This window comes from Cyanobium sp. NS01, from assembly GCF_014280235.1.
GTDB lineage: Bacteria > Cyanobacteriota > Cyanobacteriia > PCC-6307 > Cyanobiaceae > NIES-981.
In genome coordinates this window covers 224,875-280,340 of record NZ_CP047940.1, presented here as the reverse complement: position 1 = coordinate 280,340, position 55,466 = coordinate 224,875, and the positions used below count along the sequence as shown (strand labels likewise).

Sequence of the window (55,466 nt, the reverse complement as noted above, 5' to 3'; positions counted from 1 at the left end):
GCTTAGGAGAATAGTGCTCTATATGCACGGGAAGAAATCAGATCCAGTCTTCACTCGTCTATTCACATACTACTACGGAGATCAAGTAGCCGTCTATCTCGCATTAAATGATCTGATTCGCCATCTGAAAACACATAATATCCAAGTCGATAAGTTGATTGGATGGCTGGACTACTCGTCCTCCAAAATAGCAAGCTTAGATCCTGCAATTGACGCAGATGTCTGCATATTCAAAGGAGAAGGATTTAGAAATGTGGACAAGTATGAAGCTGAATCTTAATTTGGTTTGCAGCAAGTGCAGTGTTGTGTGTCGATAAGCTGCTCATTTGTCAATGGCGAAAAGTAGGTTTTGCGATGTTTTCATTTTGCCAACATTTACACCAACTGAAATTTATTGAAGCGACTACCATGGCTTGAGGCTAGCCAGAATCATGTGGCACCTGCGCCACTTATAGATGCCGAAATACCGGCTTAGTCATTGGTTGTGCTCGTTCGAAGTCCCCCCGGGTTCACGAAAGATGTCACCCCTCTCATCAGTACACCCGGGGGCTTGAGGAGATGATCAATGCGCCGATACAGCGAGGCCATCAAGGCTGATGTGAGGAGGCGGATGAGCCCGCCGCACAGGCAGAGCGTGGCCCGGATTTCAGAGGAGCTGGGCATCCACATGATCACCCTCTACAAATGGAGGAAGACCTGGCGGTTGCAGGGAGAGGTGGTGCCGGCATCCGAGAAGGACCCTGACGCAGGGGGTAGCGCTGCCGACAAGTTCACGGTGGTGCTGGAGACGGCTGGGTTGAACGCCACTGAGCTCAGCGCCTACTGCCGGGAGCGGGGTCTGTTTCCTGTGCAGGTGAGCCGCTGGCGCCAGGCCGCCACCGATGCCAACGCCAAGCCGGTGCTGACGATGGCCGAGCAGAAGGAACTCGAGAAGCTCCGCGCCCAGGACCAGCGGGAGATCAAGGCCCTCAAAAAGGAGCTGCAGCGCAAGGAGAAGGCCCTGGCGGAGGCGGCGGCCTTGCTGGTGCTGCGAAAATAGTGGGAGGCCTTCTGCTCGCAGGACGAGGAAGGCTGACCAGCGCCGCGCACCGGCGGAAGGTGATCGAGCTGATCGGCGAGGCCAATGCCGCTGGCGCCGGCCTGGTGAGTGCCTGCTGTGAGATCGGCATCTGCCTGCGCACCCTCAAACGCTGGCGGAAGGCCTTTGGTGGTGATGGGGACGGTGAGGACCGCCGTAAAGGCAGCCTCCGCGACGTCGCTCACCGCCTGAACGAGGAGGAGCGCCAGCGGATCCTGCTCACCTGCAACCAGCCGGAGTACGCCTCGCTGCCGCCGGGACAGATCGTGCCAGCTCTGGCGGATCAGGGCCTCTATATCGGCTCCGAGAGCAGCTTCTATCGGGTGTTGCACCAGGCAGGGCAGTGCCACCGCCGCGGGCGGGCCCGGCTGCCGCAGGAACCGCGCTCCGTGCCGCGTCTACGGGCGGATCGCCCCAATGCGCTCTGGTCGTGGGACATCAGCTTCCTGCCGACCACGGTGCGGGGTGTGTGGCTGTACCTCTATCTGGTGGTCGACGTTTGGAGCCGTATCCGGCGACAATCTGGTTGAGGGGTCGCGCCAATCAGGTTGACCGCTCTTGAGGGGCTGCGCTGAATCCGGTTGCCATGCGCAGGGCACCGGGCCATGCCTGCTCCCCTCACCGCTCAACAGATTGCGCTGTACATGTCCAAACGACGAACCGGCAGCCGCCAGGAGGTCAGGGTCTATTAGAAGTCACCCTGAGGGTCGTTCTTCCGCCGGTTCCCGCCACCCCAGCAGTCTGAGCAGTCCCTTGATGTCGTGAGCCAGGGCGGCGATGCCCTCGGTGATCGACCAGATCCCATCGAGCCGCAGGGCATTGATCGCCAGGCTGCGGAGGGTGGCCAGGATCTGGACGCCGTTGTCCTCCCGGTAGCGGTGGGCGTCTTCCCTTAGCGGCACGTCGCGCACCCAGTGCCAGCTGTTCTCGATTGACCAGCGGTCTCTGACGTGCCGCAACAGGGCCATGGCTCCGGTCCGCAGACTTGAGACGTAGTAACGGGTCTCGTCTGTCGCCTTGCCATCACGGATGCCATGGCTGCGCACGGCGATGATTGTCGCGCTGCCCGGCCACTGCTCCACCACCCACTCCGGCGCAGGCATCGCCCGCAGGGTCCAGGTGATGTCACGGCCCCGTTTCAGCTCCCGTCTGCTGGTGCGCCACGGGATTCGCCGGCCATAGGTGAGCCGGTCTCTGATCAGCCGAAACCCCTTGCGGCGGCTGTGTTTGACGGCGATCAGGAAGTCGGCGCCGCGCTGGGCGAGGTAGAGGAAAAAGGGCGGTTGGCATGCAGCGCGTCGGCCTGCACCAGCACCCCGTCGAGCTCGACGGCCTCCAGCAGCTGGCGCAGCGCCTGGATCTCGCCACTGGCATCGGTGGCGTAGGTGGTCTGGGCGATTGCCACGCCCAGCGATTGGGAGTAGAGGCTCACCTGGGCAATGAACTTCGCTGCGCCGGAGGCGGTTTCATCGATGGAGCCCCGCAGCGTCTTGCCGTCACACACCAGGGTGTCGAGCTCCTCGGCCACGCCCGTCTGGGCCGCCATCCAGTCGCGGAGCAGGGTTTCAAAGCCCGCCACATCCAGCTGGGCCAGCAGCAACCGGAAGGTCGAATCCGACGGCGACTTGCCGAAATCAGTACCCAGCAGTTCGTTGAGCGTCTGGCGATGCCGTTTGGCAAAGCGCTCCATCCCCACCAGCGAGCCCTGGCCGCTGAGGATCGCGAGGATCGCCACCAGCAGCATCCACCACTGGGGGAAGCGGATGCCACGTCGCATGCGGCAGTCCGGCAGCGCCTGGAGAAAACTGATCAGATCGCCTGCTGCAGCAGGCGTGGTGGCGGGCTCAGAGGCCAAGGGTCAAGAGCGGGTCCCGCGCACGACACCGTAGGCGGGAGGCCCCGGCCAGGGCTATTGAGACAGACTTCTAATAGGCCCTGGGTTTGTTTGGTGGTCGTGACGTGGACCTAAAAACTGAACCAGCCCTTATGAGTTTACGGGATAATCGCCTGAGAGGCTGCGGTTTCCCATCCCGCGAGCCGATTATTCGCAGTATGGGGCGGATTTCGGTGATTCAGCGGCCCGGAATGCCCGATTTCAGTTGTTTCGTCCCGGTGGTGTTCTCGGGAGCCCGCCAGTTGGTCACGCCTCTGGGCAACCTGCTCAGGTCACAGGGTCGATTAACTGCATGGCTAAATTGGCCTGGCTGATTCCTTCGGTATGGGATTCGGGCCACGGGAATTGTCTTTTTCCATGCCCGACTCTCCCGTCATGGCCAGCCTGACCACGCTGTTGATCTGATCACCCTGCTGCTCCAGTGGAGGAGCAGGCAGTCCACCCTGGCGAATGGCGTTGACACTCTCTTCTGCGACGGCAAGAAGCGCACAGCTCGATCGATCAGGCGCCTGGTGCCGCAGCGCCGTTCTTTACTCAGGTAAGCCTGTATCCCCCCAACTGGGGGTGGCGATTGCCCAGACCACCTATGCCACTGACGAGAGCAGCGAGACAGCCGACCTCAAATGGCCTCTCAGCGAGATCGAGCTCAGCGACGTGCTGGTGCAGGCGGAAGCCCTGCACGGGAATCGCCCGCTTTTCTCTTCCTTGCGGAGCAGGGCGCCGACTTCCTGATTGCGATCAAGGGTTGTCGCCGCCGCCGCCGGTGGATTGCATCGTTACTTAGGTTACTTGCGTAAGGTTGTTGCATCAACATTTGGCGCAAGGTGGCGGTCATGCCGAGCGGTGCTGCGGCTGACAGGCGTGAGGTTGGAGCGGTCGGCCCTGATCCGCAGCGCAGACGGGCCGCGATGTAGGGTGCCCGCCAGCGCTACGGGGGCCTGAGTACTGCTGGTAAGCGCAAGTTGCTGGACGAGCTGGAGGCGATCACGGGGTATCACCGCAAATCGCTGCTGCGGCTGCTCAATCGCAAGGCTGCTGCCCCTTGACCTTGGTGAAGTCACAGAAGCCGATCTCTCCGGGCTGATACGCCAGAGGGAACATCACCTCCGGCGTCGGGCCATGCAGAGATTTCCAGTGCTGCACCCGCCGCTGCAGGGTGCGTTTCAGTGAACTCCAGTCCTGATCTGGCTTTTGCTCCTGCAGGTGCTCCAGCAAGGTGGTGGGTGTCAGGGCCGGATGGCGCTCCAGCAGCGGCAGCAGCAAGGGCTCCCACACCTCCGCCAATGGATCAGGACGCCGCCGTCCGCGTGGTTTGGCAGCTTTCGGTTGGAGGCGGCCGCGATCGATCCGGTGAGCATGACGTGACCCCCTTTATCGGTCCAGGGCTTATGAGAGTGGGTGGTTGTGGTCATGCTGCAGCTCCCTGTTGAGCTGCCTCCAGGGGCGTACGCCCCTGGAGGGCCGAGTGCGGCCTGAGTGAGTTGTACTCCCAGCGCCAACGATCGGCCAGGATCTGCGCCTCGGGGGCTGTTGTGAACAGCTCGGTGTTGAGGAACTCATCCCGGAACCGGCCGTTGAACGACTCGGCGAATCCGTTCTCCCACGGGGATCCTGGCTCGATGTAGGCCGTGCTGGTAGTGCTGCTGGCCTCGCACCAGTCCCGTAGGGCCTGGGCAATGAACTCCGGCCCGTTGTCCGATCGGATGTACGCCGGTGCTGGGTAGAGGCTGGTGAGTTCCTCCAGCACGGCCACCACGTCCTTGGCCTTGCAGCGCCTGCCCACCCGGATCGCCAGGCAGAGGCGGCTGTGCTCATCGATCACCACCACGTCCTTGGCCTTGCAGCGCCTGCCGACCCGGATCGCCAGGCAGAGGCGGCTGTGCTCATCGATCACGTTCAGGAACTTGAGCCTGCGCCCATCAGCGGTGGCGTCGAACTGGAAGTCCATGGCCCACACCTGGTGGGGATGCTCAGCCCGATGACGCCGCACCGAGCCGTCCGCGGGCCGTGCCCGCTTTCGCTTCCTGGGAGTGGGCCGCTGCAGCCCCTCCTCGCGCCAGAGCCGTTGCACCCGTTTGTGGTTCACGGTCCAGCCCTCCCGCCGCAGCAGGCGGTAGGCCATCCGGCGGCCCCAACGGATGTGGTCCGCGGCGATCTCGCGGAGACGCTGCCGGAGCTTGGCCTCCTCGATCGAGACGACCTTGCCGCCATGGCGCTGGGTGCTGCGGTGCTGGCCCACCACTCGGCAGGCCAGGCGTTCAGAGGCCCGGTAACGCTCCTGCAGGACCGTGACGGCCCTGCGGCGACGCTCCGGGCTCAGAAGTTTCCCTCGGCGAGGTCCTTGAGCATGGCCTTCTCCAACTCTGCTTCCGCCAAAAGCTTCTTGAGCCGGGCGTTCTCCTTCTCCAGCTGGGTCAGCCGTCTGGCCTCCTCGGCCTGCATGCCCCCGTACTGCTGCCTCCAGCGGTGGTAGGTCGGTTGCGTGACCTCGATGACGCGGCAGACGTCGGCGACGGTTTTTCCCTGGGCGATCAACTGCTCGGCCGTCTTGAGCTTGCGGATGATCTGCTCGGCTGTGTGCCTGGTGCGTTTCATGGTCGAGTCCCCGGCCCAGTTTGGCCGGCTGAAGACTCTCATTCACCCTGGACCGGTTTCCGGGGTCCACATCAAGCACTGCTCACCGAGATGCCCGCCGCAGCGGCAGCCACCTCCTGGCCAGGGCCTATTAGAAGTCTGTCTCAATAGCCCTGGCCGGGGCCTCCCGCCTACGGTGTCGTGCGCGGGACCCGCTCTTGACCCTTGGCCTCTGAGCCCGCCACCACGCCTGCTGCAGCAGGCGATCTGATCAGTTTTCTCCAGGCGCTGCCGGACTGCCGCATGCGACGTGGCATCCGCTTCCCCCAGTGGTGGATGCTGCTGGTGGCGATCCTCGCGATCCTCAGCGGCCAGGGCTCGCTGGTGGGGATGGAGCGCTTTGCCAAACGGCATCGCCAGACGCTCAACGAACTGCTGGGTACTGATTTCGGCAAGTCGCCGTCGGATTCGACCTTCCGGTTGCTGCTGGCCCAGCTGGATGTGGCGGGCTTTGAAACCCTGCTCCGCGACTGGATGGCGGCCCAGACGGGCGTGGCCGAGGAGCTCGACACCCTGGTGTGTGACGGCAAGACGCTGCGGGGCTCCATCGATGAAACCGCCTCCGGCGCAGCGAAGTTCATTGCCCAGGTGAGCCTCTACTCCCAATCGCTGGGCGTGGCAATCGCCCAGACCACCTACGCCACCGATGCCAGTGGCGAGATCCAGGCGCTGCGCCAGCTGCTGGAGGCCGTCGAGCTCGACGGGGTGCTGGTGCAGGCCGACGCGCTGCATGCCAACCGCCCTTTTTCCTCTACCTCGCCCAGCGCGGCGCCGACTTCCTGATCGCCGTCAAACACAGCCGCCGCAAGGGGTTTCGGCTGATCAGAGACCGGCTCACCTATGGCCGGCGAATCCCGTGGCGCACCAGCAGACGGGAGCTGAAACGGGGCCGTGACATCACCTGGACCCTGCGGGCGATGCCTGCGCCGGAGTGGGTGGTGGAGCAGTGGCCGGGCAGCGCGACAATCATCGCCGTGCGCAGCCATGGCATCCGTGATGGCAAGGCGACAGACGAGACCCGTTACTACGTCTCAAGTCTGCGGACCGGAGCCATGGCCCTGTTGCGGCACGTCAGAGACCGCTGGTCAATCGAGAACAGCTGGCACTGGGTGCGCGACGTGCCGCTAAGGGAAGACGCCCACCGCTACCGGGAGGACAACGGCGTCCAGATCCTGGCCACCCTCCGCAGCCTGGCGATCAATGCCCTGCGGCTCGATGGGATCTGGTCGATCACCGAGGGCATCGCCGCCCTGGCTCACGACATCAAGGGACTGCTCAGACTGCTGGGGTGGCGGGAACCGGCGGAAGAACGACCCTCAGGGTGACTTCTAATAGACCCTGCAAACAAACCCCATGCAGGCAGCTCAGGCCAGAGCGCCTGTGACACACTTTGAAACACACCTGGTGAGCGGGCTGGCAGGACTGGTGATTGGTCTCGGCAACCACGTTTAAGATGCCGCGGGGTGTCCGTGCTGGCGCAACGCCCGCAGGGAAATCAGTTGCAGGTGCATAATGATTTGATCTGAGTACTGGTCCCATGACAGTTGGCAAACTTCTTTCAGGCACGGCGGTGGGGCTTCTCTTCGTCGGTATCCTTGTGCTGTTCACCGACGTGGATGTGGCAATGGTTCGCTGGTTCAACTGTGGCCCCTGGTCCTCCGAAGTGTCCCGTCAGGAATTTGAGTGCAGCTGATCGGTGGCCCACCTAGCAGCGGGGCACCCCTTCCATACACATCCCCACAGCCAACTTCAACACCTGTGGCGGCTCTCCCGAAAATGCGGGAGTCGTCGGTAGATCGATGATCGCCGTGTGAGCGGCTACGGAATATTTAGGGAATGCCGTCCGCACAGGTACCAGGGTAGACATGAAAATCCTCCTCACCTGCAACCAGCATTCCAGCGGACGTGCCTGAAGGGATACCCTCCAAAGCATTACAGGACCAGACAGCTCAGCTAAGATATATCCCTAGACTAGAGCTTATAATGCCTGGCGAGAGACCCGCACGCGCAGATACCTGTGCAAAAGTGCTCTACCTGCATATCGGGACATCCCGCACGGCGACGACAACACTGCAGCAACATGTACTGAGCCACCTAAGAGGTGTTAGCCAGTTCACAAAGAAGCCTGGCCAGGGCATGAAGATAAGCCGGGCGGGCGGGAGAAACTTGCTTGCTCTTCTTGACCGGCAAGCTCAGTTTATGTCACAGCTGAAGACGCAGGAGTCTTCTAACGTGCTGATGCAGATTAGGCTCCTGGCTTACAATGCATCAATTCGCTCTGCCACCCACAAATAGAAAGCCTATAAAGCTCTTATTCAGTACCTGGATGGGTTCTCAATAGTTTATAGTGGGTCAGTGTTTATCTCCTGTGAAGGCCTCGCTGAAAGCAATAGCGCCTTAAATTGCGAAGACAGTTGCTACCTTGACTGCCCCCCGTTCGTGACTTTGCTTAGGGCTATTGGAGAGCTCGGCAGGCATGAACCAAGAATCGTTGCCTGCTTTCGCGATCCCATCCCACTACTTGCCTCCAGGTACGCGCGTTGTCTTCGTCAGCGCGCCATCAAACAGATGCTACATCTAAACATCTAAACATACATTCAGAATCAAGTTACGCTTGATAGACATGCTCCCTATCTATCGGCGTTTGCCAGCGCAGTCCACGCGAGATACCTACAGTTTCTTGAATCCGAATGCACAGTGACGGCTTTTAGCTTTCAGCAGCTCATTCGATCGAAAGATGTCTTCGACTTAGTGAGAGTACGATTCCAAGAAAAGCTCTCTCTGGAGAGGCTTCCATTAGAGAGTCACTCAGCCTTTGACAAGCCGACAAAGAACTATGTCGAAGATCGCATACGTGATTCTCTAGGAGGTCATGGCTATCTATCGCTCATCAAGAGAAGCCAGCTATTTATGTAGCTTGCATTAAGCTCATGACTATCGAGCTTGTCCAGGACTCGTGCCACTAGGAGGACATTTGAAATCCAGCCCATCTGTGAGAGAATGGCCCACTGATCGCAAGCCAAGACTGGATTGATGGGCGCCAAACAACTCGGCTTTTCTGATTACGAGCAGACGATCGCCAAGAAGCACACCAAGCGTGATATTTTCCTGGCGGAGTTGAAATCGGTGGTTCCCTGGCAGGCACTGATTGAGCTGATCAAGCCCTGTTGCCCAAAAATGAACAAGCAGGGCGGAAGGCCTCCGTACCCGCGGCCCACCATGCTGCGGATCCGCCTGATTTAACAGTGATGCTGCTTCAGCGTTCCAGTAATGGAGGATGCCCTGATCGAGGTGCCGACGATGCGGCGGTTTTCGGGGATCGACCTCACAGCACCGACAAGCACCGCAACAAGACCTGGGTGTCTGAGACCAGTCCATGAGGGCACTTGGATCATCCGACGCGCATTCAGCCTGCGGAACTGATGACGCCAGAGCTTCTTTGCCCCACTAGGATCCACCCAGCTGATCGCCCCGCTTGGCCGCTGTGACGCCCTGCCCAGTGGTGGTGGCCGTGCCAGCCCGGCTGGAGTCCTCTCGGCTGCCGGGCAAGGTTCTCGCCGACATCGCCGGCCGACCAATGCTGCGCCACGTGCTCGAGCTCTGCAGCCATGCCCGGGGGGTGGACCACGTGGTGGTGTGCACCGACAGCGAGCTGGTGCGGGAGGCAGCGGCCGCCTGGGGGTTTGCGGCCCTGATCACCTCTCCGCGCTGCAACAGTGGCAGCGAGCGGCTGGCCTCGGTGGTGAAGGAGCTGGTGGAAGCCGGTGGCGGCCTCGCCGCCGAAACCCTGGTGATCAATGTGCAGGGGGATCAGCCCCTCCTCGATCCCTGCATCATCGAGGCGATGGTGGAGCGCTTCCAAGCCCTGGGGGCTCCGCCGGTGCTGACGCCCGTGTACCCCCTTGAGGCCGCCAAACTCCACGACCCCAACGTGGTGAAGGTGCTGCGGGCCTTTGACGGCCGGGCCATCACCTTCTCCCGCAGTGCCATGCCCCATGTGCGCGACCTGCCGCCCGAGCTCTGGGCCAGCCGCACCATCTACTGGGGCCACGTGGGCCTTTACGGCTACCGAGCGGATGTGCTGGCGGGTTGGGGGGCGTTGCCGCCTTCGCCATTGGAGGAGCTGGAAAAGCTGGAGCAACTGCGGCTGATCGAGGCCGGCGTGCCGATCGCCACCTTCGTGGTGGAGCAGGACTGCTTTTCGGTGGACACCCCCGAACAGCTGGAGCAGGCCCGCCGGCTGCTGGCCCCCAAAGCCTGATCAGCCGTTGCCGTCTCACCAGCCCTTGTCCCGCGTCAAGCCCTTGGCTAGCCGACTTCATTGTGGGCGGATTCTCTGTTCCCGGTGGTGTTCCTGGTGGGGATGGAGCAGGGCCTGTTCCCAAGCTACCGCTCCATGGAGGATCCCTCGGCGATGGAGGAGGAACGCCGCCTCTGGGGCGGCATGCGCGAGCCGGCGGTGCTGCCAGTGTTCCTGGCGGAGTGGCCCGAGGAGCTGGTGCAGGGCGACATCCCCCGCAGCGGCGGAGCCGCCATCCGCCGCGAACAGCGGCTGGATCGCCTCACCCGGGTGGATCGCCAGGAGAGCCGCCAGGTGGTGGCAAAACCTGGGCGGTGGTGGATCGGCTGCGCCACAGCTCCTTCGGGGAGGGGCACATGACCCACCTGTTCGGCAGCGGCGAGAAGATCTCAATCGCCGTGAAGTTCGAGGGCATGGGCCCCAAGATCCTCGATCCGCGCCTGGCACCGATCGAGCCGGTGGAAAGGCCGTGGTCAGGTCGTGCGAATCCGCTGCAATAAGCTGAATGAAAACCGTGCTGGCTCCCATGAAGGTCGTTGTTGCAGTTCCTGCACGCTTGGAATCCTCACGGTTACCCCGCAAAGTTCTCGCCAGAATTGCTGGAAAACCGATGCTTCAACACGTCCTTGAACGCTGCCAGAAGGCCTCAACTCCTGATGCAGTAGTGCTTTGCACCGACAGCATTGAGCTACAGAAGTTAGCTCTAGAATGGGGATGCAGCGTTGCCATGACAAGTGCGGATTGCGCCTCAGGCAGCGAGCGGATTGCTTCTGTAGTCGATCATTTGATTGCCTTGGTTGATGGGGTCAGCAGCGATACATTAGTCATTAATGTACAAGGAGACCAACCCTTTATCGATCCATGTGCTGTGGATTCAATGACCATGGAGTTTTGCTCCCGTCAGCCAACTCCGGATGTATTGACCCCCGTTTACCGGATGGCTGCTGAGCGGATTCACGATCCTGATGTCGTCAAGACACTGGTATCAGCAAATGGCAATGCCATATATTTCTCGCGAGCGGCGATTCCTCACGTCCGTGGAGTGCCGCCGAGCGAATGGCATGCACATACTTCCTATTGGGGCCATGTCGGCATCTATGGCTACCGGGCCGATGTACTTCAGAGATGGCTAGATCTACCGTATTCACCTTTGGAGAAAGTTGAGATGCTCGAGCAACTTCGCCTGCTCGAAGCGGGCATCCAAATCGGCACCTTTCCCGTCGAAGGCGAATCTCTATCTGTTGACACATCGGAGCATTTAGCCATCGCACGAAGAAAGGCGGTTCACTACGTACCAGGACAAGAGATATAGTGTTGCTGCTGCACAAGGGTGATACCATGGCTGAAACCCTCCCAGCTAACCATGACCCTTACGATTCCCGTGTTCGTTGGATACGACACGCATGAGCGTGTGGCCATGAATGTATTAATTGATAGTCTCTACCAGCACAGCAGCGTGCCGCTTGCCATCACCCCCATCGTGATGCGGCAATTACATGGTGTCTTCCATCGAGAGCGCAACCAGAAACAAAGCACAGAGTTTTCGTTCACCCGATTTCTCGTTCCCTACATGATGGACTATAAAGGCTGGGCAATTTTTATGGACTGCGACATGCTGTGCCGTGGCGATATTGCCGAACTGTGGGGTCTGTGCGACGACAGGTATTCCTTGATGTGCGTCCAGCACGTCCACGAACCTACGGAGAAGACAAAGTTTCTGGGATCTATTCAGACGCGGTATGAAAAGAAAAACTGGAGCTCGCTTATGTTGTTCAATTGTGGACGCTGCCAGGCACTCACTCCCGAATATGTCAACACAGCCACTGGCCTTGCATTGCATCGATTTGAATGGCTTGAAAGCGGGCAGATCGGCGCGCTGCCAGCCGATCGTTGGAATCATCTGATCGATGTACAGGCAGCTGCCGATGCTCCCGTCGAGCAAGGTGGGCCTGCGTTGGTTCACTGGACCTTGGGGGGACCCTGGTTCCGTCAGTACCGCTTTGGTGGCGGCAGACTGGCTACGGAGTGGTTTGCCGCCAGGGATGAGGCTTTTCGACTATGGGAGTAAGGCATTGGGCAACCGCATCAGATTACCTACAAGCCACTGTCAATGTGTAAAAAGGTCAATGCAAGGCAATAGAATACAAAGAGCGCGTGGCTTGTGCTGTTCATAAGTTTCTAATGCATGCCCAATCCTTGATGGACCTCCTTAGGGACCATGCAGGGGATCATCGGACTGCTGAAGTGGGCAAGACCGTGCATAATCATTTGGCTCTTCAAGGAAAATGCCACCCATGATAGGAGACACAAGTATATACTTAGCCGCCGAAGGCGGTGACTTTCAGGGAAGGTGTCACTCCTTGGCTGCCATTCAGGCGGCCTCGATTAAGGGTAGCGCGAGTATCGGATCGGGCTCCTCTGTTGGCTTGTTGATCCACACTTCTTCGGGTTGGCGCCAGCAGCGGGTGGTTCGGCTCCAGCGTCTTGGATGGACCTGACGGGCCTTCTCGTAGACATGGGCTCGCTCCCGGCAGATTGCGGTGGCGGTACCGCTGTGACGTTGGTGAGGCGTGACGAATTTGATGCTGCTGTGGCGGTGTTGGTGGTTGTACCAGTCCACAAAAGCCGCCACCCATTCGCAGGCCTCCGCCTTGCTGGAGAACGGACGGCTGGGGTAGTCCGGCCGGTACTTGACCGTGCGGAACAGGGATTCCGAGTAGGGGTTGTCGTTTGAGACCCTTGGCCTGGAGAAGGATCTGAGCACTCCCATCTCCTCCAGCCGCGATTCCAGTGTGGCCCCGCGCATGGCATTGCCATTGTCGGCGTGGAGGATCAGAGGCGGCTGGTGGCTCTGGCGGCTGCTAAAGCCGCTGGGCCGGCGGTAGCGCTGATGTGGACCCCGGAAACCGGTCCAGGGTGAATGAGAGTCTTCAGCCGGCCAAACTGGGCCGGGGACTCGACCATGAAACGCACCAGGCACACAGCCGAGCAGATCATCCGCAAGCTCAAGACGGCCGAGCAGTTGATCGCCCAGGGAAAAACCGTCGCCGACGTCTGCCGCGTCATCGAGGTCACGCAACCGACCTACCACCGCTGGAGGCAGCAGTACGGGGGCATGCAGGCCGAGGAGGCCAGACGGCTGACCCAGCTGGAGAAGGAGAACGCCCGGCTCAAGAAGCTTTTGGCGGAAGCAGAGTTGGAGAAGGCCATGCTCAAGGACCTCGCCGAGGGAAACTTCTGAGCCCGGAGCGTCGCCGCAGGGCCGTCACGGTCCTGCAGGAGCGTTACCGGGCCTCTGAACGCCTGGCCTGCCGAGTGGTGGGCCAGCACCGCAGCACCCAGCGCCATGGCGGCAAGGTCGTCTCGATCGAGGAGGCCAAGCTCCGGCAGCGTCTCCGCGAGATCGCCGCGGACCACATCCGTTGGGGCCGCCGGATGGCCTACCGCCTGCTGCGGCGGGAGGGCTGGACCGTGAACCACAAACGGGTGCAACGGCTCTGGCGCGAGGAGGGGCTGCAGCGGCCCACTCCCAGGAAGCGAAAGCGGGCACGGCCCGCGGACGGCTCGGTGCGGCGTCATCGGGCTGAGCATCCCCACCAGGTGTGGGCCATGGACTTCCAGTTCGACGCCACCGCTGATGGGCGCAGGCTCAAGTTCCTGAACGTGATCGATGAGCACAGCCGCCTCTGCCTGGCGATCCGGGTCGGCAGGCGCTGCAAGGCCAAGGACGTGGTGGCCGTGCTGGAGGAACTCACCAGCCTCTACCCAGCACCGGCGTACATCCGATCGGACAACGGGCCGGAGTTCATTGCCCAGGCCCTACGGGACTGGTGCGAGGCCAGCAGCACTACCAGCACGGCCTACATCGAGCCAGGATCCCCGTGGGAGAACGGATTCGCCGAGTCGTTCAACGGCCGGTTCCGGGATGAGTTCCTCAACACCGAGCTGTTCACAACAGCCCCCGAGGCGCAGATCCTGGCCGATCGTTGGCGCTGGGAGTACAACTCACTCAGGCCGCACTCGGCCCTCCAGGGGCGTACGCCCCTGGAGGCAGCTCAACAGGGAGCTGCAGCATGACCACAACCACCCACTCTCATAAGCCCTGGACCGATAAAGGGGGTCACGTCAGCGCTCCTTGAGACAGGCCCGCTGCACCAGATCCGCCGCGATCTCAGCCGACTCCACCTCGGCCAGATCCCAGGCCACCACCTTGCGGCTCTGTCCCGTGTCAATCAAGTTGATGGCTGGCGTCAATCTGGTTGACCGGTAGAAGCTGTTGTTTCGAGCCCTGCTGAGGCCTGAGACGTCAGCTGGGATCAGGATCGTGACCAGGCTGTCGCGGTGCGCCAATCAGGCTGCGGTACCGGTGGCGATCTCCGTGCCGGTGGACCAGTTTTCGTGTCGCCGTCGTGCTTCTGGTGCGTTGGGTGGATGCTGCCGTTGATCGTGACGGCCAGGGCGTCCGCGTCAACTACGTTGGCGGGTCAGCGGCATCGCTGAAAACTCTTGCAGCCGCTTGCTTCTGCCGGTAGCTCTCGCCCTTGATCCCCACGATGTGGCAGTGGTGCACCAGCCGGTCCACGGCGGCCACGGTCATGGAGCCGCTGGGAAGATCTCGTCCCATTCCCGGAACGGCTGGTTGGAGGTCACCAGCAAGGAGCGGCGCTCGTAGCGGTGGCAAATCAGCTCGAACAGCACCGAGGTCTCCAGCTCACTGCGCCGCACGTAGCTGATGTCGTCGATCACCAGCAGGCTGTAGCGATCCAGCTTCTGGATCAGGGCTGGGAGCAGGGCCTATTAGAAGTCTGTCTCAATAGCCCTGGCCGGGGCCTCCCGCCTACGGTGTCGTGCGCGGGACCCGCTCTTGACCCTTGGCCTCTGAGCCCGCCACCACGCCTGCTGCAGCAGGCGATCTGATCAGTTTTCTCCAGGCGCTGCCGGACTGCCGCATGCGACGTGGCATCCGCTTCCCCCAGTGGTGGATGCTGCTGGTGGCGATCCTCGCGATCCTCAGCGGCCAGGGCTCGCTGGTGGGGATGGAGCGCTTTGCCAAACGGCATCGCCAGACGCTCAACGAACTGCTGGGTACTGATTTCGGCAAGTCGCCGTCGGATTCGACCTTCCGGTTGCTGCTGGCCCAGCTGGATGTGGCGGGCTTTGAAACCCTGCTCCGCGACTGGATGGCGGCCCAGACGGGCGTGGCCGAGGAGCTCGACACCCTGGTGTGTGACGGCAAGACGCTGCGGGGCTCCATCGATGAAACCGCCTCCGGCGCAGCGAAGTTCATTGCCCAGGTGAGCCTCTACTCCCAATCGCTGGGCGTGGCAATCGCCCAGACCACCTACGCCACCGATGCCAGTGGCGAGATCCAGGCGCTGCGCCAGCTGCTGGAGGCCGTCGAGCTCGACGGGGTGCTGGTGCAGGCCGACGCGCTGCATGCCAACCGCCCTTTTTCCTCTACCTCGCCCAGCGCGGCGCCGACTTCCTGATCGCCGTCAAACACAGCCGCCGCAAGGGGTTTCGGCTGATCAGAGACCGGCTCACCTATGGCCGGCGAATCCCGTGGCGCACCAGCAGACGGGAGCTGAAACGGGGCCGTGACATCACCTGGACCCTGCGGGCGATGCCTGCGCCGGAGTGGGTGGTGGAGCAGTGGCCGGGCAGCGCGACAATCATCGCCGTGCGCAGCCATGGCATCCGTGATGGCAAGGCGACAGACGAGACCCGTTACTACGTCTCAAGTCTGCGGACCGGAGCCATGGCCCTGTTGCGGCACGTCAGAGACCGCTGGTCAATCGAGAACAGCTGGCACTGGGTGCGCGACGTGCCGCTAAGGGAAGACGCCCACCGCTACCGGGAGGACAACGGCGTCCAGATCCTGGCCACCCTCCGCAGCCTGGCGATCAATGCCCTGCGGCTCGATGGGATCTGGTCGATCACCGAGGGCATCGCCGCCCTGGCTCACGACATCAAGGGACTGCTCAGACTGCTGGGGTGGCGGGAACCGGCGGAAGAACGACCCTCAGGGTGACTTCTAATAGACCCTGGGGCTGGGAGTTCAAGGCTGGCTTTGGCCTTCTGCAGCAACTGCACCAGGGCGGTGGCCGGGAAGAAGCGGCAGGGCTGGTCCTGCGCGATCATCGCCATCGTGATGGCGATGGCCAGGTGGGTCTTGCCCACGCCGCTGGGGCCGAACAGCAGCAGGTTCTCGGCCTGCACCAGCCAGGTGTGGCTGCGGGAGAGCACCTGCAGCTCCTGCCAGTGCTTGGGCTCAAGGTGCTGGTGATCAAAGCCATCGAGGCCCTTCTGCCAGGGCAGGTGGGCCTCGCGCAGCAGCCGCTGGCGCCGTGCGATCTGGCGGTGGTCGACCTCCTGCTCGCAGAGGGCATAGAGGAACTGGCCGGGGCTCCAGCCCTCGGCCTCAGCCTGCTGAGCAAGCGGCTGCCAGTGGCTGCGGAAGCGCGCCAGCTTGAGCTGTTTGAGCAGCAGCGGCAGCGCCGCTTCCACCGCCTGCGAGCGCGGCAGCGGGGAGAAGGTGGTCATAGGAGGCCAGCAGGTGTTGGGGAATGACGGGATCCGGCAGAGCGCTGCGGCGTGGCGGCACGCGGAAGCGCTGCTGCAGGAGCGAGAGGGACAGGCTCTGGCGCTGCTGCGCCTGCTGCAGGAAGGCGAGCACCAGCTCATAGGAGGCCACCCGCACCGCCACATACAGCGCCTCCACCATCAGCCGGGCTGCCGCGTCACGGTCACCACCGGCGAGCAGGTGCTGCCAGAAGTCCCACCAGTGCTGGTCGGGGAACAGCTGGCGCTGGTAGCGGCAATGCAGCAGCGCCCTGGGCTTGGCGCGCAGCCCATCGATCAGGTGCTCCAGATCGATGCACCAGGCCCTCGGGCCATGGCTGCCGGTGCCGTAGGCACGGGGCAGCTGGCAGAACCAGTCGCTGCCGAGATAGACGATCAGCCGGTCATGGTGCAGCCGCACCGTGACCTGGCGGCCGATCAGGGTGGGCGGCACCGAGTAGATCACCTGCCGCACCTCGATCGTGCTGGTGCTCCGCACCCGCACCGTGAGCAGCTCATAGTCGGCAAAGCGGAAGGTCGGCAAAGCCATCAAGTGCTCAAGCTCCTGCTCGTAACGCCGCTGGCGCGGGGCATTGAGGGCACTGAACACCTCAGCGAGCAGCTCGCCGTACTCGGCGGGCTCGTCGAAATCACAGCTGCCACGCAGCAGCAGCTTCTGCTCCAGTCGCCGTTTCACATGGCCGTGCGGGCCCTCGACGATGCCGTTCTCATGGGCCACCCCCCGGTTGTTCCGGCTGGGGGAGAGCCCGTAATGGGCGCAGAGGGCCTGGTAGCGAGGCGTGATGTCGAGGGCATAGCTGCCGTCACGGTTGCGGCTGGCGGCCGAGAGGCGATCGGTGCGCAGTTCTCGGGTGACGCCACCACAGGCCGCCAGGGCGTTCTGCAGTCCTTCTGAGAGGGCGACAAAGCTCTCACCGCCGTGGATCAGCTGGCCGTAGGACCAACCGCTCCAGGCCAGGCGGTAGTGGAACAGCAGGTGCGGGAACGGCTCTCCCCGCAAGGTGATGACGACACGCTTCAGATGCGCGGCGGGATTCCAAGTCCACTCATGGTGGCGATGGGGCGATCCAAGCGGGTGTGGACAAGGACTCCGGCCTGATCCACTCAGTGGGTACCACTGCCGCCAACGCGCATGACCTCACCCCAGCAGCTGAGCTGCTGCACGGGGAGGAGGAGGTGGTCTACGCCGACGCTGGATACCAGGGAATCGCGAAGAGGCCGGAGATGGCAGGCAGGTCAGCGGAGTTTCAGGTGGCCACGCGTCCCGGCAAGCGCCGAGCACGGCCCGATACACCAGACGGGAAGCTGCAGGATCTGGTGGAGACAGCCAAGGCCCACATCCGTGCCAAAGGTGAGCATCCATTTCGCGTGATCAAACAGCAATTCGGCTTTCAAAAGGCCAGGCTGCGGGGAATGGTGAAAAACCGCTGCAAGGTGAACGTGCTGGCAGCACTGACGAATCTGTTCCTGGCGCGTCGTCAGTTGCTTGCAACACCGTGATCAGGGGCGTGGTGTGGCCGAATGAGGCCATTCACGGGTGCAAGGCAGCGAAAAAGGGGCATAAGATCACCTTGATCGGGCACAGATCACTCCCTGAGCCCATCCACGGGAGCAATCCGGGGATGCCTGATCTCGGGAGCCGCTCAAGCCCTTGTTGCTCAGAGCTTCCCTAAGGGAATAGCGGCACGGCCCTGGCAAGAAGGCACCACAGTACAAGTATAAGTGGTGATACTCGCCATACAGCAAGTAGTCCAAAAGCAACCAGAGCAATGGCCAGATCCCCTGCGCCCTGAATTCCTGAAATCAGCACTGGGTTATAGAGTGCAGCACCCAGCAGGCCCACCACGGCTGCGTTCACGCCCGCGATGGCCCTGGCCACCGAGGCGCTGTGCGATACGGCATGCCAGAAGGGAAGCAGGCCGGCGACCAGCAGGAAGCCAGGCAGGAAGATGAACACAAGCGCCACAGCTGCCGTGACAACCGGACTGCTGCCTTCCGCCATCACAGCGCCCAGATAGGCCAAAAAGGCAAACATCGGTCCGCGCATGGCCTGAGCCGCTCCATACCCAGCCAGGAACTGCTCAGGTGTCACCCAGCCTGTAGCCACCACGGACTCTTCCAGCAAGGGCAGCACGACGTGGCCCCTCCAAACACTAGGGCTCCGGCCCGATAAAAAGCTTCCGCCACGGTGGGCCATCGGTCGCTGGCCGTGGCCAGCAGGAGCAGGCCGCCGCTGCGGCTTCCGTACGGCACCGCAAGGGCAACGGCGTCTCTGGGGGTGCTGGTGCTGAGCAGCACAGCTCCCGCCATCGCGGCCAGCCCGACCACGACGAGTTGGACCCAGGCCGCTCCCGCCAGCAGCAGCGTGGCCGCAGCCAGGATGGCGATGGTTCGTCTGGCCGCATCGGGGCAGAGCTTGCGGGCCATGCCCTGAACGGCGTCGGCCACCACGGCACAGGCCACCAGTCTGAGGCCGTGAATCTCAGCCACACCCACTGAGCCCGACAGCCTTGGCAGCACCGTCGCCAGCCCCACCAGTGCCAGCGCCGAAGGCAAGGTGAAGGCCACAAAGGCGGCCAGCGCCCCGAGCCAGCCGGCTCGCAGCAAGCCAAGACTGAAGCCCAGCTGGCTGCTGGCCGGACCTGGCAAAAACTGACAGATCGCCAGGAGTTGGCCGAACTGTTCCTCACCCAGCCAGCGCCGCCGTTACACAAGCTCGGCTCTGAAATAGCCCAGATGGGCAATCGGCCCGCCAAATGAGGTGAGGCCGAGTTTGAGGAACACCCAGAACACTTCGTTTGGCGTTCTGGGCTTCAGGACGCTCTGCTGTCCTTCATCCATGCAACGAGCTTCGACTGTGGATGACTAACTTGGAATGAAAGAAGAGCGCTCCAGCCAATCTGTTGGAGGCGGATGGAGATGATAATTCCCACCCCGTGCAGAGCCGCTGTCCGGGTGAGCAACTTGTGTGTTCCCGATCACATGCACTCCCAAGGGTGCATCCCAGACCCGCAACTCAAGTCCTACAGTCTCTCCTGCTCCAGTCGCTCGGCTCGCAGCTGTCGCAGCCGCTCCCCCAGCCCAGGCCCCGGCGCCTGCCCCTGGGCGATCAGTTCCCTGGCCCCCAGCGGCGATTGGAGATCCCGCCAGCGCAGCCACCAGCGCAGCAGTGGCCGGCGAGCGCCGCTGCCCGTGACCAACGCCAGCGCCACGGCCTCGGGGGCGATCCCGGGGGTCTCCAGCACGGCACACCAGGACACCACCGAGCGCGGCGCCGCCTCGCCGCCCAGCGCCGCCTCGCCGCCCAGCGCCGCCAGGGCGGCCCGCAGCTCCAGCCACTGGGCCAGCAGGCGGTGCTGGCGGTGGGGCAGCTGCAGCCGCTCGGCCAGGGCGAGGGGGTCGGCGGCACCGGCCACCAGGGCCACCAGCAGCGGCAGGCCGGCCCGCTGGGCCCAGCGCAGGCGGCGGTGCCAGTGGTGATCGGCCTGCAGCTGGGCATCCAGCAGGGCCAGACCACCCCAGTTCTGCAGCAGCGCCAGGGCCTGGGGCCAGGGTTCGCGCCGCAGCAGCAGCTCCAGCTCCATGCGCAGCCGGGTGCCGAGGGCGGCTGGTGCCTGGCCCGGCCGCTCGCCGGAATGCCAGGCCCAGGGCCAGGCCGCCACGGTGCGCCGGGCCTGCTCCCGGCTGCCCGCCTCCAGCTGGAACCCCAGCCGGGCCCCATAGCGGGCGCCGCGCACCAGCCGGCTGGGGTCGTCCCGCAGGCTGTGGGGGTGCAGCAGCCGCAGCTGCCGCCGCTGCAGGTCGGCCTGGCCGCCATGGGGGTCGAGAAGCTCGCCGCTTGCCAGATCCAGGGCGATGGCATTGATCGTGAAGTCGCGGCGGGCCAGGTCGTCGGCGAGCCGGCCCGGCACCACCTTCGGGTTCTCGCCCGGCTGCGGGTAGGTCTCGCGGCGGGCTGTGGCCACATCCAGCAGCACCGTCTGCCCCTCGAGCTGTAGTTCCAGCTCCACCGTGCCGAAGGCCCCGTGCTCCTGGGCCCCCCGCAGGGCCCCCGGCGGCAGGGCCGCCTGCAGCCGCCGCACCAGGGCGCTGGCGGAGCCATCCGCCACCAGATCCAGGTCGGGCACGCCGCGCCAGGGGTCGTTGTGCACCCGGTGCAGCAGCAGATCGCGCACGGCGCCCCCCACCAGCGCCAGCCGCTGCCCGGAGGCCTCTCCCTGCCGCGCCACCGCGGCCAGGGCGGCCGAGAGCACCGCGGGAATGCCGGGAACGTCCAAGGTTTCGGCTCAGAGCGGCTCGATCGGCGCCAGGCGCGGATCGAGGATCTTGGGGCCCATGCCGTCAAATTTCACGGCGATCGAGATCTTCTCGCCGCTGCCGAAGAGGTGGGTCACGTGCCCCTCCCCGAAGGAGCTGTGGCGCAGCCGATCCCCCACCGCCCAGGTTTTGCCGCCACCGCCGCCAACCGCGGACCCGCGGCGGCGCACGGCGTTGGCCGGCACCCCGCCGGCGCCGCCGGCCGCCACCTGGCGGCTCTCCTGGCGATCCACCCGGGTGAGGCGATCCAGCCGCTGTTCACGGCGGATGGCGGCGCCGCCGCTGCGGGGGATGTCGCCCTGCACCAGCTCCTCGGGCAGCTCGGCCAGGAACACCGACGGCACCGCCGGCTCACGCATGCCGCCCCAGAGGCGCCGCTCGCTGGCATGGGAGAGGAACAGCCGCTCCTTGGCGCGGGTGAGGCCCACGTAGCAGAGGCGGCGCTCCTCCTCCATGGCCGAGGGATCCTCCAGGGAGCGGTAGCTGGGGAACAGCCCCTGCTCCATCCCCACCAGGAACACCACCGGGAACTCCAGCCCCTTGCTGGCGTGCAGGGTCATCAGCGTCACCCGGTCCTGCTGGGTGTCCTTGCTGTCGGCGTCACTGGCCAGGGCCGCTGAGGCCAGGAAATCCTCGAGCGAGCCCTCCTCGTTCTCCTCCTGGTACTGCAGGGCGGCGTTGACCAGCTCGTTGAGGTTGCGGCGCCGGTCTTCCGCCTCATCGGTGCCCTCGGTGATCAGCTCGGCCAGGTAGCCGCTCTGCTCCATCACCCGCTGCACCAGCTCCGAGGGGGCCGCGTCCTGGCTGCGGGTCTGCAGGTCGCTGATCAGTTCGCGGAACTGCAGCAGCCCCCGGGCGGAGCGCCCCCCCAGGGAGCGCACCGCCTCGGCGTCGCTCACCACCTCCCAGAGGGGGATGCCCAGCTGGTTGGAGGCGTCGGTGAGACGCTCGATCGTGGTCTTGCCGATGCCGCGCTTGGGGGTGTTGAGCACCCGCAGCAGGCTCACGGTGTCGGCCGGATTCACCAGCAGCTTCAGGTAGGCGAGCATGTCCTTGATCTCGCGCCGGTCGTAGAAGCGCAGCCCCCCCACCACGATGTAGGGGATGCCCCAGCGCACCAGCGATTCCTCCATCGCCCGGCTCTGGGCGTTGGTGCGGTAGAGCACGGCCATGTCACCCCAGCGCAGCTCGTCGTGGGCGGCATCGAGCAGGCGCATGCGCTGCACCACTGCCTCGGCCTCGGCGATCTCGTCGTCGCAGCGGGTGAGGTGGATCGGCTCGCCCTCGCCGCGGGTGGGGCGCAGCACCTTGTCGATGCGCTCGGTGTTGTGGGCGATCAGGGCGTTGGCGGCCGCCAGGATCGTGGCGGTGGAGCGGTAGTTCTCCTCCAGCTTCACCATCGTGCGGGTGGCCTCATCGGCGGCGCCATCACCGAAGTCGTCCTGAAAGCCCATCAGGATCGTGAAGTCGGCGGCACGGAAGCTGTAGATGCTCTGGTCGGCGTCGCCCACCACGAACACCGAACGGCCCTGCCAGTTGGCGTAGGTGTCCGGGTCCTGGCCGTCGGTCACCAGCAGCTTGATCAGGTCGTACTGGGTGCGGTTGGTGTCCTGGTATTCATCCACCAGCACGTGGCGGAAGCGGCGGTGCCAGTAGTGGCGCACCTGCTCGTTCTGGCTGAGCAGCTGCACCGGCAGCAGCAGCAGATCGTCGAAGTCGAGCGCGTTATTGGCGGCCAGGGCGCGGCGGTAGCGGCGGTAGGTCTCGGCCATCAGCTTGCCCCGCTGGCCGCCGGCATCGGCCTCCAGCTGCTCCGGCAGCCAGCCCTGGTTCTTGGCGTTGCTGATCGCCCAGCGCACCTTCTTGGGTTCGAAGCGTTTGGGGTCGAGGCCCAGCTCCTGGGTCACGATCTCCTTCACCAGGCTCTGGGCGTCGCCCTCGTCGTAGATCGAGAACTGGCGGGTCCAGCTGAGCCCCTCGGGATCGCGGAACTTGTCGATGTCGAAGCGCAGCAGCCGCGCAAACAGGGCGTGGAAGGTGCCGATCCAGAGATCCTTGATCACCTCGCGGTAGATGCGGCTGCGCAGCTGGCGCTGCTCCTGGGGCGGCAGGGTGCTCCAGGGCTGGCCGAACTGGCTCTGGGCCAGCTTCTGGGCCAGCAGCAGCTCCAGCCGCTCCTTCATCTCCCGGGCCGCCTTGTTGGTGAAGGTCACCGCCAGCAGCTCCGCCGGATCGGCGCCGTGGTGGCCGATCAGGTGGGCGATGCGGTGGGTGAGCGCCCGGGTCTTGCCGCTGCCCGCCCCCGCCACCACCAGCAGGGGGCCGGTGTGGTGATCCACCGCCTTGCGCTGGGCGTCGTTGAGGCCGGCCAGGAAGGCGCTCATCCAAGGGCCAGAAGTGCTGGCCGCACCCTAGGCACCGCCCCGCGCCAGCACCCGCCCCAGCCGGGCTCGCCAGCGCCGGGCCTGCAACCGCCACAGCGGTGGGGCCTCAAGGGGAGGCTCCCCCGCCAGCAGCCGGTCCCAGTGGTCGTTCACCAGGCTGAGGGCGTCGCGCCAGCGTTCCAGCAGGGCCACTTCGCTGCTGGTCACCAGCAGCGCCTCAAGGTCAGCCGCCGGGGCTCGCCAGGCCGCCGGATCGGCCACGGCGGCACAGATCCGCTCCAGGTCGGCGCTGAGGGTGCCGCAGCCGAGCTGGTGGCCCAGGCGGCCGGGGTCGAGGCTGTCGGCCAGGGCGTGGTTGAAGCTGCTGAACAGCACGCAGCCGCAGGCCAGGGCCTCCAGCGGCGGCAGCCCGAAGCCCTCGCTCACCCCGCTGACGCGCCAGTGGTCGGCGGAGTCGTAGAGCACCACGGCGGCGCTGTTGAACAGGTCCACCAGATCGTCCACCCAGCCGCTCTGCACCTCCACCCGCAGCCCCCGCCGCCGCAGGGCCGGCACTAGCTCCTGCAGCAGGTAGGCGCTGCTCTTGCGCTGCTGCACGAGCACATCCACCGGCCGGGGACCGGAGCCGTCACGGCGGCCCCGCTGCAGCCACATCGGCGCCAGGGCATTCGGCACCAGGGCCAGGGGATTGCGGCTGGCCCACTGGCCCCAGTAGCCGAGCGTGTTGCGGCTCACCGCCAGCACCGGCACCCCCGGCGGCAGCCGGAAGCCGTAGCCGCTGCTGTGGGCGTGGTAGGCCACCGGACGGCCCCGCAGGGCCCGCAGCTGGCCGGGCACCTCAAAGCCCCAGCTCACGATCCAGAGCACCTGCCGGGCTGCGGGCGACCCCAGAGGTTCGGCGCGCAGCAGGTCGGCCAGAAAGGGCCGCTCAGGCTCCCGCCGCCGGTAGGTCACCACCTCGGTGGGAGCCAGCTGCTGCAGCAGGCGGGCAGTCTGCAGTTCCACCAGCAGGCCGCCGCCCCTCAGCCGGCCGCCGGTGCCGGGCACCAGAAATCGAAGCGAACGCAACAGGGCCGTCAGGCGGCGACGGCTTCGGTGCTGCCGCTGCGCTGGCGGCGGGTGAGGAAGCCGAACAGCACCTTGCCGATGGCGGCCACCAGGTTGCCTTCCAGTTCCTGGAACATCTTCATGTTCAGGTGGAAGGCCTGGTTGGCCTCGGCCACGATGCGATCGGCCGTGGCCTGGTCGATCGGCAGTTGATCGAGCGTGGCGCGGTAGTTCACCTTGAAGGCCTTCTCATCGGGAATGGCCGCGAATTCGTAGAAGCGCAGACCATCGTGTTCACCCAGGTTCATGGCTTTCTGGGCGATGTTCTTGAGGATCTGGCCACCGGAGAGGTCGCCGATGTAGCGGGTGTAGTGGTGGCCCACCAGCAGCTCAGGGCTCTCCTTGGCCACCTGGTGCAGCCGCGCCACGTACTCCTGGGCGGCGGGGGTGGCCTTCACGGAACTGCACCAGTCGGGGCCGAAGTAGAAGGCGAGATCCTGCTCGAGGGTGTCGCGGCGGTTGAGTTCGGGGAAGGCCACCGGGCCTACCACGGGATGGTCGCGCAGGCCGGCGAGCTCCTCCTCCATGGCGGAGTACACGAAGTAGAGATCGGCCACCAGAGTGCGGTAGCTGACCTTGTCCACCACGCCCTTCAGGAAGCAGCTCACGAAGCCGGTGTTCTCCGCCATCGTGTGGGCCTTTTTGGTGCCTTCACGCAGCTGGGAAGCGAGAGCAACGGACATGACCGGTGGGGACTTGCAGCGGGCTGGATGTCACGGTAAGCGTGGCGTTTGCCTGCGGGGTTCCCAGATTGCGAAGGGTTACGCGGCGCAGGCGCCGCTGGCCTCGAACAGGTCGAAGAGCTCGCGGCAGAACTGCTGCAGCTTGGCCACCGTGATCGCGTCCGGAGGGTGGCTGCCGGTGGGATGCCAGTCGCCCAGGGTGGCCAGCCGCCAACGCTCGGACTCGTAGGTGAGGCCCCGGATCAGCACGCCGATCAGGCGCGGCCTGCCTGCCGGCGATCCGGGCGCGGCAGCAAGGCGCAACTGCACCAGGAAGGAGCGGCACTGGCTGCGGGGGCTCCAGCCGGGCAGGTGAAAGGAGAGGTCGAGACTGTCCTGGTCGTCGAACTGGCGGGTGCAGGGATCGTCGCGCCAGGGCTTGAGATTGGCTCGGGCATCAGGGAAGTGCACCCGGAACAGAGCCGCCGCCGAGGCGATCGCCTGGGCCAGTTCCAGATTTCTGGCCTGATCGGCAGCGTTCATGCCGTTTCCCCTGAGCAGAACCCCGTAGGAGCGAAACCTAGGCTCCCCGCACCCTCCAGTGCCGCAGGAATGGCTACCAGCGCAACCAGCATGGCGACCAGCCCAGGAAGCTTCGAGAAGCTCAGCCCCCCCAGCAGCGGCACCGCCATCCGGTTCGAGAACGGCCTGCCGGTGGTGCCTCCCGACCCGATCATCCCCTTCATTCGCGGCGACGGCACCGGCGTGGACATCTGGCCCGCCACCCAGCGGGTGCTCGATGCGGCGGTGGCCAAGGCCTACGGCGGTGAGCGCCGCATCGAGTGGTTCAAGGTGTACGCCGGCGACGAGGCCTGCGACCTCTACGGCACCTACCAATACCTGCCCCAGGACACCCTCAGTGCCATTGAGCAGTACGGCGTGGCGATCAAGGGTCCGCTCACCACGCCGATCGGCGGCGGCATCCGCTCGCTGAACGTGGCCCTGCGCCAGATCTTTGACCTCTACTGCTGTGTGCGCCCCTGCCGCTACTACAGCGGCACCCCCAGCCCCCACAAGCGCCCCCAGGATCTCGACGTGGTGGTCTACCGGGAGAACACCGAGGACATCTACATGGGGATCGAGTGGGAGGCCAGCGATCCGGTGTGTGTGGAGCTGATCGCCCACCTCAACGACGTGGTGATCCCGGCCAACGGCAAGCTCGGCAAGCGCAGCATCCCGGCGGGCTCCGGCATCGGCATCAAACCGGTGAGCAAGGCCGGCACCCAGCGCCATGTGCGCAAGGCGATTCAGCATGCCCTCGGCCTGGAGGGGGCCAAGCGCCATGTGACCCTGGTGCACAAGGGCAACATCATGAAGTTCACGGAAGGGGCCTTCCGCGACTGGGGCTATGAGCTGGCCACCAGCGAGTTCCGTGACGTCTGCGTCACCGAGCGCGAGAGCTGGATTCTCGACAATCTGGCCCGCAACCACGGGCTCACGGTGGAGGAGAACGCCCGCCTGATCGAGCCCGGCTACGACAGCCTCACCCCCGAGAAGAAGGCGGCGGTGGACGCCGAGGTGAAGGGGGTGCTCGACGCCATCGGCGAGACCCACGGCTATGGGAAGTGGAAGGCGATGGTGCTGGTGGACGACCGCATCGCCGACAGCATCTTCCAGCAGATCCAGACCCGGCCGCAGGAGTATTCGGTGCTCTGCACCCTCAACCTCAACGGCGATTACATCTCCGATGCGGCGGCCGCCGTGGTGGGGGGCCTGGGCATGGCGCCCGGGGCCAACATCGGCGACAACGCGGCGATCTTCGAGGCCACCCACGGCACGGCGCCCAAGCACGCCGGCCTCGACCGGATCAACCCCGGCTCGGTGATCCTCAGCGGCGTGATGATGCTCGAGTATCTGGGCTGGCAGGAGGCCGCAGACCTGATCACGGCCGGGCTGAGCGCCGCCATCGCCAAGGGTGAGGTCACCTACGACCTGGCCCGGTTGATGGAGCCGCCCGTGGATCCCGTGAGTTGCTCGGGCTTCGCCGAGGCGGTGGTGGGTCACTTCGGCGGCTGAGCCCTGGGGCTCTCAGGGTCTGATGCGGGTGGCGATCAGCTCGGCGATGCGCTGATTGCCGCTGGCGTTGAGGTGGCGCGGATCGGTGTACAGCGCGAGGTCGGTGGTGAGTGCGCTGGCCTGGCTCAGATCCAGGCAATAGGGCAGCTGCCCACAGGAGCGCCGGAGATGGGCATAGAGCGCGTTGATCTCTTCCACATAGCCTTTGCGCTCAAGCAGGGCCACGGTCACGGCATCGACGCTGTTGCGATCGGAGGCCAGACGGCCATCGGCGAGCAGCTGGGCCCGGTTGCGGTCGAGGCCCAGCGTGGGCTGCAACACCACCAGATAGCGAGCGCCGCGAGCTGCGGTGATGCCATGCATCGCTTTGACGTTGTCGCTCCAGATCGCAGCAGCCCGCTCCAAACCCTGTTGTCTTGGCTGGGAGATCGGCTGCGCAGAGAGCCAGCGTTGCTGCTTGTTGGGATCAAGCGTCACTGGCTTGGCGGCGGGCTGATCCGTCGCTGTAGATCCAGCAGTGGCCAGGAGCACCTGGGCGAGGCGCAGAACGGCGCTGTTGTCTGTGAAGCAGAGCAGGCCACAGGAGTAATAGCTGCGATCGCGATAAGGAATGTGATTGAAGGGCTTATCTTCCAGGGCTTTGAGCAGCATTCTGGGGGCATAGATCTTGTCATTGGATCCGTAGAGACTCTCGTCGGCGAAATAGAGCTCGTTAATGCCGTTGAAGCTCACCACCCATCCAGGTGCGGCTTCAGAGAAGCTGGCCAGAAGCCGCACCACTTCCTGGGAGCTGGTGCCACCACCGATGGCCGCATTGGTGATCTGAATCCTGGCCTGGGGAGTCCCCGAGGCCAGCAAGCGGCCCAACTGGTCAGGCCAGGTGCCGTTCACGCCCGAAAACTGAACGCCAAGTGGATCGGTTGTGGATCCCCCCAGCACGAGCAGCCGCGCCATCTCGTTGCCTGTGCCATAGGTCTTTCGGGTGAAGAGGGTGCTGCTGGAATCAGACCCATCGGCATTGGGACTGATCTTGAAATCCCTGGCCTGATGGGCATGGCCAACTGCCGGATGCAGCTCAAAGTTCCATGTCTTCACAGGGCCTTGCCGCCTCGAGATCAAGCCACCAGGAAGTGATTTGTAGACCATGGTTGAGATCACCTCCAGCGCCAGCAGGAAGATGATCAGAACTGCTCCATTGATGCCACAGAGCTTGAGAAAGCTGCGCATCCGGGACGCATCAAGGCGCATCAGAAAATGGAGTAGATAAACGGAGCCAGCACGGACCCCTGGGTGAAGACAATCAGCCCACCCATCAGCACGATTGTGATGATCAGTGGCGCCAACCAGTATTTCTTGCGAACCCTCAGAAAATCCCAGACGTCCTTGAGCAGATCAAGCAGTGCTTCCATGGCGGCTTCCCGTTGAAGGTGATCAGAAAATGCGGTTCAGACTGATGCTCGAATGGGCGCGCGTTTCGCGATAGCTGTCCTTATTCCTGACACGGCGACGCAGTGGGTCATGGCCCCTGAACCGCATCACCAGCGCAATGGGTTGCAGCACAAGAATGAACACCAGCCCAAGAATGACATGGCTGTTGATCCAGCCAAGCCCATGGCCCAGGGCCATCCAGCAGCGGTAGGGAAAGGCCAGCAGCCCAGGAGCCAGCAGGGCAAGGCCGATGGCTGGCAGGCCAATCAGCAGCGGCCACAGCACAGGCGCGTGCCCATGCAGCGCAGGAATCAGCCAGCCGAACACCACTGGGATCACGCTGCCCACCAGCAGGCCAAACTCCCTTAGCAGCTTGCGGCTTGGCACGGCAGTACGCATCAATCCAACTCAAAGTCCTGCATCCAGCTTGGATCAGCATGTTGTGGTTGCTGATTCTCCTTAAGCAAAAGCTGATTCTCTAATACAAGCACGTCCATCTCCGTGCGCATGAAGCAGCGATAGGCATCTTCAGGGCTGCAGACGATCGGCTCCCCTCTCACATTAAATGATGTGTTGACCAGGGTTGGGCAGCCGGTGCGGCGATGGAAGGCCCTGATGAGATTGTAGAAGCGAGGATTGGTCGAAGCATTCACGGTTTGCACCCTGGCTGTGTAGTCCACGTGGGTGACTGCGGGTAGTTTAGAGCGTGAAATTCTTAGTTTTTCGATTCCAAAGAGTTGCTGCTGCTCGGCAGACATGGGAATGCAGAGCTCTGCGCGCAAGGGGGCTACGATCAACATGTATGGGCTGCAGGCGTCAAGCTCAAATTGACTGGAAGCCTCTTCCTCGAGCACGGCCGGTGCGAAGGGCCTGAAGCTCTCTCGATACTTGATCTTGAGGTTCATCACGCTCTGCATCTCCTGATTTCTGGAATCGCCCAGGATCGACCGCCCTCCCAGGGCTCGAGGCCCAAACTCCATCGAACCATTGAACCAGCCAACCACCTTCCCCTGGTCCAGGAGCTCCGCCAGACGTAGAAACAGCGGTGCGTCTTCGATCTCCTGGTAGTCGGCCTCAATCGAGTCGAGGTAGCTGCGAATCTCCTTATTGCTGAACTGCGGGCCCAGCAAGGCCCCCTTCATGGCATCGCCCCCCGCCTGGGAGCCGCAGGGCTTACGCGGCTGTTGATGGTGCTGGTGCCAGGCCACCAGGGCCGCTCCCAGGGCTGAGCCGGCATCGCCACTGGCGGGTTGAATCCACATTTGATCAAAGATCTTCTGCCGCAGCAGCTTGCCGTTGGCAACGCAGTTGAGGGCGACACCACCAGACAGGCACAGATTGGTGGCCCCTGTTTCAGCCCTCAGGGTTCGCGCCAGCTTCAGCACAATTTCCTCAGTGACAGCCTGAATCGACGCCGCCAGGTCCATGTGGAACTGACGCAACTCCGTTTCGCGTTCTCGCGCTGGGCTTGCGAACAGCTTGTCGAACTTGCGGCTGGTCATACGGAAGCCACGGTGATACTTGAAGTAGCGCATGTCCAACCAGAAGGTGCCATCTGGTTTGATATCGATCAGGTGCTTCTTGATCAGGTCGACAAAGCGTGGTTGGCCATAGGGAGCTAACCCCATCAGCTTGTACTCTCCGGAATTCACCTTGAACCCGCAGTAATACGTGAACGCTGAATAGAGAAGTCCGAGAGAGTGCGGAAAATTGATCTCCCAGAGCAGCTTGAGGTCTTTGCCTTCGCCGAGCCATGCCGAGGTGGTGGCCCATTCGCCCACCCCATCCATGCAGAGCACGGCAGCCTTGTCGAAAGGGCTGGGATAGAAGGCTGCCCCAGCGTGGGAGAGATGGTGCTCGCTGAACAGCAACTCAGGCAGCTTGGCCCCGTCCCCACGGACGTCCCCGGCCATGCGGTTCGCGAGGGCGCGCAACTCCTGCTTCAGGCGGGATTTGATGAACAGCTTCTCCTTCAACCACACCTGCATGGCGGCCACAAAGGAGCGTCCTCCGCGTGGTGCGGCGCCCAGGTAGGTTTCCAGTAGGCGCTCGAATGTGAGCAGCGGCTTCTCGTAATACACCACCGCATCGAGATCGGCGGGAGTCAGATGTTGGCTGCTGAGGCAATAATGAGCTGCGCTTGCGGGAAAGGTAGCGTCATGTTTCTTGCGACTGAAGCGCTCCTCTTGGGCTGCGGCAACCACTTCGCCGTCCACAATCAACGCTGCAGCGCTATCGTGGTAGTAGGCCGAAAGTCCAAGAATCCGCATAGGCGAGTTCAAACCGGCATGGCTGTGGAAGGAATCCTGCCATGGGAACTGCCCCAGCGCTCCGCTGCCTTCCTGGAGCGCTCCTCCAGCCACGCCTCAGGTGCGGGCCTGGAGGCCCTCAGGCGGGGCCTGGCTCCACGATCATCCAGAGCACACGCGTGGCATCCACCTTCTCGAGGATCTCGAGGTGTTCGGCCGTGAGGGCACGGGCATCGTCGTGTTGACCGTTGGCGGCCAGCTCCGAGAGGTGCCCCATGCACCAGTCGCGCAGCTGCGTGATCGAGAGCATGCGCCGTTCGCGGTCTTCGGGCTTGCTGTAGCGGGCTGGAATTGGTTTCCCCATGAAATGCTGTGATCAATCCATGGCACTTTGGCCGGATGGAGCTGAACTGCACCCACAGGATCTGACAGAGCGGTGTACCTTTTGCCACAGAGTCTTGTTGTGAACCCTGCCTCGACGCGAAGCTTTGCCCACGTGCCCACTTTCTCCGGCCGATAGGTTGGCTTGGCCATGCAGTCACATCAATGCAATCCTACGGCAATCCAGAGCCAGCCTATGACTGGTGGGCTGGTAACTCTCGCTTTGTCAGCCAGTCGGGCAGCTTCATTTCGGCCCATGCTGCCCATGCCGGCCTGATCATGTTCTGGGCCGGATCCTTCACCATTTATGAGCTGAGCCGCTATTCCACCGATCAGCCCCTCGGTGAACAAAGCCTGATCCTGCTGCCCAATCTGGCTCGCCTCGGCATCGGTGTGGGTGATGGGGGCGTGCTCTCCCAGCCGGAGGCGATCGTGGCCATCGCCGCCTTTCACCTGGTGAGTGCAGCGGTGCTGGCCGCTGGTGGCATGTGGCATCTGTTCCGGGCCCCGCTGGATCTGGCGGAGGCGGAGGGAACGGCCCGGCGCTTCGACTTCGACTGGAGCGACCACAAGCAGCTGGGCGTGATTCTCGGCCACCATCTGATCTTCCTGGGCCTGGGCGCCACGGCACTGGTGGAATGGGCCCAACGCCATGGCCTCTACGACACGGCGACCCAGACGGTGCGCACGGTGCAGCCGAACCTGGATCTGGCCACGATCTGGTCGTACCAGACCCACTTTCTCTCGATCAGCAGCCTGGAGGATGTGGTCGGCGGCCACGTCATGCCCTGCGTGCCATCGGCTTTGACTTCAAGCGGGTGAACAGGGCTCTGGAGGCCATGGAGCTGGCCTGACTCCCATCGCCCTGGCCCCTGGCCAGGGCTTTCTGTTGTCGCTCAGCAGCAGTGATCGCTCAGCAGCCGTGATCGCTCAGCCGAGGGGCTGGTTCAGCAGGGAGTGGGTGAGTTCACGCTCAAGCTGAAGTTTGCTGCTTTCGACCCGCTGCATGTCCTGATAGAGGCGATGCAGCTCAGACTCCCGGTCCTGCAGATGACGGGCAAGGTCGAGTTGCTCCGCCGTGAGTTCTGGATAGTCCTTTGACATGGCGGCGAGATCATCACCGCGGCGTAGCCGCATCAGCAGCTGTAAAGTGTTGGGAGAGGCCACCGATGAGGGGCTGACCCAGCCCCACAAAACCAGATTGGGGGAGGGAGATGGGGAGCTCATATTGGCGATCAGCAAAGCATCTCCAACGTACCCCTGGGGGCTGGATGGGGTGGGATCACGGGCGACCTGCAGTCGTGACAATCCTCACGGCACGCTGTGGCCTGCCGGCTTCAGATGGCCGCTGGCGAGGGCAAGACTTTTCGAGTTCTTTAGAGCTGTTCTGCTCATGCTGGTACCCACCATCTACTTCGCCACGTCCACGGGAAAGACGGAAGATGTCGCCCATCGCCTGGCGCCGCTGGTGAAAGCTGCTGCCGTCGTTGATGTGGCCGACATCAACGACACCTCGGTGCTCGGGGCCTGCGCAGCTCTGATCTGCTGCACGCCCACCTGGAACACCGGCGCGGATGATCTGCGTTCCGGCACGGCCTGGGATGCCCACGTGGAGGCGATCGAAACAACGAAGCTGCACGGCAAGCCCGTGGCGATCATGGGCCTGGGGGATTCCTCCTCCTATGGGGATTACTTCTGCGACGCGATGGAGGAGCTGTATCGCGCCTTCGAGCGGGCCGGTGCCCGGTTGGTGGGCCAGGTGGACATCAGCGATTACAACTACAACAGCTCCAAGAGCGTGCTGAATGGCCGCTTCTGCGGCCTGCCGATCGATGAAGACTCCGAGCCCGATCTCACCGATGAACGGCTGAATCGCTGGGCCGAGCAGCTGCGGCGGGAGCTGGTGTGACAGGCGAAGCCGCAGCAGCCAGCCAGGAGGGTGCCCGCTGACGGCAGACTGACCCCATGACTCTTCCTGGTCTACCGGCGGGGGCGACCGACCCCTGCGTCCACTGCGGCTTCTGCCTGCCCAGCTGCGCCAGCTACCGGGTGCTGGGCACGGAGATGGACTCGCCCCGGGGCCGCATCCACGCCCTCAAGGCGATCGAGGCCGGTGAGCTGCCGCTCGATGCCACGGTGGCGAAGCACTTCGACACCTGTCTGGGTTGCCTGGCCTGCGTCACGGCCTGTCCTTCGGGGGTGCGCTACGACCAGCTGATCGAGGCCACCCGCCCGAAGCTGAACGCCCCGCAGCTGCGCAGCCCGGCCGCCAACGCCTTCCGCCGGCTGCTGTTCGCTCTGTTGCCCTACCCGCGGCGGCTGCGGGCCGCCCTCAGCCCCCTGCGGCTCTACGCCGGCACCCCTCTGCAGGGTCTTGTGCGCCGCAGTGGCCTCACCCGCCTGCTCGGCCCCCAGATCGAAGCCCTGGAGCGCCTGTTGCCGCCCCTGGCGCCCGAGGCCTTCCGCGATGGCTTCCCAGCGGTGGTGCCGGCCCAGGGCGAGCGCCGCGCCCGGGTGGGGCTGGTGCTGGGCTGCGTGCAGCGGCTGTTCGATCCGGAAGTGAACGCGGCGGCGGTGCGGGTGCTGAGCGCCAATGGCATCGAGGTGGTGATTCCGCCGGAGCAGGGCTGCTGCGGCGCTGTGACCCATCACCAGGGGGAAGAGGAGCACACCCGCCAGCTGGCTGACGCGCTGGTGCAGAGCTTCCGCGCCGTGGTGGGCCCGGGCCGCCCTGCTGGGCCTGAGCCGCTGGATGCGGTGCTGGTGGCGGCCTCCGGCTGCGGCCACACCATGAAGGCCTACGACCACCTGGCCAGCCGCGGCTTCCCGGCGCCGGTGGCCGACATCCATGAATTTCTGGCCCGGCTCGGCCTCAGCGAGGGGTTCCGTCAACAACTGCAGGCCCTGCCCCACCCCGATGGCAGCACCGCCAACGCTGAGCGGCCGCTGCGGGTGGCCTTCCATGACGCCTGCCACATGATCCACGGCCAGGGCCTGCACAGTGAGCCGCGGGATCTCCTGCGCGCCATCCCCCACCTGACGCTCAGCGAGGCCTTCGAGGCCGGCGTGTGCTGCGGCAGTGCCGGCATCTACAACCTGGTGCAACCGGAGGAGGCTGCCGAGCTGGGCCGCATCAAGGCCGCCGATCTGGCCGGCACCGGAGCGGCCCTGGTGGCGAGCGCCAACATCGGCTGCACCATGCAGCTGCGCCGGCACCTCGATGGTGAGGCCGCCGCCGTGCTGCCGGTGCTGCATCCGATCCAGCTGCTCGATCGCAGCTGGCGGGCCGGGGGCAGCGCCGCCGCTGCAGAGCCCCGATGACCCGTGAGGCGCCGAATCTGGCGGTGCTGATCGATTCCGACAACGCCCAGGCCGCCGTGATCAGCGACCTGCTGGCGGAGATCGCCCAGGTGGGAACCGCCACCGTGAAGCGCGCCTACGGCGACTGGACCACACCGCAGCTGGGCAGCTGGAAGGAGGTGCTGAATGTGCACGCGATCGTGCCGGTGCAGCAGTTCAGCTACACCACCGGCAAGAACGCCACCGATTCGGCCCTGATCATCGATGCGATGGATCTGCTGCACGGCGGCCGGGTGGAGGGCTTCTGTCTGGTGTCGTCCGACAGCGACTTCACCCGCCTGGCCACCAGGATCCGGGAACAGGGGCTGCTGGTGATCGGCTTCGGGGAGCGCAAGACGCCGAAGGCCTTCGTGGCCGCCTGCGACCGCTTTCTCTACATCGACCTGCTCAAACGCGGCAGCGGCCGGCCCAGCTCCGGTGGCGGCGGCGCCGGCCATGACCACGACGGCGTCCCCCCGCTCAAGCCCTTCCTCAGTGAGGCGATCGCGGCCGTCACCCAGGACGACGGCTGGGCCCCCCTGGGCATGGTGGGCAGCCTGCTGCAGAAGAACGATCCGTCGTTCGACGCGCGCAGCTACGGCTTCCGCAAACTGAGCGAACTGGTGAAGGCCCAGCCTTACCTCACGGTGAAGGAGGTGCCGATCAGTCCCGGCAGCCCGCAGATGCATCTGTCGGTGCGGCTGAGGGGTGGGTGAGCGTCATGGGTTCGAGCCTTCTGCCCGCCGCACACCACCCCGCACAGCAACACCGCCACAGTTAGTGGTGCAACTAGTGGTGCAACAATGAATGTGCGGAGATGGGCATTCAACTCTTCGGAGGCGACAATACCGCATGGCCTTGGCTTCCTGATCTCAGAACCACGCGTGGGATTAAGGGCAACGAGAAAGATGTTCCCTCTTGAGACAGTTCCCTCTCTCACTATGCCCACCCTTCGTGATCAAACCGGGTGGCAGTCGTTTCATCCAGAAGACCCCCCACGTCGTAGGCGGCTGCCGCCTCTGCCCAGCCTGCCCTTGGCTGAACGGACGGCCTGATTGTCAGCAGACGCGGTGCAGCCTCGATTTCAGCCTCGTCCGCCAGCCACGCAACCTAAAAAAGCAGCATTGCCTTAACGACGATCGCTCACAGAGGCGTGGCTAGATCGTAGTCATGTCAGTGGGCGTCGTCAATTTCATCTGCTCTGGCTAGCGTTCCAGATCAGAAGCGGGGAGGGATCTCAGCACAGAACCCAGCCTCAGCTCCCGTCTTCTGAATCTGGATGTTATGCGGTGATTTTTGCCTTCGCTCAGAATTGAGAAATCTGTAACCGATGTCTTGGTGGTCAGCCCCTTGCTTCTTGAAGTGAAGATGCTGAAAGTCAAGCTGTACAGAAATGACATGTCAGAGCATAACCGCTTTGTTAGTCAACGAATATCTGCTCATCCTGTAGGGAAGGCTACACCATTACGACAAGTAAAGCGCGCTGGCCACGTTTCTATTAGGATACGAAGGTAAGCTCGACTTTGCCCCTCCTTCAACCCAGTAACAAAGGCCACGCTTCTCAAGCCAACCCAACTGCCACTCGCAACCCTTGACAGTTCGCCAAGGCATGCGAGAACACTCACTGATCATTCCCAAGGAGCCAGCCATGCATTCAGCTCAAGAAGCCGAGTTCGATCGGATTGCCCGTAGTGTGATCTCTTTCATCGAAGAGCAGCATAAGCCCGTTCAGCTAAGCGAAATAGAAGAGCATTTTTCTCAAGATAGGCCCGCAATCGCAGTGGGTAGAGTCATTCTGCAGTTGCTTGCAGATAGAAAGCTGTATCTTACCGACGACAGAAAGATCAAAGTGACTAGCCGACCAATGGCTTTTGCCTGATTCTTGTCAGTGACGCCATCTCGCGAGCAACGGCAAATTGAGGAGCCTACCTACGAACGGACTCCTTTTGAGGTTGATCGAGATAGAGTACTTTACTCATATGAATTTAGGCGTTTAGCGGGAGTCACACAGGCTGCAAACGCTTCCGAAGGTCCAAACCTGCACAATCGTTTGACGCATAGCCTTAAGGTAGCTCAAGTTGGTCGCAGATTAGCCCAATACCTTAAGTTGCGCTTTCCGGGCGAGGTCGACAGTTGTGGTGGCCTGGATGTTGATGTAGTCGAATGCGCATGTTTGGCACATGACTTGGGCCATCCACCATTCGGCCACGCAGCAGAAGAAGTGCTAAACCAGTGCCTGGGAGCCATTGATCCAAATCTAGGCTTTGAAGGAAATGCGCAGTCGTTCAGAGTTGTTGTAAGACGAGCTATCCGGCGGACCAGAAGCGATGGGCTAAACCTAACTTCGGCAACGCTTAATGCAATTCTCAAGTATCCTTGGGCGCAAGCGGATATGAAGGGCAAAGAAACCAGAAAATGGGGATTCTATCCAGAAGAAACTGAAGCATTTCAGTTTGCTAGAACCCACGCCCCTAATGGACGATCAGGTCTTCAGACTCTTGAAGCGGCAGCCATGGATTTGGCTGATGACATCGCCTACTCAGTCCATGATGTAGACGACTTCTATCGAGCCGGAATGATTCCTCTTGATCAATTGATCAGTGGAACTGATGCAAGAACTAGCTTTTTGGATTGGATATGCTGCCATCCAAAGGCTCGATCATTGGGTTTTTCACCTTCGGAAGTAGACACGAAGGGGAATGAGTACTTTGAGAGCTTGAGGGCAGCAAGCTCGCTTAGAGCACCATTCGTAAATACACGCGAGCAGCTACAAGATCTCCATACCCTAACTTCTAGTCACATAACACGATTCTTGGGATGCGCCGAAGATCTCTCTCCCATTCAAATTGATCCAGCCGAGGATGTCCAGATCGCACGACCTCAATGGCTTAACTTCGAAATTATGATTCTAAAGCTGCTAATGCAGCGATATGTCTACCAAGACAACAGTCTGCTTGCACAGCAACATGGTCACAAGCGATTAATCAATGAAGTGTTCCATGCTTTGATGGATTCAATCGAGGCTCATGGCAGTGATGGCATGGTTCCAAGACGATTTGAGCGTGAAGCGCAAGAGGCGATGGGAGAGAGATTATTGGCAGCTCGGCTTGCCGCAGACATTATCTGCTCTATGGACGAGCCGCAGATCCTTATGCTTTATCAGAGACTTCTAGGCATACGGCCAGGTATTCTCGCTGAACGTCTCATCCACTAGCACGTAATCATGGGATTGTTATTGGATTTGCTTTCCCAAAGCAAGTTATTATGATTAGATTTAATTCATTTAACAGTGACCCAAGCAGCTCTCCAGGCAGACAAGGGGATTGGGAGCTTGCGTAGCCGCATAACGTTCCGGCTGAGCGGCTGCCAATAAACTCTACGACAACATCGACCGACTTTGCCAGTCCGCTCCAGCCGCGTTGTTATGCTGCGCTACTACTGCGTTCAACTGCATAAACACAGGTCGGTTTATTTCGCCACTCCACCTCTCTTATCAGCCTCATTCCAATCTTTTCGGCAACCCGCCGCGAGGCAACATTGGCAGGATGAATCAACGAGATGAGTCTGCTACAAACTAAGTGACTAAACCCATAATCACGACAGACTAGAGCGGATTCCTTTGCTAACCCTTGCCCCCATAAATCACGACGAATATGGTAGCCAACTTCCACTTCTTCAACACCATCAACTTCTTGAAGAACCAAGCCACAATCGCCAATCAGCTTGCCCCTCTCTTTAAGAATCAGTGCCCATAGCCCAAAACCATGTTGAGCATATCTCTGCATATTCCGCTCAATCCACATTTGAGTCATTTGGCGATCGAATGGTTTTGGGTAGAACTGCATCGCTTTAGGATCGGATAGGACTTCAAGTAAATCGTCTATGTCATCAAGAGTCATCTCTCTCAAAATTAACCGTTTGGTTTCCAGCATCATACTCAGATCGCCTCACCATCACCATCAACACACAGCCCGGTTGATAGTATTACATTCTGACTCTGAATCCCAACGGGTAAGTTTTCGGCTATGCCTCCACCGATCAACCAGCGGCATAACGCTGATTAGCTGGGTCCGATAACACCGGTCTATGTCGCGCTCTTGCCAGCCTAAGCGCCCCTCCATTGGCCGGCAATCGCTTGAAACCTTTGCCCTGAGAGGCCTTTGGGGTCGAAGCTCGCAAGGCAAGGAAGTTTATGCGGACCCGGTAACCAGCGGCTCCTTGGCTCTAGGAGGTGTCGCACTCTGGCTTTGGGATTGACCGGGTTCAAGTGGTCTTGGCCCTCGGTGTGGGGCGCGGCGATGCGGAAAGAGCAGTCTCTGGCTGGATACGAAGCTGTCAGCCACCTAGCCCCTCCCCGAGTTCCCGGAAGATTCCGCTTCCGCGGATCTGGACCAGTGGATCCAGTCGTGCCCTGGACTGCAGCTTCAGCCTGCTGGCTTGGACAAGCCTCCAGCTGAGCAGCGCAGGTCACCCATGGCTAGAGCTGTTGCAGCCCCACCTCATTCAGCTGGGGTTCTGCGGTGCGCTCCAACCAGTCCGCCACCGCTTCGGATGAGAGCAGTTCGGTGAGTACTCGGCATTCGAACTCGCGCTGGCTGTCCTCTTCCCCCACCAGCACCAGCAGCGCTTCCCCGGAGGGCACCCGATCACGGGTCAGCACGGTGAGCAGTGGTTCGGGAATCAGCGGGCCGGGCACCCGGTCCTGAATCACATGGATCAGTTCGTGCCTGAGCACCACCTCCGGATCAGCGCCCTCGCGCTCAATGGCGTCCGGGCAGAGGAACACATTCGCCGCAGCCGCTTCCCAGCCCCCCAACAGCCTGGGTTGCAGATCGCAGTGTCCATCTCCCATGGACACGGCAACCCCAACACTGGCGGCAGCGGCAATCAGGAGTTCAACCAATGGACCTTGCCCGGTTAAGGCCAGGTTAAATGTGATGCGCCTGGCTCTGTGGGGCGCTCAAGACGTTGTGTTCTCAGCCCGCCAGGGTTCTCGACCCTGCGCCTGCGTTGGAGGCACAGTCAGCACCATGCGGATCGGTCTGCCACTCCTGGGCGGCAGGGGGCTGCGGGTGCAGCGGTGCCAGTTGGGCCAGGCGGTTGGCCTGCAGGGGATTGAGGTTGTCGTCGCTCAGCAGCAGCAGCGTCGGCCGGCCGTCGGCGAGCGGCGGGCCGGGAATGAGGCCCTCCCAGTTGTCGGGACTGAGGCCGGCGGCGAGCAGATCCCATTGCGCCAGCGGCGGCGCCGCGGCTTCATCGGTGGCTGCCGGCAGGGGATAAAGCGCCAGCTGAATCTGCCAGCTGAAGGGCGGCTCGAAGCGCCGCAGCAGCGCCAGCAGTTGGCCCGAATCAAGCACCAGCAGCTCGGTGAGCCCCCAGCCGTCGCCGGACGGCAGCAGCAGGGACCCCTGCTCCCGGGCCTCGGGCGCGTCGAGCCGGGGATCCTGATCAGCGCGCCAGCCCCAGCGCAGCAGCCGCACCTGGCGGGGGGGATCCTGCAGCAGGGGCTGCTCGGCGGCCATCAGCAGTGCCCGCTTGCCGTCCCCGCCGTCGAGCAGGGCCAGCGACTCCGGCCCGGCGTTGCTGCCCAGTCCGCGTCCCTGGCCCGGTTGCCAGGCGGAGGGCAGCTCCAGCGCCTGCAGCAGCAGTCCGCTGCTGGCCTCGAAACGCAGCAGCTGGGCCGGCAATGGGCCGTCGCGGCGGCCCTCGCTGGCCACCCACAGCTGCCCACCCAGCCGCACCATCCCCTCAGCATCGATCTTCGGCGGCAGCGTCTGGCCGAGGCCGCTGCGCAGCGGCACGGTGCGCTCCAGCCGCAGCGGGGCAGCGCCGGCCAGGGCTGCCTCCAGCCCGCTCCAGATGGCGATTGAGCCCTGGGGCAGATCGCTGAGCAGCCAGAGTCGGTCCGCCGGCCCATCCAGCAGCAGGGCGGAGAAACCGCCGATCGGCTCTGAGGCCCTGCCGCGGCGGGGCAACTCCAGCTCCCGCACCAGCTCCCAGCCGGCGTCGCTGGGGCAGGGCAGGGGCAGCGCCGACGTCTGGGCGCCCAGCAGCGGGGCCCCAAGGCTGAGCAGCTTGAGGGCAATCGCTGTGGCGATGGTCAGCAGCACGGGGGTTCAGGCCTCCACAAGACGTTCGCTCAGGCTGCCAGGGGTTCCGAATCCTGCTCCTCGGCAGGGGTCTCGGGGGCGGCGTGCCGTTCGGCCCGGAACAGCCCCACATCCACGCCCAGGTGTTGATCCGGCCGGCCGGTGATCAGCAGGGCGGTGCGCTGGCGGGTGGCGATCTGCCACATCCACTTGGTGAACAGGGTGACGCGGTTCTCCGTGTCAGGGATGAAGGCCAGGTGGGCCAGCGCCCAGAGGACCCACCCCGCCAAGCCCGTGATGTGCAGGCCTCTTAGGTCGGCCACCGCATACCAGGGGCCGATCACCGCCATGCTGCCCAGGTCGGTGAAGCGGAAGGGGGCGAGGCTGCGGCCTTCCCGCCCAGCCAGGATGTGGGCCGCCACCCAGCTGCCCATCTGCACGGCGGGGCCGGCCATGCCGGGCAGGGGTTTGCCGTCAGTGGTGTGCAGGTAGGCGCAGAGGTCACCGATGGCGTGGATCTCAGGGTGGCCCGGCACCGAGAAGTCGGGCTCCACCAGCAGCCGCCCACCGCGGTCCACGGGGCATCCCGTGCGATCGGCCAGCAGAGCGCCCAGCCGGGAGGCCCGCACGCCGGCGGTCCAGCAGATGGTGGCGGCCTCGAGCTGCTGCAGGCCATCGGCCCCCTGCAGGCTCACCAACCCGGGGGCGATCGCCTCCACCTTCGTGTGCAGCCGCACCTCCACGCCGGCCTGCTGCAGGTAGCCCGCCGCGGCGGCGGACAGCTTCGGGTGCATCGTGGGCAGCACCCGCTCCACCGGATCCACCAGCACCACCCGGCAGAGGTCGGGGTTGAGCTGCTTGAAATCCCGGCGGATGGCGCGGTGCATCAGCTCGATCAGGGAGCCGGCCAGCTCACAGCCGGCGGGGCCGGCGCCCACCACCACCACGGTCTGCAGGAAGCGGCGGCGCTCGGGATCGAGCGTCTGCTCCGCCTCCTCCAGGGCCATCAGCAGACGGCGGCGGATCTCATCGGCGTGCTCGAGGATCTTCATCGGCGGCGCCAGGGGCCGCCACTCCTCGCGGCCGAAATAGGTGCTGCCGGAGCCGCTGGCCAGGATCAGATGGTCGTAGCCGTAGCGGTGGTCGTTGAACACCACCTCCTTGGCCTCGGGGTCGATGTCCACCACCTCCCCCAGCAGCACCTGGATGTTCGGGGCCTGGCCCACCATCTGGCGCAGGGGGGAGGCCACGTCCGCCTCAGACACCAGCCCCGAGGCCACCTGATACAGCAGCGGCTGAAACAGGTTGAAGTTGCGCTTGTCGATCAGCGTCACCCGCACGGGCTTGCCGGCCAGGGCATGGCAGGCCTTGAGCCCGGCAAAGCCGCCGCCCACGATCACCACATGGGGCCAGTCCCGCAGCGCACAGGCGGGGGGCTCCAGTTCCAGAAAGAAGCGTTCCGGTGCCATCGCCCCCCACGCCTACAGCTTCAACGTATCCATGGCTCCCCCGGGGCTTGGTAGTGGTGGAAGCCATTCGGTGTCTCCATCAGCCGTTCCACACCTGCAGCCCTGGGGATCGGGCTTCGGCACGTCGATCACCCAAGACTCAGCGCAGCGGCACGAAGATCCGGTTGCCGTTGGCCGGGTTGGTGAACTCGGCGTTGCCCTGAACAAACACACGCCGCTCCCAGGTGCCGCCGAGGGAATCCCGCAGCGTCGAGAGGGGGAAGCCCTCCTTCACCAGCCGGTAGGTCATCGCCATGCCGTCCTCCCAGACAATGCGCACCGTGCCATCGGCGGAGTGGCTGTCACGGCAACCGATCGGCTGGTCGTTGAAGGCACAGCTCTTCCAGGGCTCGGCCAGGGCTGCGGGAGCCTGGACCACCGGGGCCAGAACCGCTGCAGCCAGTGCGCTGCTGATCAACGCCATGGTCAGGGGGGCATGGCTCAGGGGTTTCGGCATGGCAGGCGCAGCCTGGAACCTGAGTATGGCCAGGCCCTGCGTTGGGCTCACACGTTGTGGCCGTTTGGGTGCCGATGGATCTGCAGTTCGGCGTAACCCGTCGCTGGATCCAGCTCTCGCCGGAACTGCCACTGCGGCAGCAGCCCCACCAGCAGCTCGGCGGTGGTGCGCACCAGCGAACCGGGGGCCAGATGGCCGCCGATCACCGCTCCGGTCTTGTCGGCTACGGCCATGTGCAGGTGGGCACCATCGGCTGAGAGCGTGCCGGCCAGGCTGAGAATTTCCAGATCGCCGTCCAGAGTCGTTCTTTGTGGACGCCCAGCCAGCCGCAGCGGCACCCTCATCGGCCTTCCATCAACCTCCTCTGACCGCATTGGATCCTCCTACCAGGCTGCTGTTCCTTCCCGGAGCCTCCGGCAATACCGCTCACTGGAGGCCCGTGGCCGAGCGCCTCGTCCATGCCGCTGAACGGATCCATCTGGGTTGGCCTGGCTTCGGGGCGACGCCGGTGGATCCTCGGGTCACGGGATTCGATGCACTCCTGAATCTGGTGCTCGCCCGCCTCGATCAGCCCTGCGCCGTGATCGCCCAGTCGATGGGGGGCGTGCTCGCTCTCCAGGCGGCCCTTGCGGCACCCCAGCGGATCACCCACCTGGTGCTGGCCGCCACCTCGGGCGGCCTGCCGATGGCGGAACACGGGGCCGCCGACTGGCGTGAGCCCTTCCGCCTCGCCCATCCCCAGCTGCCGGATTGGTTCGCCACCGCGTCGGTGGATCTCTCCCAGCAGCTGCCCGCCGTCGCCGTTCCCACCCTGCTCCTGTGGGGCGACGCCGATCCGCTCAGCCCGGTGGGGGTGGCACAACGCCTCACCTCGCTGCTGCCAGCCGCGCGGTTGGTGGTTCTGCCCGGCGGCACCCATGACCTGGCCCTGGAGAGGGCCGATGAGGTTGCAGCGCTGATCGATCGACACCTACGCCGACTGGTACCGCCTGGATGGGCTCAGCCTGAATGGGATCAGTCCCCGAACTTGCGATCGAGCCACAGCGTGAGCACATAGACGCCGATGAACATCGGCAGGTAGGCCACCCACATGTTGGGAAGATTCAGCTCTGAGTTGTTGATCAAAACAAGGCCTGAGTAGCTGACCAGGCCATAGATCAAGGCTCTGCGCAGGGGGCCAGAAAGTTGCTTCACCGCAGACCTGCCCAAGCGCTTGCCCCATGGTATCGGCTGTGATTCCGCTCGCCGAACCTGGGTTTGAGGCTGCACCGTCCCCCTTGCCCGCCCATGATGACCCCTCGCCCCAGGCGGTCCTGCCGTGTGGTCTTTTCCATGCCCCATCCCCCCCGGCCTGCGATCCCTCTCTGCAGGGCAGTGACGACCCTGCTGGTGGTGGCGCTGCCCCTGGTGCTGCAGCCCCAGGCCGCCAGGGCCCGCCAACCCCTGAACCCCGATATCGAGACGATGTGCGAGGGGTTGGCCCTGATCAATCAGAAGCTGGGTGCCACCGCCGCCCCGGGCACCCCCATGGCCGAGCTCATGGAGCAGGAGCTGGTGATCACGGCCGCCCAGTACGAGGCCCTGTGGTCGTTGATGAAGCTCACCCCCACGCCGATCTGCGAGTCGCTGTACTGATGGCCCGATGAGCACGCCCTCTCCGGGCCGGCTGCAGCAGGTGCTGGGGCTCGGCTTTGGCCTTGCCGGCGCTGTGGGGGGCACGATCGGGGCCGGCATCCTGCGCACCCCCGGCATCGTGGCGGCCCAGCTGCTTGATCCCTGGCTGATCCTTGCGGCCTGGCTGCTGGGTGGCCTCTACGCGGTGCTCGGCGCCCTCTGCGTGGCCGAGCTGGCCAGCAGCCTGCCCCGCGCCGGCGGCTGGTATGTGTACGCCGAGCGGGCCTTCGGGGCCCGGGCCGGCGGCTTGGTGGGCTGGACCGACTGGCTCGCCCACTGCATCGGCCTGGCCTGGGTGGCCACCACCACGGGCGAAGTGGTGCTGCAGCTGCTGCCCGCTGCCGGCCTGTCCGAGCGCCTGGTCGGCCTGCTCACCATTGCCCTGTTCGGCCTGATCCAGTGGCGCGGGGTGCGGGCTGGCAGCGCCAGCCAGGAGCTGCTCAGCCTGGCCAAGGCGGTGGCCTTCCTGGGGCTGGTGGCGGCCTGCTACCTGCTGCCGCCGCTGGACTCCACCAGCGTCTACACCAGCGCCGGCGCTGGTGAGCCCTTGGCCTGGGGCAACCTCGGCCTGGTGGCCCTCACGGCCCTGCAGCCGGTGATCACCACCTACGACGGCTGGGCCAGTCCGATCTACTTCTCCGAGGAGTTCACCGATCCCGCCAATGACCTGCCCCGCTCCCTGATCGGCGGCGTGCTGGCCGTGCTGGTGCTCTACCTGCTGATCAACGGGGCCCTGCTGCATGTGCTCACACCGCAGCAGCTGGCCGCCTCCAGCCTGCCGGCCACCACGGCGGCCCAGTTGCTGGGCGGTGCGATCGGCGGACAGGTGATCACGGCGGTGGCCCTGGTGGCCCTGCTGGGGCTGATCAACACCGTGGTGATGGCCGCGCCGCGCATCCTCTACGGCCTCAGCCGCGATGGCCTCTTCCCGGCCCTGGCCCAGGGCGTGAACCCAGGCGGCACCCCCACAGGCGCCCTCGGCCTCAGCCTGGCGGCCTCCATGGCCCTGGTACTGGCGGGATCCTTCGAGCACCTGCTGGCCATGGCCGCCTTCCTCTACGTGTGCCTGCCCCTGGTGGGCATCGCCGCCCTGGCGGTGCTGCGGCAACGGGAGCCCGAGCTGGAGCGCCCCTTCCGGCTGCCCGCCTACCCCCTGGCGCCCCTGTTGATCGCCCTGGTGTCGGTGGCGTTCCTGGCGGCGGCGTTGCTGCAGGACAGCGCCAACAGCCTGGCGGCCCTCGCCCTGGCCAGCGTCGGGCTGGTGATCCCGCGGCGTTCCAGCCCCGATCAGGTGGAGCCCGGGGCGGCCGGCGCCGGCGGCTCCAGCCAGTAAGTGGTCATTGCCCCCACCCCCTTCACCAGCAAGGACCCGCGCTGCTGCACCTGGAAGCGTGGCTCCAGCCTGCGGGCCAGGGCCTCGCTCAGCTGGATGCGGCCGGCGAGGCCATGGCTTTCCATGCGGCTGGCGATGTTCACCGTTTCGCCCCAGAGGTCGTAGATGAACTTCTTGGTGCCGATCACACCGGCCACCACCGGGCCGCAGTGCATGCCGATCCGCAGGGCCATGCCCTCGGCCTCCGGGCTGCGGAAGTCGCGCATCCAGGCCTGCATGTCCAGGGCCATGGCGGCGATGGCATCGGCGTGGTTCTTGCGGGGCAGGGGCAGGCCCCCCACCACCATGTAGTTGTCGCCGATGGTCTTGATCTTCTCCAGGCCATGGCGTTCGCAGAGCTGATCGAAGGCGCTGAACACCTGGTTCAGCAGCTGCACCAGGGCCTGGCAGGGCAGCCGCGCCGCCAGGGCGGTGAACCCCTCGATGTCGGCGAACAGCACGCTCACATCGGCATGGGTCTCGGCGATGGTGCGCCGTCCCCGCTTCATCTCCATTGCGATCGGCGGCGGCAGGATGTTGAGCAGCAGCCGGTCGGCCCGCTCCTGCTCCTGCTGGGCACTGCGCTCGGCCACCTGGCGGCGCTCCATTTCGGCCGCCGTGGTGAGAAACGACTGGTTGAAGGCCTGCTCCACCTCCCCCACCTCATCGGCAGCCCCGGGGGGCAGCAGCAGGGTTTCCGGGTTGCTGGTGGCGCCCGAGGCCAGGGCCCGCCCGGCCAGCACCAGCCGATCCCGCAGGGTCACGATCCGACCGATCACCAGCCGCTGCATCACCACCAGGGTGATCAGGGTGAGGAAGGCCGCGATCCCCAGCACGATCAGGGTGATGTTGAGGGTGTAGCTGAGCAGCCCTGCGCGGATGCTGCTGGCCTCGTGGCGCATCACCAGAAGATGGTCGCCGCCCAGGCTTTCCGGCCCCCACACGGCGTCGTAGCTGCCGCGCAGCGGATACCAGCGCCCCTCGATGCGATTCCGGCTGGCCTGGACCCCTGAGAGCCGCGGCAGTGCCCCGAAGCCGCCCAGCCTCTCCCCGCTGGACGCCCGGTAAAGCGCGGCCCCCTCGATGTCCTGCAGCATCGAGGAGCTCCGCAGCCGCTGCACCGCGGCCAGCAGCTGCGGCGATGAGCCCGCCTGACCTTCGGCCACCAGCCAATCGATTTTGGCGGTGCTCACCTGCCGCAGCTGCGCCCCGAGCCGGTCGGCCTGGCGCAGCACGGAGGGCACCAGCACCAGCGCCTCCACCACCAGGAAATTCAGAAAGATCCAGAAGGCGATCCGCCGAGCCAACCGGGCCCGGAGCATGGCGGGCAGGGGCACGGCAGCAGAGCACGGAATTCCTCCGGTTTACCGGACTGGGGCCCAGGCGGATGTTTCGCTTCAGTCCGCTGCCTGCGCGCCCTCCATCCAGAGCCAGGCCTGCCGCAGGGTGCCCGCCTCGCCGAGGTTGCCTGGGAAGGTGAGCAGGGGCAGCCGCGGCAGCGGCGCCTCGGCTGGCGGCAGCACCAGCGACAGCCCCGGCAGCAGCTGCCCCTGCAGCTCCACGGCCTCCAGGGCCAGCCCGTCGCGCAGCAGCGCCGAGCTGGTGATGCCCCCCTTGCTGATCACGTAGCCCAGCTGCGGCACCACGGCTGCGGCCAGCCGGGCCATCAGGGCCGCCAGCCCCTGCCCCAGTCGCAGCCGCTCGGCGGCACTGGCGCAGCGCAGCTCGCCGCGGCTGGTGTGCAGCACGGCCGTGCGGCCGCTGTGGAGCACGGCCTCGAGCTGCTGCAGCCAGTCGGCCTCCAGGGAGGCCAGCAGCTCAGCGGGCAGGGGCCCCTCCAGCACCCGCGCCAGGCGGCGCACCGGCAGCACCACCGCCTGGCAGGTCGGCTCCTGCAGCAGGACCTCCAGCTGGGCATCGGCTAGGGGCACATGGGAGCCCACCAGCACCAGCCCCGGCAGGGAGCCGGCTGGCCCCCGGCGCCGCAGGCCCGCCAGGGCAGAGGGTGTCAGCGGCTGGGGGGGCAGCGGCACCAGGCCGTTCAGCAGGCTGGCGGCGCACTGGCACAGGAACCGCCGCGGCCGCCCCCAGCGCTCGCTGGCCGCTGCAGCCGTGAGCTGCCGCACCGCGGCTCCCAGGGCCGCCAGCTGCTGCGGCCGCTCCGCATCCACCACCACCACCGGGTTGCCGCGCAGCGCGGCCAGGCGTGCACAGAGGGCCGCAAGGCCATCCGCCGAGGCCGCCGCCGCGTTGAGTTCCGCCAGGCCGAGCCGCTGCACGCTCCTGGCCGGCAGCCGGCCCGCACTCTTTTCCTCCACCCAGGCCGCCAGGTCGCTGCTGCTGTAGCCGAACAGGCCGTCGCGGGCGAAGGGCGTGGTGTGCACCGGCACGCCGTTCAGGCGGTGCACTCCCCCTGCGGTGGTGCGCCCCCCCGGCAGGAAGGCCGGTGCCAGCAGGGTGGCATCGAAGCCTCCGGAGCCCCGTTCCCCCTGCGCTCTCAGCAGCGGTGCCAGCTCCCGGGCGATCACCTCGCACTCCAGGGGGAAATGGCTGCGCAGGGTGGAATCGCCCCGGCTCACCACCAGCCAGTGCCGGCAGCGCCCCTCGGCCTGCTCCGCCCTCAGCGCCTCGAGCAGGGCCCGGCAGATCTCTGCCACCCTCGAGGCCGCCTCGTCAGGGGCCAGGGCGCGGCTGTCGGCCAGCACGAACAGCAGTGGTGAGGGGTGCTGCAGGCCGCGCCGCAGCGTCGCCACATCCCAGCGCAGCAGCAGCAGACAACCGTGCACGGTCTGGGATCCGGTGGGGTCGTCGTCGAGCACCACAACCTTCATGGCACCATCGTGCCGTGATGACTCCCGAGCCCAGCGATCTGCAGGCCGTGGTGCAGGACCTGCACCGGCGCAACGTCACCTGGCTGCCCGCCGGGCTCGGCAGCCGCCTCGACTGGGGACCGCCGGTGGCGCAGCCCCACACGGTGCTGAGCTGCCGGCGGCTGAACCGGATCCTGGAGCACAACCCGGGCGACTTCACCATCAGCGTGGAGGCCGGAACACCACTGGTGGAGGTGCAGCAGGCTCTGGCCCACCACGGCCAGTGGTTACCCGTGGACTGGCCCTGGGGCAGCGGCCCCGGCGGCGAGGCTTCCGGCTCCGTCGGCGGCCTGGTGGCCCGCGGCCAGGCCGGCGGCTACCGCCAGCGCTACCTGGGCGTGCGCGACCAGCTGATCGGCATCCACCTGCTGCGCAGCGATGGCGTGGCCGCCCGGGCCGGCGGCAAGGTGGTGAAGAACGTGGCCGGCTACGACCTGATGCGCCCCCTCTGCGGCAGTTGGGGCTCCCTGGCCCTGATCACGTCCGTCACCCTGCGCACCCAGCCGATTCCGCCCCACCGCCAGGGGCTGCGGCTTGAGGGGGCCAGCCCCGCCCTGGGCAGCTTCTGCCGCTGGCTGCTCGGCTCCAGCCTCAGCCCCGAGCGGCTCGACTGGCAGCGCCGCGGCGGCGAGGCCAGCCTGCTGGTGAGCCTGGCCAGCATCAGTGCCCAGACGCTCCAGGAGCAGATCGCCTGCATCGAGGCGAAGGCCGGCGGCGAAGGCCTGGGCTGCGGCTGCCTGAAGCCCGATGCCCTGGCCGCGGCGGAGTGCTGCGGCCAGGGTGACCCCGAGCCCGACTGGTTGCTGCGCCTGGGGGTGCTGCCCGACCGGCTGCCGGAGCTGCTGGAGCAACGGGCCCTCGGCGGCCTGGAGCTGGTGATGGGCGCCGGCAGTGGCCTGGGCTACGCCTGGGGCAGCGCTGCCGCGGTGCCGGCCCACCGGGTGGAGAGCCTGCGGCGCCACTGCCAGGCGGCCGGAGGAGCGCTCACCCTGCTGCGGCAGCCCAGTGGCAGCAGCCTTCCCGCCTGGCTCGATGCGCCCTCCCGGCCCCTGATCGAGGCCCTCAAGCGGCAGTTCGATCCGAAGCAGCAACTGGCGCGGGGCCGTCTGCCTGGCGTGGCTCCTGTGGCTGGCTGAGGCCCGCCAGCCAGCTGAGCAGGGCTTCATTCACCTGGTCGGGCACTTCGTCGTGGGGGCAGTGCCCCGCCTCCAGCACCACCTCGGTGGTGATCTCGGGCGCGTGGCGCTGGAAGGCCTGGCGGCGCCCCACCGCGTTGATCCAGGGATCGCGGATGCCCCAGAGCAGCAGCAGCGGGCAGCGCAGCTCGGCGAACAGCTCATCGAGGGGCTGGCCCCGGGGAATGTCGAACACCGTGCGGAACACGCCGAAGGCGCCCGGATCCAGGGAGGGCCGCCGGATCGCCTCCACCAGGGCGTCGTCGACGTTGGTGCGGTCGATGTACACCTGGTTCAGGGTGCGGCGGATCGTGGCGGGGCGGCGCAGGTTCTCGAACAGCAGCCGCTGCAGCACGGGGCTGCGCAGCAAGGCGCCGCCGATCGTCTGGCGGGTGATGGCGCCCCAGCCCTTCGGCGGGGCCTGCTCATCGCTGAAGGGGCCGGCGGCATTCACCAGCACCACCCCGGCCGCCTCGCGACCCGGCGCGGCCTCGGCCTTGAGGGCCGCTGCCGCTGCCAGGGCGGCGAAGCCGCCGAGGGAGTTGCCCACCAGCACCGTGGGCCGGCCGATGCGCTCGGCCACATAGGCCACCAGTTGATCGCGCCAGAGTCCGCCGCCATAGGCCAGCCCGGCGGGCTTGGCGCTGCGGCCGAAGCCGAGCAGATCCACGGCATGCACCTCGTGGCTGCGGGCCAGGGCCGGGATGTTGTAGCGCCAGTGGTCGGTGGAGGCCCCGAAGCCGTGCACCAGCAGCACCGCAGGCCCCAGCGGCCGCTCCGGCCCCGCCACCACGGCGTGCACGGGGTGGCCCAGGTGGGTCCAGGGCTGGGCAATCGGCTGATCGGGCACGGCAGCGGCCGGCAGGGAGGGTCGATGCTAAGGAGCACCGCGAGCTCACCCTTGCCCCTCGCCAGCATCGACTGGATCGCCCTGCTGCCGGGGATCGCCCTCTGGGCGCTGGCGCTTTACCTGCCGCTCAGCCTGCCCCTGGCCAGGCTCGAGCAGGCCCTTGAGGCCGGCAGCTGGCCTCCCCTGCTGCAGCAGGTGGTGCTGGTGGGGCTCAGTCTGGCCGCGGCCGTGGCCGTGGGTGCCCTCACGGAGATCGGCCTGGGCCTGGCCCTGGGCCCCAGCTGGGCCTCCAGCCTCGGCCTGATCGCCGTGGGCTGGGGGCTGTTCACAGCTCTCGCCAGTCGAGCCAGGGAAGACGAGGAATGATCGCTGCGGTGGAGTGCCGGTAGGCGGCGTAGTCGGGGTGGGTGCTGGCCAGGGCCCGCTCCTCTCGCCGCGCCTTGCCGCCCAGTACCGCGCCGAGGGCCAGCAGCAGGCCCAGGTGCAGCAGGCTGCCGAGGGCCAGCGTCACCCCCAGGGAGCAGAGCAGCACCGCCTGGTAGAGGGGGTGGCGGCAGCGGCCATAGGCGCCGCTGGTGACCAGGGCCGCCCCCGGAATCGGCTCCGGCAGGGGCGAGAGGCTGGCGCCCAGGCTCAGGAAGCCCTGCAGGGCCAGCCCCATCCCCACCAGGAACAGCACTGCGCCGCCCAGGGCCAGGGGCAAGGGCCAGGCATAGCCCCAGGAGCCAGGCGCCGGCCAGGGCGGCAGCAGGTGGGCGGCGATCAGCAGCAACTGGGCCAGCAACCACCACTCGCCGCGGCGGTTGTCGCGCCAGCCGCCCCAGCTCAGGCCCCAGCGCCGCAGCGGCGACACACCGGCATCAGGTGGGGATTTCGGCGAGGGGGTCAAGGTCGGGTCCTCCGGATTGGCCGCCGAGCACCAGTCTGAGCAGGATCGGGGCCAGGAAGGTGGTGCCGATCACCATCAGCAGGATGGCCGCCTCCAGCGACTTGGTGAGCAGGCCGGCCTGGCTGCCGAGCCCCAGGAAGATCAGTCCCACCTCGCCGCGGGGCATCATCCCCAGCCCCACCACCAGCCGGTTGGTCTTCACCTTGCTCACGTAGCTCCAGCCCGCCGCCACCTTGCCCAGGATCGCCACCACCAGCAGGAAGGCGGCCACGATCAGCCCCTCGTGGTTCTCGGGGTTCATCGGGTTGAGCACCGAGAGATCCATGCCGGTGCCGATCAGCACGAAGAAGATCGTGGCGAACAGGGCCACCAGCGGCTGCACCGTGCCCTGGATCGCATGGGTGTGCTTGGAGCCGCTCAGGATCAGGCCCGCCGCGAAGGCACCCAGCGCCGCCTCCAGGCCGATCGCCTGGGCGGCGAAACAGCACAGGGTGAGCACCACGAAACCGGCCACCACCACCTCGCCAGGGGCCTTGAGCCGATCCAGCACCCAGTCAAAGGCAGGCGCGGCCGTGCGGCTCAGGAACAGCGCCGCAGCCACGAACACCCCGGCGGCCACCACCAGTTTCAGCAGCGGGGCCAGCTCGAAGCTGCCGCCCCCGGCCAGGCTCACCACCACGGCCAGGATCACGATGCCGAGGATGTCATCGAGCACGGCCGCGCCGATCACCGTCTGCCCCTCACGGGTGCGCAGGAACTTGAGCTCCCCGAACACGCTGGCGGTGATACCGATCGAGGTGGCCGTCATGGCCGCTCCGGCGAACACGGCAGGAATCAACGGCACGTCAAAGAGGTAGTAGAGGCCGGCCGTGCCCAGGGCGAAGGGCAGCACCACGCCCGTCACCGCCACGGTGGTGGCCTGGGCGCCCACGGCCACCAGCTCATCGAGCTCACTCTCCAGGCCGGTGAGGAACAGCAGGGCGTAGAGCCCGATCTCCGACACCTGCTTGAGGTTGGGGAAGGTTTCGGCGTAGAGATCCTGCACGCTGGCCGGCTCCAGGCCGGAGAGCGATCCGAGCACCGAAAGGCTCCATGCGGACAGCTGGGCCTGGGTGTCCGGCGGCACGATCAGGTGCAGCCCCGACACGCCGATCACAACGCCAGCCACCAGCTCGCCCAGGATCGTGGGCAGCTGCAGGCGCACCATCAGCTCAGCGAGCACCCGAGCCGCCACGAAGATCACCAGGAATTCGCCAACGGAAATCAGCGTTTCGGCCACCTCCGACTGGTGACTGTCGACAGCGAGCAACAGGGCTGGCAGGGTCATGGAGAGGTTCAGCTGGGGCCGATCGGGTCGTCGGCGCCGGTGTTCGGACGCAGATCTCTAACCAGCGGCGCCGTTCCACCGTGGCCATGGTCGCTACCGTCCGCACATGCCGTTTCTGGGCTGACTGAGATGGGAGAACTGCTCTCCACCGCCATCCCGAGCCTCACCAGCAGCCTGCCGCCTCCCTCCACCACGCCCTCCCAGCAGGACCTGGCCCTGATCGATCGCTGGTGGCGCGCCGCCAACTATCTGGCGGTAGGGATGATCTATCTGCAGGACAATCCCCTCCTGCAGCAGCCCCTCCAGCCCGAGCACATCAAGAACCGGCTGCTGGGCCACTGGGGGTCGAGCCCAGGCCAGGCCTTCATCTGGGCCCATGCCAACCGGCTGATCCGGGAGCGCGACCTGGACATGCTCTACCTCTCTGGGCCAGGCCATGGCGCCCCAGGCGTGCTGGCCCCCACCTACCTCGATGGCAGCTACAGCGAGGTGTACCCCGACATCTCCCGCGACAGCGAGGGGATGCGGCGCTTCTTCAAGCAGTTCTCCTTCCCGGGCCACATCGGCTCCCACTGCACCCCGGAAACCCCCGGCTCGATCCATGAGGGCGGCGAGCTGGGCTACGTGCTCTCGCACGCCTGCGGCGCGGTGTTCGACAACCCCGAGCTGATCGCCGTGGCCTGCGTGGGCGATGGCGAGGCCGAAACCGGCCCGCTGGCCACCAGCTGGCACATCAACAAATTCCTCAACCCGATTTCGGATGGGGCGGTGCTGCCGGTGCTGCACCTCAACGGCTACAAGATCGCCAACCCCACCCTGCTGGCCCGCATCCCGCGCGAGGAGCTGGTGAGCCTGCTGCGCGGTTACGGCTGGGAGCCGATCCTGGTGGAGGGCCATGAGCCCCACGCCATGCACGCCGCCATGGCCGCGGCCATGGACCAGGCCGTCGATGCGATCCAGCAGGTGCGCGCCACCTGCCGGGCCAGCGGCGAGGCCGTGCGCCCGGCCTGGCCGATGATCGTGCTGCGCTCCCCCAAGGGCTGGACCGGCCCCGCCGCCCTCGGCGACAAGAAGATCGAGAACTTCTGGAGGGCTCACCAGGTGCCCCTGGCCGCCCCCAAGACCGATCCCCAGCAGCTGGCCATGCTGGAGGCCTGGATGCGCAGCTACCGGCCTGAGGAGCTGTTCGACAGCGAAGGCCATCTCTGGCCCGACCTTGAGGCTCTCGCGCCGGTGGGCCCCAGGCGGATGGGCTCCAGCCCCCATGCCAATGGCGGCCAGCTGCGCCGCAAGCTGCGCCTGGCGCCGGTGGAGGCCTATGCCGTGCCAGTGGAGCAGCCAGGAGCCACTGAGCACGAGAACACGGCGCCCCTGGGTTGCCTGCTGCGCGATTCCATTGCGCGCAACCCCGATTCGCTGCGGGTGTTCGGCCCGGATGAAACCGCCTCCAACCGCCTGCAGGCGATCTACGAGGTGAGCAAGAAGGTGTGGATGGAGGACTTCCTCCCCGAAGACCTCAACGGCAGCGAACTGGCCCGCGAGGGCCGCGTGGTGGAGATGCTCTCCGAGCACACCCTGGTGGGGATGATGGAGGGCTACCTGCTCACCGGCCGCTACGGCTTCTTCCACACCTACGAGGCCTTTGCCCATGTGATCGCCTCGATGTTCAACCAGCACGCCAAGTGGCTGGAGAGCTGCATCCACCACGCCACCTGGCGGGCCCCGATCGGCGCCTGGAACTGCCTGATCTCCTCCACGGTGTGGCGCCAGGATCACAACGGCTTCACCCACCAGGATCCGGGCTTCATCGATCTGGCCGGCAACAAGAGTGGCGAAGTGGTTCGCGTCTACCTGCCGGCCGATGCCAACTCCCTGCTGGCGGTGGCGGAAGAGGCCCTGGTGGAGCCCAACGTCTGCAACATCATCGTTTCCGACAAGCAGAAACACCTCCAGTACCTCAGCCTGGAGCAGGCCCGTGCCCATGTGGCCAAGGGCATCAGCATCTTCAGCTGGGCCAGCAACGATGACAGCGGCACTGAACCCGATGAGCCCGATGTGGTGATGGCCTGCGCCGGCGACATCCCCACCAAGGAAACCCTGGCGGCGGTGCAGATCCTTCGTCATGAGTGCCCCAGGTTGAAGATCAGGGTGCTCAATGTGGTGAAGCTGTTTGCCCTCACCGAACCCTCGGAACATCCCCACGGCCTCAGTGATCGGGATTTCGACAGCCTGTTCACCACCGACAAGCCGGTGATCTTCAACTTCCACGGCTATCCCTGGCTGATTCACCGGCTGGTCTACCGCCGCACCAACCACCCCAACTTCCACGTGCGTGGTTACAAGGAAAAAGGCAACATCAACACGCCTCTGGAGCTGGCGATGAACAACCAGATCGATCGCTTCAATCTCGTGATTGACGTGATTGATCGTGTTACCGGGCTCGGCTCAAGGGCCGCCCATGTGAAGGAACGGATGAAGAACGCCATCCTGGCCAATCGCGCCCATGCCCACACCCATGGCATGGATGCCCCCGAGATCACCAACTGGCGCTGGAGTACACCCGAGGCATGACCACCATCCAACCCAGGCCTCTGCGCCTGCCCACCCCGGGCTGTTACGCCGACTCCGACCGCAGCGGCTCCGGGCCGGAGGACCTGTTTGACGGCATGACCGGGCATCTGTTCTTCAGCCTCGGCAAGCTCGCCCCCACCGCCACCCGCCACGACCTCTACGTGGCCCTCAGCTACGCCGTGCGCGACCGGCTGATGACCCGTTACCTGGCTGGCCTGGAGGCCCTGCGGGCAGCTCCCACCCGGGTGGTGGC

At 65.0% G+C, this 55,466-nt stretch carries 53 protein-coding genes and 7 pseudogenes (1 of these 60 running past the window's edge); 27 read left to right on the top strand and 33 right to left on the bottom strand.

Features of this window, described 5'->3' with window-relative positions; all coding sequences use genetic code 11:
- The first annotated feature begins 610 nt into the window (after positions 1-610).
- Both CyaNS01_RS14415 and CyaNS01_RS14410 read left to right on the top strand, forming a co-directional pair.
- A complete protein-coding gene (locus CyaNS01_RS14415; RefSeq protein WP_255460120.1) occupies positions 611-1,039 on the top strand; it encodes a hypothetical protein in 429 nt (142 codons plus the stop codon).
- 59 nt (positions 1,040-1,098) lie between these two features.
- Positions 1,099-1,608 carry a helix-turn-helix domain-containing protein gene (locus CyaNS01_RS14410; RefSeq protein WP_225875732.1) on the top strand — a complete coding sequence of 170 codons (510 nt, stop codon included), beginning with the start codon at positions 1,099-1,101 and terminating at the stop codon, positions 1,606-1,608.
- Positions 1,609-1,773: 165 nt separating this feature from the next.
- On the opposite strand, the pseudogene CyaNS01_RS14405 reads toward CyaNS01_RS14410, so the two are convergent.
- A pseudogene (locus CyaNS01_RS14405) lies at positions 1,774-2,933 on the bottom strand (ISAs1 family transposase).
- Between the two features lie 489 nt (positions 2,934-3,422).
- On the opposite strand from CyaNS01_RS14405, the gene CyaNS01_RS01300 reads away from it, so the two are divergent.
- Entirely contained in the window at positions 3,423-3,704 is a 282-nt protein-coding gene (locus CyaNS01_RS01300) for a hypothetical protein (protein ID WP_186698242.1), read from the top strand.
- Positions 3,705-3,992: 288 nt separating this feature from the next.
- On the opposite strand, the gene CyaNS01_RS01295 is transcribed toward CyaNS01_RS01300, so the two are convergent.
- Together CyaNS01_RS01295 and CyaNS01_RS01290 are read right to left on the bottom strand one after the other, a co-directional pair.
- A complete protein-coding gene (locus CyaNS01_RS01295) occupies positions 3,993-4,247 on the bottom strand; it encodes a hypothetical protein (RefSeq protein WP_186698240.1) in 255 nt (84 codons plus the stop codon).
- Positions 4,248-4,380: 133 nt separating this feature from the next.
- Positions 4,381-5,567 (bottom strand): IS3 family transposase gene (locus CyaNS01_RS01290; RefSeq protein WP_370561624.1). Its coding sequence is split into 2 segments (ribosomal slippage): positions 4,381-5,306 and positions 5,306-5,567, totalling 1,188 coding nucleotides; the frame shifts between segments, so codons are not numbered across the junction.
- A 204-nt stretch (positions 5,568-5,771) separates the two neighbouring features.
- On the opposite strand from CyaNS01_RS01290, the pseudogene CyaNS01_RS14885 reads away from it, so the two are divergent.
- The 7 genes and pseudogenes from CyaNS01_RS14885 to CyaNS01_RS01250 all read left to right on the top strand — a co-directional run bounded on the left by CyaNS01_RS14885 (position 5,772) and on the right by CyaNS01_RS01250 (position 11,974).
- A pseudogene (locus tag CyaNS01_RS14885) lies at positions 5,772-6,931 on the top strand (ISAs1 family transposase).
- A gap of 212 nt (positions 6,932-7,143) precedes the next feature.
- A complete protein-coding gene (locus tag CyaNS01_RS01275; RefSeq protein WP_186698236.1) occupies positions 7,144-7,299 on the top strand; it encodes a hypothetical protein in 156 nt (51 codons plus the stop codon).
- A gap of 1,340 nt (positions 7,300-8,639) precedes the next feature.
- Positions 8,640-8,849 (top strand): hypothetical protein, encoded by a 210-nt coding sequence (locus tag CyaNS01_RS01270; protein WP_186698234.1) that lies wholly within the window; start codon positions 8,640-8,642, stop codon positions 8,847-8,849.
- Between the two features lie 241 nt (positions 8,850-9,090).
- Positions 9,091-9,867, top strand: coding sequence for a 3-deoxy-manno-octulosonate cytidylyltransferase (gene kdsB / locus CyaNS01_RS01265; RefSeq protein ID WP_186698232.1), 777 nt, complete (start codon positions 9,091-9,093; stop codon positions 9,865-9,867).
- Positions 9,868-9,945: 78 nt separating this feature from the next.
- Positions 9,946-10,406 (top strand): annotated as a pseudogene (locus CyaNS01_RS01260) (3'-5' exonuclease); the annotation flags it as partial.
- Positions 10,407-10,423: 17 nt separating this feature from the next.
- Positions 10,424-11,218 (top strand): 3-deoxy-manno-octulosonate cytidylyltransferase, encoded by a 795-nt coding sequence (kdsB, locus tag CyaNS01_RS01255; RefSeq protein ID WP_186700039.1) that lies wholly within the window; start codon positions 10,424-10,426, stop codon positions 11,216-11,218.
- Positions 11,219-11,269: 51 nt separating this feature from the next.
- A complete protein-coding gene (locus CyaNS01_RS01250; RefSeq protein WP_186698231.1) occupies positions 11,270-11,974 on the top strand; it encodes a glycosyltransferase in 705 nt (234 codons plus the stop codon).
- Positions 11,975-12,277: 303 nt separating this feature from the next.
- On the opposite strand, the gene CyaNS01_RS01245 is transcribed toward CyaNS01_RS01250, so the two are convergent.
- Positions 12,278-12,712, bottom strand: coding sequence for an integrase core domain-containing protein (locus tag CyaNS01_RS01245; RefSeq protein WP_225875730.1), 435 nt, complete (start codon positions 12,710-12,712; stop codon positions 12,278-12,280).
- A 156-nt stretch (positions 12,713-12,868) separates the two neighbouring features.
- Here CyaNS01_RS01245 and CyaNS01_RS01240 point away from each other — a divergent pair.
- Positions 12,869-13,983, top strand: a protein-coding gene (locus tag CyaNS01_RS01240) for an IS3 family transposase (protein ID WP_370561479.1) whose coding sequence is annotated in 2 segments (ribosomal slippage) — positions 12,869-13,130 and positions 13,130-13,983 — 1,116 coding nt in all. Because the reading frame shifts where the segments join, the coding sequence is not laid out codon by codon here.
- A gap of 394 nt (positions 13,984-14,377) precedes the next feature.
- Here the strand turns inward: CyaNS01_RS01240 and CyaNS01_RS01235 are convergent.
- Positions 14,378-14,694 (bottom strand): annotated as a pseudogene (locus CyaNS01_RS01235) (ATP-binding protein); the annotation flags it as partial.
- Positions 14,695-14,777: 83 nt separating this feature from the next.
- Here CyaNS01_RS01235 and CyaNS01_RS14880 point away from each other — a divergent pair.
- A pseudogene (locus CyaNS01_RS14880) lies at positions 14,778-15,937 on the top strand (ISAs1 family transposase).
- On the opposite strand, the gene CyaNS01_RS01220 reads toward CyaNS01_RS14880, so the two are convergent.
- Together CyaNS01_RS01220 and CyaNS01_RS01215 are read right to left on the bottom strand one after the other, a co-directional pair.
- Positions 15,868-16,413: an ATP-binding protein gene (locus CyaNS01_RS01220; protein ID WP_225875885.1), complete on the bottom strand. Its 546-nt coding sequence runs from the start codon at positions 16,411-16,413 to the stop codon at positions 15,868-15,870. The pseudogene CyaNS01_RS14880 and the gene CyaNS01_RS01220 overlap by 70 nt on opposite strands.
- Positions 16,328-17,488 carry an IS21 family transposase gene (locus CyaNS01_RS01215; protein WP_222934190.1) on the bottom strand — a complete coding sequence of 387 codons (1,161 nt, stop codon included), beginning with the start codon at positions 17,486-17,488 and terminating at the stop codon, positions 16,328-16,330. Before CyaNS01_RS01215 ends, CyaNS01_RS01220 begins: the two co-directional genes overlap by 86 nt.
- Positions 17,489-17,565: 77 nt before the next feature.
- Here CyaNS01_RS01215 and CyaNS01_RS01210 point away from each other — a divergent pair, with 77 nt between their 5' ends.
- On the top strand, positions 17,566-17,988 hold the full coding sequence (locus CyaNS01_RS01210; protein ID WP_225875729.1) for a transposase: 423 nt from the start codon (positions 17,566-17,568) through the stop codon (positions 17,986-17,988).
- A 169-nt stretch (positions 17,989-18,157) separates the two neighbouring features.
- Here the strand turns inward: CyaNS01_RS01210 and CyaNS01_RS14300 are convergent, their stop codons facing one another.
- The 7 genes and pseudogenes from CyaNS01_RS14300 to CyaNS01_RS01180 all read right to left on the bottom strand — a co-directional run bounded on the left by CyaNS01_RS14300 (position 18,158) and on the right by CyaNS01_RS01180 (position 25,501).
- Positions 18,158-18,685 carry a chromate transporter gene (locus CyaNS01_RS14300; protein WP_225875728.1) on the bottom strand — a complete coding sequence of 176 codons (528 nt, stop codon included), beginning with the start codon at positions 18,683-18,685 and terminating at the stop codon, positions 18,158-18,160.
- Positions 18,577-19,329: pseudogene (chrA, locus tag CyaNS01_RS14295) on the bottom strand (chromate efflux transporter). Before chrA ends, CyaNS01_RS14300 begins: the two are co-directional and overlap by 109 nt.
- A gap of 182 nt (positions 19,330-19,511) precedes the next feature.
- Complete coding sequence (locus CyaNS01_RS01200) at positions 19,512-20,765, bottom strand: CCA tRNA nucleotidyltransferase (protein WP_186698227.1); 1,254 nt, start codon at positions 20,763-20,765, stop codon at positions 19,512-19,514.
- 9 nt (positions 20,766-20,774) lie between these two features.
- Positions 20,775-23,189, bottom strand: coding sequence for a UvrD-helicase domain-containing protein (locus CyaNS01_RS01195; protein ID WP_186698225.1), 2,415 nt, complete (start codon positions 23,187-23,189; stop codon positions 20,775-20,777).
- A 27-nt stretch (positions 23,190-23,216) separates the two neighbouring features.
- Positions 23,217-24,257 (bottom strand): glycosyltransferase, encoded by a 1,041-nt coding sequence (locus CyaNS01_RS01190; RefSeq protein WP_186698223.1) that lies wholly within the window; start codon positions 24,255-24,257, stop codon positions 23,217-23,219.
- 8 nt (positions 24,258-24,265) lie between these two features.
- Entirely contained in the window at positions 24,266-24,979 is a 714-nt protein-coding gene (locus tag CyaNS01_RS01185) for a heme oxygenase (biliverdin-producing) (RefSeq protein ID WP_186698221.1), read from the bottom strand.
- A 78-nt stretch (positions 24,980-25,057) separates the two neighbouring features.
- Positions 25,058-25,501, bottom strand: coding sequence for a hypothetical protein (locus CyaNS01_RS01180; RefSeq protein WP_186698219.1), 444 nt, complete (start codon positions 25,499-25,501; stop codon positions 25,058-25,060).
- 69 nt (positions 25,502-25,570) lie between these two features.
- Here CyaNS01_RS01180 and CyaNS01_RS01175 point away from each other — a divergent pair, with 69 nt between their 5' ends.
- Complete coding sequence (locus tag CyaNS01_RS01175) at positions 25,571-27,034, top strand: NADP-dependent isocitrate dehydrogenase (RefSeq protein ID WP_370561622.1); 1,464 nt, start codon at positions 25,571-25,573, stop codon at positions 27,032-27,034.
- A gap of 12 nt (positions 27,035-27,046) precedes the next feature.
- On the opposite strand, the gene CyaNS01_RS01170 is transcribed toward CyaNS01_RS01175, so the two are convergent.
- The 5 genes from CyaNS01_RS01170 to CyaNS01_RS01150 all read right to left on the bottom strand — a co-directional run bounded on the left by CyaNS01_RS01170 (position 27,047) and on the right by CyaNS01_RS01150 (position 31,075).
- The gene (locus CyaNS01_RS01170; protein ID WP_186698217.1) at positions 27,047-28,261 is read right to left on the bottom strand and encodes an SGNH/GDSL hydrolase family protein; all 1,215 of its coding nucleotides are present in this window, start codon (positions 28,259-28,261) and stop codon (positions 27,047-27,049) included.
- Positions 28,262-28,281: 20 nt separating this feature from the next.
- Positions 28,282-28,443 carry a DUF5989 family protein gene (locus CyaNS01_RS01165; RefSeq protein WP_186698215.1) on the bottom strand — a complete coding sequence of 54 codons (162 nt, stop codon included), beginning with the start codon at positions 28,441-28,443 and terminating at the stop codon, positions 28,282-28,284.
- A 22-nt stretch (positions 28,444-28,465) separates the two neighbouring features.
- The gene (locus tag CyaNS01_RS01160) at positions 28,466-28,861 is read right to left on the bottom strand and encodes an SxtJ family membrane protein (RefSeq protein WP_186698213.1); all 396 of its coding nucleotides are present in this window, start codon (positions 28,859-28,861) and stop codon (positions 28,466-28,468) included.
- The gene (locus CyaNS01_RS01155) at positions 28,861-30,732 is read right to left on the bottom strand and encodes a carbamoyltransferase (RefSeq protein ID WP_186700035.1); all 1,872 of its coding nucleotides are present in this window, start codon (positions 30,730-30,732) and stop codon (positions 28,861-28,863) included. The genes CyaNS01_RS01160 and CyaNS01_RS01155 overlap by 1 nt, the downstream gene beginning before the upstream one ends.
- Before the next feature lie 118 nt (positions 30,733-30,850).
- Complete coding sequence (locus CyaNS01_RS01150; protein WP_186698211.1) at positions 30,851-31,075, bottom strand: hypothetical protein; 225 nt, start codon at positions 31,073-31,075, stop codon at positions 30,851-30,853.
- 182 nt (positions 31,076-31,257) lie between these two features.
- On the opposite strand from CyaNS01_RS01150, the pseudogene CyaNS01_RS01145 reads away from it, so the two are divergent.
- Positions 31,258-31,875: pseudogene (locus CyaNS01_RS01145) on the top strand (chlorophyll a/b binding light-harvesting protein); the annotation flags it as partial.
- A gap of 147 nt (positions 31,876-32,022) precedes the next feature.
- On the opposite strand, the gene CyaNS01_RS01140 reads toward CyaNS01_RS01145, so the two are convergent.
- The gene (locus CyaNS01_RS01140; protein WP_186698207.1) at positions 32,023-32,334 is read right to left on the bottom strand and encodes a hypothetical protein; all 312 of its coding nucleotides are present in this window, start codon (positions 32,332-32,334) and stop codon (positions 32,023-32,025) included.
- A gap of 154 nt (positions 32,335-32,488) precedes the next feature.
- On the opposite strand from CyaNS01_RS01140, the gene fldA reads away from it, so the two are divergent.
- From fldA to CyaNS01_RS01125, 3 genes are read left to right on the top strand one after another with little or no spacing between them, the layout of a single operon-like run.
- The gene (gene fldA / locus CyaNS01_RS01135; protein ID WP_186700033.1) at positions 32,489-33,001 is read left to right on the top strand and encodes a flavodoxin FldA; all 513 of its coding nucleotides are present in this window, start codon (positions 32,489-32,491) and stop codon (positions 32,999-33,001) included.
- Between the two features lie 56 nt (positions 33,002-33,057).
- The gene (locus CyaNS01_RS01130; protein WP_186698205.1) at positions 33,058-34,413 is read left to right on the top strand and encodes a (Fe-S)-binding protein; all 1,356 of its coding nucleotides are present in this window, start codon (positions 33,058-33,060) and stop codon (positions 34,411-34,413) included.
- The gene (locus CyaNS01_RS01125; protein WP_186698203.1) at positions 34,410-35,147 is read left to right on the top strand and encodes an NYN domain-containing protein; all 738 of its coding nucleotides are present in this window, start codon (positions 34,410-34,412) and stop codon (positions 35,145-35,147) included. The genes CyaNS01_RS01130 and CyaNS01_RS01125 overlap by 4 nt, the downstream gene beginning before the upstream one ends.
- Here the strand turns inward: CyaNS01_RS01125 and CyaNS01_RS01120 are convergent.
- Complete coding sequence (locus CyaNS01_RS01120) at positions 35,069-35,371, bottom strand: type II toxin-antitoxin system PemK/MazF family toxin (protein WP_186700031.1); 303 nt, start codon at positions 35,369-35,371, stop codon at positions 35,069-35,071. The genes CyaNS01_RS01125 and CyaNS01_RS01120 overlap by 79 nt on opposite strands.
- 708 nt (positions 35,372-36,079) lie before the next feature.
- Here CyaNS01_RS01120 and CyaNS01_RS01115 point away from each other — a divergent pair.
- Both CyaNS01_RS01115 and CyaNS01_RS01110 read left to right on the top strand, forming a co-directional pair.
- Positions 36,080-36,310 (top strand): hypothetical protein, encoded by a 231-nt coding sequence (locus CyaNS01_RS01115; RefSeq protein ID WP_186698202.1) that lies wholly within the window; start codon positions 36,080-36,082, stop codon positions 36,308-36,310.
- Between the two features lie 9 nt (positions 36,311-36,319).
- Complete coding sequence (locus tag CyaNS01_RS01110) at positions 36,320-37,645, top strand: deoxyguanosinetriphosphate triphosphohydrolase family protein (protein ID WP_225875884.1); 1,326 nt, start codon at positions 36,320-36,322, stop codon at positions 37,643-37,645.
- 208 nt (positions 37,646-37,853) lie between these two features.
- On the opposite strand, the gene CyaNS01_RS01105 is transcribed toward CyaNS01_RS01110, so the two are convergent.
- The 6 genes from CyaNS01_RS01105 to CyaNS01_RS01080 form a co-directional block, all read right to left on the bottom strand.
- Complete coding sequence (locus CyaNS01_RS01105) at positions 37,854-38,363, bottom strand: GNAT family N-acetyltransferase (protein ID WP_225875727.1); 510 nt, start codon at positions 38,361-38,363, stop codon at positions 37,854-37,856.
- Positions 38,364-38,908: 545 nt separating this feature from the next.
- Positions 38,909-39,283, bottom strand: a complete 375-nt coding sequence (locus CyaNS01_RS01100; protein ID WP_186698196.1) for a hypothetical protein — start codon at positions 39,281-39,283, stop codon at positions 38,909-38,911.
- A 124-nt stretch (positions 39,284-39,407) separates the two neighbouring features.
- A complete protein-coding gene (locus tag CyaNS01_RS01095; protein WP_225875726.1) occupies positions 39,408-40,541 on the bottom strand; it encodes an esterase-like activity of phytase family protein in 1,134 nt (377 codons plus the stop codon).
- Between the two features lie 29 nt (positions 40,542-40,570).
- Positions 40,571-41,989 (bottom strand): NAD(P)/FAD-dependent oxidoreductase, encoded by a 1,419-nt coding sequence (locus CyaNS01_RS01090; protein ID WP_186698194.1) that lies wholly within the window; start codon positions 41,987-41,989, stop codon positions 40,571-40,573.
- Between the two features lie 139 nt (positions 41,990-42,128).
- Entirely contained in the window at positions 42,129-42,485 is a 357-nt protein-coding gene (locus CyaNS01_RS01085) for a hypothetical protein (protein WP_186698192.1), read from the bottom strand.
- A 47-nt stretch (positions 42,486-42,532) separates the two neighbouring features.
- Positions 42,533-42,829 (bottom strand): PCC domain-containing protein, encoded by a 297-nt coding sequence (locus CyaNS01_RS01080; protein ID WP_225875725.1) that lies wholly within the window; start codon positions 42,827-42,829, stop codon positions 42,533-42,535.
- A gap of 29 nt (positions 42,830-42,858) precedes the next feature.
- Between CyaNS01_RS01080 and CyaNS01_RS01075 the strand changes: the two genes are divergently transcribed.
- Positions 42,859-43,542 carry an alpha/beta fold hydrolase gene (locus CyaNS01_RS01075; protein WP_186698188.1) on the top strand — a complete coding sequence of 228 codons (684 nt, stop codon included), beginning with the start codon at positions 42,859-42,861 and terminating at the stop codon, positions 43,540-43,542.
- Here the strand turns inward: CyaNS01_RS01075 and CyaNS01_RS01070 are convergent.
- Entirely contained in the window at positions 43,500-43,679 is a 180-nt protein-coding gene (locus CyaNS01_RS01070) for a hypothetical protein (RefSeq protein ID WP_186698186.1), read from the bottom strand. The genes CyaNS01_RS01075 and CyaNS01_RS01070 overlap by 43 nt on opposite strands.
- A gap of 180 nt (positions 43,680-43,859) precedes the next feature.
- Between CyaNS01_RS01070 and CyaNS01_RS01065 the strand changes: the two genes are divergently transcribed.
- A complete protein-coding gene (locus tag CyaNS01_RS01065) occupies positions 43,860-44,120 on the top strand; it encodes a hypothetical protein (protein ID WP_186698184.1) in 261 nt (86 codons plus the stop codon).
- Between the two features lie 7 nt (positions 44,121-44,127).
- On the top strand, positions 44,128-45,492 hold the full coding sequence (locus CyaNS01_RS01060; protein ID WP_186698182.1) for an APC family permease: 1,365 nt from the start codon (positions 44,128-44,130) through the stop codon (positions 45,490-45,492).
- Here the strand turns inward: CyaNS01_RS01060 and CyaNS01_RS01055 are convergent.
- Both CyaNS01_RS01055 and CyaNS01_RS01050 read right to left on the bottom strand, forming a co-directional pair.
- Positions 45,447-46,868 carry an adenylate/guanylate cyclase domain-containing protein gene (locus tag CyaNS01_RS01055; RefSeq protein WP_186698181.1) on the bottom strand — a complete coding sequence of 474 codons (1,422 nt, stop codon included), beginning with the start codon at positions 46,866-46,868 and terminating at the stop codon, positions 45,447-45,449. The genes CyaNS01_RS01060 and CyaNS01_RS01055 overlap by 46 nt on opposite strands.
- Before the next feature lie 60 nt (positions 46,869-46,928).
- Positions 46,929-48,362: a four-carbon acid sugar kinase family protein gene (locus CyaNS01_RS01050; protein ID WP_186698179.1), complete on the bottom strand. Its 1,434-nt coding sequence runs from the start codon at positions 48,360-48,362 to the stop codon at positions 46,929-46,931.
- Between the two features lie 17 nt (positions 48,363-48,379).
- On the opposite strand from CyaNS01_RS01050, the gene CyaNS01_RS01045 reads away from it, so the two are divergent.
- A complete protein-coding gene (locus CyaNS01_RS01045; RefSeq protein WP_370561620.1) occupies positions 48,380-49,537 on the top strand; it encodes an FAD-binding oxidoreductase in 1,158 nt (385 codons plus the stop codon).
- Here CyaNS01_RS01045 and CyaNS01_RS01040 read toward each other — a convergent pair.
- Positions 49,464-50,426 carry an alpha/beta fold hydrolase gene (locus tag CyaNS01_RS01040; protein ID WP_370561618.1) on the bottom strand — a complete coding sequence of 321 codons (963 nt, stop codon included), beginning with the start codon at positions 50,424-50,426 and terminating at the stop codon, positions 49,464-49,466. The genes CyaNS01_RS01045 and CyaNS01_RS01040 overlap by 74 nt on opposite strands.
- Positions 50,427-50,477: 51 nt before the next feature.
- Here CyaNS01_RS01040 and CyaNS01_RS01035 point away from each other — a divergent pair, with 51 nt between their 5' ends.
- Entirely contained in the window at positions 50,478-50,792 is a 315-nt protein-coding gene (locus CyaNS01_RS01035; RefSeq protein WP_186698176.1) for a hypothetical protein, read from the top strand.
- On the opposite strand, the gene CyaNS01_RS01030 is transcribed toward CyaNS01_RS01035, so the two are convergent.
- The gene (locus CyaNS01_RS01030; protein WP_186698174.1) at positions 50,752-51,315 is read right to left on the bottom strand and encodes an isoprenylcysteine carboxylmethyltransferase family protein; all 564 of its coding nucleotides are present in this window, start codon (positions 51,313-51,315) and stop codon (positions 50,752-50,754) included. The genes CyaNS01_RS01035 and CyaNS01_RS01030 overlap by 41 nt on opposite strands.
- The gene (locus tag CyaNS01_RS01025; protein ID WP_186698172.1) at positions 51,287-52,642 is read right to left on the bottom strand and encodes a cation:proton antiporter; all 1,356 of its coding nucleotides are present in this window, start codon (positions 52,640-52,642) and stop codon (positions 51,287-51,289) included. Before CyaNS01_RS01025 ends, CyaNS01_RS01030 begins: the two co-directional genes overlap by 29 nt.
- Before the next feature lie 129 nt (positions 52,643-52,771).
- Here CyaNS01_RS01025 and CyaNS01_RS01020 point away from each other — a divergent pair, with 129 nt between their 5' ends.
- Together CyaNS01_RS01020 and CyaNS01_RS01015 are read left to right on the top strand one after the other, a co-directional pair.
- On the top strand, positions 52,772-55,213 hold the full coding sequence (locus tag CyaNS01_RS01020) for a phosphoketolase (protein WP_186698170.1): 2,442 nt from the start codon (positions 52,772-52,774) through the stop codon (positions 55,211-55,213).
- On the top strand, positions 55,210-55,466 hold the 5' end (the start) of the coding sequence (locus tag CyaNS01_RS01015) for a glycogen/starch/alpha-glucan phosphorylase (protein WP_186698168.1). Its footprint extends 2,266 nt past the window's final position; the window shows 257 of its 2,523 coding nt (coding positions 1-257); its start codon is at positions 55,210-55,212; its stop codon lies off the right edge, out of view. Before CyaNS01_RS01020 ends, CyaNS01_RS01015 begins: the two co-directional genes overlap by 4 nt.

Coding starts and splice junctions, on each gene's coding strand:
- CyaNS01_RS14415 (WP_255460120.1), top strand. CDS start 611: ATGAGCCCGCCGCACAGGCAGAGCGTGGCCCGGATTTCAGAGGAGCTG.
- CyaNS01_RS01300 (WP_186698242.1), top strand. CDS start 3,423: ATGGCGTTGACACTCTCTTCTGCGACGGCAAGAAGCGCACAGCTCGAT.
- CyaNS01_RS01275 (WP_186698236.1), top strand. CDS start 7,144: ATGACAGTTGGCAAACTTCTTTCAGGCACGGCGGTGGGGCTTCTCTTC.
- CyaNS01_RS01270 (WP_186698234.1), top strand. CDS start 8,640: ATGGGCGCCAAACAACTCGGCTTTTCTGATTACGAGCAGACGATCGCC.
- CyaNS01_RS01250 (WP_186698231.1), top strand. CDS start 11,270: ATGACCCTTACGATTCCCGTGTTCGTTGGATACGACACGCATGAGCGT.
- CyaNS01_RS01245 (WP_225875730.1), bottom strand. CDS start 12,712: ATGCGCGGGGCCACACTGGAATCGCGGCTGGAGGAGATGGGAGTGCTC.
- CyaNS01_RS14300 (WP_225875728.1), bottom strand. CDS start 18,685: ATGGCCCACCGTGGCGGAAGCTTTTTATCGGGCCGGAGCCCTAGTGTT.
- CyaNS01_RS01195 (WP_186698225.1), bottom strand. CDS start 23,189: ATGAGCGCCTTCCTGGCCGGCCTCAACGACGCCCAGCGCAAGGCGGTG.
- CyaNS01_RS01185 (WP_186698221.1), bottom strand. CDS start 24,979: ATGTCCGTTGCTCTCGCTTCCCAGCTGCGTGAAGGCACCAAAAAGGCC.
- CyaNS01_RS01180 (WP_186698219.1), bottom strand. CDS start 25,501: ATGAACGCTGCCGATCAGGCCAGAAATCTGGAACTGGCCCAGGCGATC.
- CyaNS01_RS01175 (WP_370561622.1), top strand. CDS start 25,571: ATGGCTACCAGCGCAACCAGCATGGCGACCAGCCCAGGAAGCTTCGAG.
- CyaNS01_RS01170 (WP_186698217.1), bottom strand. CDS start 28,261: ATGCGCAGCTTTCTCAAGCTCTGTGGCATCAATGGAGCAGTTCTGATC.
- CyaNS01_RS01165 (WP_186698215.1), bottom strand. CDS start 28,443: ATGGAAGCACTGCTTGATCTGCTCAAGGACGTCTGGGATTTTCTGAGG.
- CyaNS01_RS01160 (WP_186698213.1), bottom strand. CDS start 28,861: ATGCGTACTGCCGTGCCAAGCCGCAAGCTGCTAAGGGAGTTTGGCCTG.
- CyaNS01_RS01155 (WP_186700035.1), bottom strand. CDS start 30,732: ATGCGGATTCTTGGACTTTCGGCCTACTACCACGATAGCGCTGCAGCG.
- CyaNS01_RS01150 (WP_186698211.1), bottom strand. CDS start 31,075: ATGGGGAAACCAATTCCAGCCCGCTACAGCAAGCCCGAAGACCGCGAA.
- CyaNS01_RS01130 (WP_186698205.1), top strand. CDS start 33,058: ATGACTCTTCCTGGTCTACCGGCGGGGGCGACCGACCCCTGCGTCCAC.
- CyaNS01_RS01125 (WP_186698203.1), top strand. CDS start 34,410: ATGACCCGTGAGGCGCCGAATCTGGCGGTGCTGATCGATTCCGACAAC.
- CyaNS01_RS01115 (WP_186698202.1), top strand. CDS start 36,080: ATGCATTCAGCTCAAGAAGCCGAGTTCGATCGGATTGCCCGTAGTGTG.
- CyaNS01_RS01105 (WP_225875727.1), bottom strand. CDS start 38,363: ATGCTGGAAACCAAACGGTTAATTTTGAGAGAGATGACTCTTGATGAC.
- CyaNS01_RS01100 (WP_186698196.1), bottom strand. CDS start 39,283: ATGGGAGATGGACACTGCGATCTGCAACCCAGGCTGTTGGGGGGCTGG.
- CyaNS01_RS01090 (WP_186698194.1), bottom strand. CDS start 41,989: ATGGCACCGGAACGCTTCTTTCTGGAACTGGAGCCCCCCGCCTGTGCG.
- CyaNS01_RS01085 (WP_186698192.1), bottom strand. CDS start 42,485: ATGCCGAAACCCCTGAGCCATGCCCCCCTGACCATGGCGTTGATCAGC.
- CyaNS01_RS01080 (WP_225875725.1), bottom strand. CDS start 42,829: ATGAGGGTGCCGCTGCGGCTGGCTGGGCGTCCACAAAGAACGACTCTG.
- CyaNS01_RS01060 (WP_186698182.1), top strand. CDS start 44,128: ATGAGCACGCCCTCTCCGGGCCGGCTGCAGCAGGTGCTGGGGCTCGGC.
- CyaNS01_RS01050 (WP_186698179.1), bottom strand. CDS start 48,362: ATGAAGGTTGTGGTGCTCGACGACGACCCCACCGGATCCCAGACCGTG.
- CyaNS01_RS01045 (WP_370561620.1), top strand. CDS start 48,380: ATGACTCCCGAGCCCAGCGATCTGCAGGCCGTGGTGCAGGACCTGCAC.
- CyaNS01_RS01025 (WP_186698172.1), bottom strand. CDS start 52,642: ATGACCCTGCCAGCCCTGTTGCTCGCTGTCGACAGTCACCAGTCGGAG.
- CyaNS01_RS01020 (WP_186698170.1), top strand. CDS start 52,772: ATGGGAGAACTGCTCTCCACCGCCATCCCGAGCCTCACCAGCAGCCTG.